The 56,388-nt window shown below is 60.8% G+C and carries 50 protein-coding genes, 1 other RNA gene and 1 riboswitch (1 of these 52 only partly in view); of the genes, 35 read left to right on the plus strand and 16 right to left on the minus strand.

Annotation, left to right across the window (positions count from 1 at the left end; genetic code table 11):
* Window positions 1-56: 56 nt before the first annotated feature.
* From recR to ACR0DA_RS13135, 3 genes are all read right to left on the minus strand, one after another.
* The gene (gene recR, locus ACR0DA_RS13125; protein ID WP_170540361.1) at window positions 57-650 is read right to left on the minus strand and encodes a recombination mediator RecR; all 594 of its coding nucleotides are present in this window, start codon (window positions 648-650) and stop codon (window positions 57-59) included.
* A gap of 46 nt (window positions 651-696) precedes the next feature.
* Window positions 697-1,041 (minus strand): YbaB/EbfC family nucleoid-associated protein, encoded by a 345-nt coding sequence (locus ACR0DA_RS13130; protein WP_005980576.1) that lies wholly within the window; start codon window positions 1,039-1,041, stop codon window positions 697-699.
* 86 nt (window positions 1,042-1,127) lie between these two features.
* Window positions 1,128-2,882: a DNA polymerase III subunit gamma/tau gene (locus ACR0DA_RS13135; protein ID WP_480754368.1), complete on the minus strand. Its 1,755-nt coding sequence runs from the start codon at window positions 2,880-2,882 to the stop codon at window positions 1,128-1,130.
* 155 nt (window positions 2,883-3,037) lie between these two features.
* Between ACR0DA_RS13135 and ACR0DA_RS13140 the strand changes: the two genes are divergently transcribed.
* Window positions 3,038-3,541, plus strand: coding sequence for a protein-tyrosine phosphatase family protein (locus tag ACR0DA_RS13140; protein ID WP_480754370.1), 504 nt, complete (start codon window positions 3,038-3,040; stop codon window positions 3,539-3,541).
* Between the two features lie 3 nt (window positions 3,542-3,544).
* On the opposite strand, the gene ACR0DA_RS13145 is transcribed toward ACR0DA_RS13140, so the two are convergent.
* Window positions 3,545-3,952 (minus strand): hypothetical protein, encoded by a 408-nt coding sequence (locus ACR0DA_RS13145; RefSeq protein WP_170341391.1) that lies wholly within the window; start codon window positions 3,950-3,952, stop codon window positions 3,545-3,547.
* Between the two features lie 86 nt (window positions 3,953-4,038).
* Window positions 4,039-4,256, minus strand: a riboswitch (cobalamin riboswitch).
* 28 nt (window positions 4,257-4,284) lie between these two features.
* Window positions 4,285-4,818 (minus strand): TetR/AcrR family transcriptional regulator, encoded by a 534-nt coding sequence (locus tag ACR0DA_RS13150; protein WP_367646472.1) that lies wholly within the window; start codon window positions 4,816-4,818, stop codon window positions 4,285-4,287.
* A 123-nt stretch (window positions 4,819-4,941) separates the two neighbouring features.
* Between ACR0DA_RS13150 and ACR0DA_RS13155 the strand changes: the two genes are divergently transcribed.
* Window positions 4,942-5,799 carry an alpha/beta hydrolase family protein gene (locus ACR0DA_RS13155; protein WP_170341395.1) on the plus strand — a complete coding sequence of 286 codons (858 nt, stop codon included), beginning with the start codon at window positions 4,942-4,944 and terminating at the stop codon, window positions 5,797-5,799.
* Between the two features lie 81 nt (window positions 5,800-5,880).
* Here ACR0DA_RS13155 and ffs read toward each other — a convergent pair.
* Both ffs and ACR0DA_RS13165 read right to left on the minus strand, forming a co-directional pair.
* An RNA gene (gene ffs, locus ACR0DA_RS13160) (signal recognition particle sRNA small type) lies at window positions 5,881-5,979 on the minus strand.
* 39 nt (window positions 5,980-6,018) lie between these two features.
* Entirely contained in the window at window positions 6,019-7,887 is a 1,869-nt protein-coding gene (locus tag ACR0DA_RS13165) for a 5'-nucleotidase C-terminal domain-containing protein (protein WP_480754372.1), read from the minus strand.
* A 173-nt stretch (window positions 7,888-8,060) separates the two neighbouring features.
* Between ACR0DA_RS13165 and nudC the strand changes: the two genes are divergently transcribed.
* Entirely contained in the window at window positions 8,061-9,044 is a 984-nt protein-coding gene (gene nudC, locus ACR0DA_RS13170; RefSeq protein ID WP_480754374.1) for an NAD(+) diphosphatase, read from the plus strand.
* A gap of 38 nt (window positions 9,045-9,082) precedes the next feature.
* Window positions 9,083-9,550 (plus strand): SRPBCC family protein, encoded by a 468-nt coding sequence (locus tag ACR0DA_RS13175; RefSeq protein WP_170360904.1) that lies wholly within the window; start codon window positions 9,083-9,085, stop codon window positions 9,548-9,550.
* Window positions 9,551-9,606: 56 nt separating this feature from the next.
* Here the strand turns inward: ACR0DA_RS13175 and ACR0DA_RS13180 are convergent, their stop codons facing one another.
* On the minus strand, window positions 9,607-10,440 hold the full coding sequence (locus ACR0DA_RS13180; protein WP_170342378.1) for a prephenate dehydratase: 834 nt from the start codon (window positions 10,438-10,440) through the stop codon (window positions 9,607-9,609).
* Between the two features lie 119 nt (window positions 10,441-10,559).
* On the opposite strand from ACR0DA_RS13180, the gene ACR0DA_RS13185 reads away from it, so the two are divergent.
* The 5 genes from ACR0DA_RS13185 to ACR0DA_RS13205 all read left to right on the plus strand — a co-directional run bounded on the left by ACR0DA_RS13185 (window position 10,560) and on the right by ACR0DA_RS13205 (window position 16,923).
* Window positions 10,560-11,063 (plus strand): c-type cytochrome, encoded by a 504-nt coding sequence (locus tag ACR0DA_RS13185; protein WP_170370463.1) that lies wholly within the window; start codon window positions 10,560-10,562, stop codon window positions 11,061-11,063.
* Window positions 11,064-11,235: 172 nt separating this feature from the next.
* A complete protein-coding gene (locus tag ACR0DA_RS13190; protein WP_480754412.1) occupies window positions 11,236-13,146 on the plus strand; it encodes an extracellular solute-binding protein in 1,911 nt (636 codons plus the stop codon).
* Between the two features lies 1 nt (window position 13,147).
* A complete protein-coding gene (locus ACR0DA_RS13195) occupies window positions 13,148-14,242 on the plus strand; it encodes a microcin C ABC transporter permease YejB (protein ID WP_170341405.1) in 1,095 nt (364 codons plus the stop codon).
* A complete protein-coding gene (locus ACR0DA_RS13200; RefSeq protein WP_149776229.1) occupies window positions 14,243-15,349 on the plus strand; it encodes an ABC transporter permease in 1,107 nt (368 codons plus the stop codon).
* A complete protein-coding gene (locus ACR0DA_RS13205; protein ID WP_170600083.1) occupies window positions 15,346-16,923 on the plus strand; it encodes an ABC transporter ATP-binding protein in 1,578 nt (525 codons plus the stop codon). The genes ACR0DA_RS13200 and ACR0DA_RS13205 overlap by 4 nt, the downstream gene beginning before the upstream one ends.
* Here the strand turns inward: ACR0DA_RS13205 and ACR0DA_RS13210 are convergent.
* Complete coding sequence (locus tag ACR0DA_RS13210; protein WP_480754377.1) at window positions 16,920-18,848, minus strand: elongation factor G; 1,929 nt, start codon at window positions 18,846-18,848, stop codon at window positions 16,920-16,922. The genes ACR0DA_RS13205 and ACR0DA_RS13210 overlap by 4 nt on opposite strands.
* Window positions 18,849-19,059: 211 nt before the next feature.
* The gene (gene hemN, locus ACR0DA_RS13215; protein WP_170434050.1) at window positions 19,060-20,415 is read right to left on the minus strand and encodes an oxygen-independent coproporphyrinogen III oxidase; all 1,356 of its coding nucleotides are present in this window, start codon (window positions 20,413-20,415) and stop codon (window positions 19,060-19,062) included.
* Window positions 20,416-20,476: 61 nt separating this feature from the next.
* Between hemN and fnrL the strand changes: the two genes are divergently transcribed.
* Window positions 20,477-21,220, plus strand: coding sequence for a transcriptional regulator FnrL (gene fnrL, locus ACR0DA_RS13220; RefSeq protein ID WP_170360914.1), 744 nt, complete (start codon window positions 20,477-20,479; stop codon window positions 21,218-21,220).
* Here the strand turns inward: fnrL and ACR0DA_RS13225 are convergent.
* On the minus strand, window positions 21,217-22,089 hold the full coding sequence (locus tag ACR0DA_RS13225) for a LysR family transcriptional regulator (RefSeq protein WP_480754379.1): 873 nt from the start codon (window positions 22,087-22,089) through the stop codon (window positions 21,217-21,219). The two genes, fnrL and ACR0DA_RS13225, sit on opposite strands and share 4 nt — an antisense overlap.
* 98 nt (window positions 22,090-22,187) lie before the next feature.
* Here ACR0DA_RS13225 and ACR0DA_RS13230 point away from each other — a divergent pair, with 98 nt between their 5' ends.
* Window positions 22,188-23,510, plus strand: coding sequence for a serine hydroxymethyltransferase (locus tag ACR0DA_RS13230; RefSeq protein ID WP_170342391.1), 1,323 nt, complete (start codon window positions 22,188-22,190; stop codon window positions 23,508-23,510).
* Between the two features lie 58 nt (window positions 23,511-23,568).
* Window positions 23,569-23,823 (plus strand): GlsB/YeaQ/YmgE family stress response membrane protein, encoded by a 255-nt coding sequence (locus ACR0DA_RS13235; RefSeq protein WP_093964328.1) that lies wholly within the window; start codon window positions 23,569-23,571, stop codon window positions 23,821-23,823.
* A 51-nt stretch (window positions 23,824-23,874) separates the two neighbouring features.
* On the opposite strand, the gene ACR0DA_RS13240 is transcribed toward ACR0DA_RS13235, so the two are convergent.
* Window positions 23,875-24,714, minus strand: coding sequence for a universal stress protein (locus ACR0DA_RS13240; protein ID WP_170406456.1), 840 nt, complete (start codon window positions 24,712-24,714; stop codon window positions 23,875-23,877).
* Between the two features lie 196 nt (window positions 24,715-24,910).
* On the opposite strand from ACR0DA_RS13240, the gene ccoN reads away from it, so the two are divergent.
* The 4 genes from ccoN to ccoP are packed head-to-tail and all read left to right on the plus strand — an operon-like array spanning window position 24,911 to window position 28,318.
* Window positions 24,911-26,518, plus strand: a complete 1,608-nt coding sequence (gene ccoN / locus ACR0DA_RS13245; protein ID WP_093964421.1) for a cytochrome-c oxidase, cbb3-type subunit I — start codon at window positions 24,911-24,913, stop codon at window positions 26,516-26,518.
* A 14-nt stretch (window positions 26,519-26,532) separates the two neighbouring features.
* Window positions 26,533-27,261, plus strand: a complete 729-nt coding sequence (ccoO, locus tag ACR0DA_RS13250) for a cytochrome-c oxidase, cbb3-type subunit II (protein ID WP_093964330.1) — start codon at window positions 26,533-26,535, stop codon at window positions 27,259-27,261.
* Between the two features lie 11 nt (window positions 27,262-27,272).
* Entirely contained in the window at window positions 27,273-27,458 is a 186-nt protein-coding gene (locus ACR0DA_RS13255) for a cbb3-type cytochrome c oxidase subunit 3 (RefSeq protein WP_093964331.1), read from the plus strand.
* The gene (gene ccoP, locus ACR0DA_RS13260; RefSeq protein WP_170447783.1) at window positions 27,455-28,318 is read left to right on the plus strand and encodes a cytochrome-c oxidase, cbb3-type subunit III; all 864 of its coding nucleotides are present in this window, start codon (window positions 27,455-27,457) and stop codon (window positions 28,316-28,318) included. Before ACR0DA_RS13255 ends, ccoP begins: the two co-directional genes overlap by 4 nt.
* A 150-nt stretch (window positions 28,319-28,468) precedes the next feature.
* Here the strand turns inward: ccoP and ACR0DA_RS13265 are convergent, their stop codons facing one another.
* Window positions 28,469-28,630 carry a hypothetical protein gene (locus tag ACR0DA_RS13265; protein ID WP_170364352.1) on the minus strand — a complete coding sequence of 54 codons (162 nt, stop codon included), beginning with the start codon at window positions 28,628-28,630 and terminating at the stop codon, window positions 28,469-28,471.
* A gap of 99 nt (window positions 28,631-28,729) precedes the next feature.
* Here ACR0DA_RS13265 and ACR0DA_RS13270 point away from each other — a divergent pair, with 99 nt between their 5' ends.
* The 8 genes from ACR0DA_RS13270 (at window position 28,730) to ACR0DA_RS13305 (ending at window position 36,059) form a co-directional block, all read left to right on the plus strand.
* Window positions 28,730-29,605: a LysR family transcriptional regulator gene (locus ACR0DA_RS13270; RefSeq protein WP_170342403.1), complete on the plus strand. Its 876-nt coding sequence runs from the start codon at window positions 28,730-28,732 to the stop codon at window positions 29,603-29,605.
* Between the two features lie 101 nt (window positions 29,606-29,706).
* Window positions 29,707-31,134: a cytochrome c oxidase accessory protein CcoG gene (gene ccoG, locus ACR0DA_RS13275; protein WP_170342405.1), complete on the plus strand. Its 1,428-nt coding sequence runs from the start codon at window positions 29,707-29,709 to the stop codon at window positions 31,132-31,134.
* A gap of 3 nt (window positions 31,135-31,137) precedes the next feature.
* Entirely contained in the window at window positions 31,138-31,596 is a 459-nt protein-coding gene (locus ACR0DA_RS13280) for a FixH family protein (RefSeq protein ID WP_170364356.1), read from the plus strand.
* A 4-nt stretch (window positions 31,597-31,600) separates the two neighbouring features.
* Window positions 31,601-33,778 (plus strand): heavy metal translocating P-type ATPase, encoded by a 2,178-nt coding sequence (locus ACR0DA_RS13285; RefSeq protein WP_480754382.1) that lies wholly within the window; start codon window positions 31,601-31,603, stop codon window positions 33,776-33,778.
* 5 nt (window positions 33,779-33,783) lie between these two features.
* A complete protein-coding gene (gene ccoS, locus ACR0DA_RS13290; protein WP_093964337.1) occupies window positions 33,784-33,942 on the plus strand; it encodes a cbb3-type cytochrome oxidase assembly protein CcoS in 159 nt (52 codons plus the stop codon).
* Window positions 33,943-34,031: 89 nt separating this feature from the next.
* Window positions 34,032-34,229, plus strand: coding sequence for a preprotein translocase subunit SecE (gene secE / locus ACR0DA_RS13295; RefSeq protein WP_093964338.1), 198 nt, complete (start codon window positions 34,032-34,034; stop codon window positions 34,227-34,229).
* A gap of 247 nt (window positions 34,230-34,476) precedes the next feature.
* Complete coding sequence (gene nusG, locus ACR0DA_RS13300; RefSeq protein WP_093964422.1) at window positions 34,477-35,010, plus strand: transcription termination/antitermination protein NusG; 534 nt, start codon at window positions 34,477-34,479, stop codon at window positions 35,008-35,010.
* Window positions 35,011-35,231: 221 nt separating this feature from the next.
* Window positions 35,232-36,059 carry a DUF2189 domain-containing protein gene (locus ACR0DA_RS13305; protein ID WP_480754384.1) on the plus strand — a complete coding sequence of 276 codons (828 nt, stop codon included), beginning with the start codon at window positions 35,232-35,234 and terminating at the stop codon, window positions 36,057-36,059.
* 59 nt (window positions 36,060-36,118) lie between these two features.
* On the opposite strand, the gene ACR0DA_RS13310 is transcribed toward ACR0DA_RS13305, so the two are convergent.
* The gene (locus ACR0DA_RS13310; protein ID WP_480754386.1) at window positions 36,119-37,648 is read right to left on the minus strand and encodes a hypothetical protein; all 1,530 of its coding nucleotides are present in this window, start codon (window positions 37,646-37,648) and stop codon (window positions 36,119-36,121) included.
* A 459-nt stretch (window positions 37,649-38,107) separates the two neighbouring features.
* Between ACR0DA_RS13310 and rplK the strand changes: the two genes are divergently transcribed.
* Entirely contained in the window at window positions 38,108-38,557 is a 450-nt protein-coding gene (gene rplK / locus ACR0DA_RS13315) for a 50S ribosomal protein L11 (protein ID WP_093964340.1), read from the plus strand.
* Between the two features lies 1 nt (window position 38,558).
* Window positions 38,559-39,257: a 50S ribosomal protein L1 gene (rplA, locus tag ACR0DA_RS13320; protein ID WP_093964341.1), complete on the plus strand. Its 699-nt coding sequence runs from the start codon at window positions 38,559-38,561 to the stop codon at window positions 39,255-39,257.
* A gap of 65 nt (window positions 39,258-39,322) precedes the next feature.
* Here rplA and ACR0DA_RS13325 read toward each other — a convergent pair whose 3' ends face one another.
* On the minus strand, window positions 39,323-40,594 hold the full coding sequence (locus ACR0DA_RS13325; protein ID WP_480754387.1) for a DUF2254 domain-containing protein: 1,272 nt from the start codon (window positions 40,592-40,594) through the stop codon (window positions 39,323-39,325).
* A 332-nt stretch (window positions 40,595-40,926) separates the two neighbouring features.
* Between ACR0DA_RS13325 and rplJ the strand changes: the two genes are divergently transcribed.
* The 6 genes from rplJ (at window position 40,927) to ACR0DA_RS13355 (ending at window position 52,902) form a co-directional block, all read left to right on the plus strand.
* Entirely contained in the window at window positions 40,927-41,445 is a 519-nt protein-coding gene (rplJ, locus tag ACR0DA_RS13330) for a 50S ribosomal protein L10 (RefSeq protein WP_093964423.1), read from the plus strand.
* A gap of 79 nt (window positions 41,446-41,524) precedes the next feature.
* Window positions 41,525-41,902: a 50S ribosomal protein L7/L12 gene (gene rplL, locus ACR0DA_RS13335; protein ID WP_093964343.1), complete on the plus strand. Its 378-nt coding sequence runs from the start codon at window positions 41,525-41,527 to the stop codon at window positions 41,900-41,902.
* Window positions 41,903-42,153: 251 nt separating this feature from the next.
* A complete protein-coding gene (gene rpoB / locus ACR0DA_RS13340; RefSeq protein ID WP_170341436.1) occupies window positions 42,154-46,290 on the plus strand; it encodes a DNA-directed RNA polymerase subunit beta in 4,137 nt (1,378 codons plus the stop codon).
* Window positions 46,291-46,340: 50 nt separating this feature from the next.
* Window positions 46,341-50,582 (plus strand): DNA-directed RNA polymerase subunit beta', encoded by a 4,242-nt coding sequence (gene rpoC, locus ACR0DA_RS13345; RefSeq protein ID WP_170341438.1) that lies wholly within the window; start codon window positions 46,341-46,343, stop codon window positions 50,580-50,582.
* 195 nt (window positions 50,583-50,777) lie between these two features.
* Window positions 50,778-51,887 carry an HlyD family secretion protein gene (locus ACR0DA_RS13350; RefSeq protein ID WP_480754392.1) on the plus strand — a complete coding sequence of 370 codons (1,110 nt, stop codon included), beginning with the start codon at window positions 50,778-50,780 and terminating at the stop codon, window positions 51,885-51,887.
* A gap of 145 nt (window positions 51,888-52,032) precedes the next feature.
* Window positions 52,033-52,902 carry a DMT family transporter gene (locus ACR0DA_RS13355; RefSeq protein WP_480754394.1) on the plus strand — a complete coding sequence of 290 codons (870 nt, stop codon included), beginning with the start codon at window positions 52,033-52,035 and terminating at the stop codon, window positions 52,900-52,902.
* Here ACR0DA_RS13355 and ACR0DA_RS13360 read toward each other — a convergent pair.
* Complete coding sequence (locus tag ACR0DA_RS13360; RefSeq protein WP_480754396.1) at window positions 52,887-53,693, minus strand: putative rhamnosyl transferase; 807 nt, start codon at window positions 53,691-53,693, stop codon at window positions 52,887-52,889. The two genes, ACR0DA_RS13355 and ACR0DA_RS13360, sit on opposite strands and share 16 nt — an antisense overlap.
* Window positions 53,694-54,067: 374 nt before the next feature.
* Between ACR0DA_RS13360 and rpsL the strand changes: the two genes are divergently transcribed.
* The 3 genes in view from rpsL to fusA are tightly spaced (at most 18 nt apart) and all read left to right on the plus strand, a layout consistent with a single transcriptional unit that may run on beyond the window.
* Window positions 54,068-54,439 (plus strand): 30S ribosomal protein S12, encoded by a 372-nt coding sequence (gene rpsL / locus ACR0DA_RS13365; protein ID WP_005980675.1) that lies wholly within the window; start codon window positions 54,068-54,070, stop codon window positions 54,437-54,439.
* Between the two features lie 15 nt (window positions 54,440-54,454).
* Window positions 54,455-54,925: a 30S ribosomal protein S7 gene (rpsG, locus tag ACR0DA_RS13370; RefSeq protein WP_093964348.1), complete on the plus strand. Its 471-nt coding sequence runs from the start codon at window positions 54,455-54,457 to the stop codon at window positions 54,923-54,925.
* Between the two features lie 18 nt (window positions 54,926-54,943).
* Window positions 54,944-56,388 carry the 5' portion of an elongation factor G gene (fusA, locus tag ACR0DA_RS13375; RefSeq protein ID WP_480754397.1) on the plus strand. The gene runs 673 nt beyond the window's last position, so 1,445 of the gene's 2,118 nt are visible here — the first part of the coding sequence; it begins with the start codon at window positions 54,944-54,946; the stop codon falls past the right edge of the window.

Below are 56,388 nucleotides of genomic sequence, written 5' to 3' on the forward strand. Positions count from 1 at the left end.
GTACCTTGCACTCGAGCTGGGGCGAGAGCGTGCTGCTTGCAGGCAGCACGCGGCGGCTACAGCTCCTTCCGCGCCCGCAGCGCTGCGGTGATCGTCCCGTCATCCAGATAGTCCAGCTCGCCCCCGATCGGCACGCCCTGCGCCAGCGAGGTCAGGCGGACCCGCCCTTCCAGCTGATCGGCGATGTAATGGGCCGTGGTCTGGCCGTCGACGGTTGCGTTCAGGGCCAGGATCACTTCGGTGATGTTTTCGGCGGTCACCCGGTCGCGCAGCCGGGGGATGCGCAGGTCATCCGGGCCGACGCCGTCCAGCGCCGAGAGCGTTCCGCCCAGCACGTGGTAGCGGCCTTTGAACACGCCCGCGCGTTCCATCGCCCACAGGTCGGCCACGTCTTCGACCACGCACAGCTCACCGGTGGCGCGGTCTTCGGAATTGCAGATGTCGCAGATGTCGGTGGTGCCCACGTTGCCGCAGTTCAGGCATTCGCGCGCGGTGGCGGCGACCTGCTGCATGGCGTCCGACAACGGCGTCAGCAGCAGGGCGCGTTTGCGGATCAGGTGCAGCACCGCCCGCCGGGCCGAGCGCGGCCCCAGCCCCGGCAGCTTGGCCATCAGGTCGATCAGGGCGTCGATGTCACTGTTCGAACTCATGGCCTGTCCTGCGTGGCTTCGGCGGCGGGGGTTTGAGGGGCAAAGATCAGAACGGCAGCTTGATGTCCGCTGGCAGGCCCATGCTTTCGGTCAGCTTGGCCATTTCTTCCTGCGACCGCTCGGCCGCCTTGGTCTGCGCGTCCTTGATGGCGGCCAGGATCAGGTCCTCGACCACTTCCTTGTCGTCGCTGTTGAAGATCGACGGGTCGATGTCCAGACCTTTCAGCTCGCCTTTGGCCGAGGCCGTGGCCTTGACCAAGCCCGCGCCGGATTCGCCGACGACCATGATGGTGTTCAGCTCTTCCTGCATCTGCGCCATCTTGGTCTGCAGTTCCTGCGCGGATTTCATCATCTTGGCCATGTCGCCCAGACCGCCGAGTCCTTTGAGCATCTGTATGTCTCCTGTCATTCGAATTGCGGCCTAAATACGGGCCGTCTGCGTCCTTCACAAGGGCAGCGCGTCTTCTGCGCGGGTGATTAGTCTTCCTCGAATGGATCCCATTCGTCCTCGACCTCGGGCAGGGCTTCGGTTTCGACCTTGGCCGCGCGGTCCTGAGGGGTTTCGATCCGGGTGATGCGGGCCTTGGGGAACTGTGTCAGAACCGCCTGAACCAAAGGGTGTTCTTCGGCCTTGGCCTTCAGCGCCAGCTCGGCCGCGTCGCGCAGTTCGGCGATTGTGGGCGCGTCCCCGTCCGAGACGATCGAGACCGCCCAGCGATTGCCGGTCCAGCGCTGCAGCGCGGACCCGAGCCGCGCGGCCAGGTCGGTGGGCGCCTTTTCGGTGGGCGTGAACTCGATCCGGCCCGGCTGGTACGAGACGAGGCGGACGCCGTTCTCGACCTCGACCAGCAGCTTCACGTCACGGTTGGAGCGGATCAGCTCGACCACATGCTCAAACGTTGGATAACGCGCCAGCGCGGTCTGCACGTCTTGGGCCAACGCCGCCGTGGGCGCGCCGCCCACACCGCGCGGGGTGGGCGCATGGGCCGAGGCCGTCGCGGTCACGGGCGGGGCGGTGTTGCCGGCAACCGGAACGCCGCCCCCCGGCCCGCCGACGGGCGGCGGAGGGCTGTCCTGAAGGCGTTTGATCAACTCTTCCGGGCTGGGCAGATCGGCCACATGGGTCAGGCGGATCACCGCCATTTCCGCGGCCATCATGGCGTTGGGGGCGGCCGAGACTTCCTCTAGTGCCTTCAGCAGCATCTGCCACATCCGGGTCAGCGCCCGCATCGGCAGCGCCTCGGCCATCTGCTGGCCGCGGGTGCGTTCATCGGGCGAGACGGTGGGATCTTCGGCTGCGTCGGGGGTGATCTTCACCACCGAGACCCAATGCGTGATTTCGGCCAGATCGCGCAACACCGCCAGCGGGTCGGCGCCCTCGGCATATTGCGCGCCCAGTTCGGTCAGCGCCCCGGCCGCATCGCCGCGCAGGATCATGTCCATCAGGTCCAGCACACGGCCCCGGTCGGCCAGCCCCAGCATTGCGCGCACCTGATCGGCAGTGGTTTCGCCGGCGCCATGGCTGATCGCCTGATCCAGCAGCGAGGTCGCATCCCGGGCCGAGCCTTCGGCGGCGCGGGTGATCAGGGCCAGCGCGTCATCCGAGATTTCCACGCCCTCGGCGGTGGCGATCTTGCGCAGCAGGCCGATCATCACCTCAGGCTCGATGCGGCGCAGGTCAAAACGTTGGCAGCGCGACAGCACGGTGACCGGAACCTTGCGGATTTCGGTCGTGGCGAAGATGAATTTCACATGCTCGGGCGGCTCTTCCAACGTTTTCAGCAGCGCGTTGAAGGCGCTGGTCGACAGCATGTGAACTTCGTCGATGATGTAGATCTTGTACCGCGCGCTGGCGGCGCGATAGCGTACGCTGTCGATGATCTCTCGGATATCGCCCACGCCGGTGCGGCTGGCGGCGTCCATTTCCAGCACGTCCACATGGCGGCCTTCCATGATGGCCACGCAATGCTCGCACTGGCCGCAGGGTTCGGTCGTTGGGCCGCCATTGCCGTCGGGGCCGATACAGTTCATGCCCTTGGCGATGATCCGGGCCGTGGTCGTCTTGCCGGTGCCGCGGATGCCGGTCATGATGAAGGCCTGCGCGATCCGGTCCGCCTCGAACGCGTTTTTCAGCGTGCGCACCATGGCATCCTGACCGACCAGGTCGGCAAAGGTTTCCGGGCGGTATTTTCGGGCGAGAACCTGATAGGCGGGGCTGGACTGTGTGGTCATGTCTGCTCTGACGGATTCGTACTGACGATGCAGGGTAGAGTTCCCGGTGCCCCGCGTCCACAGCGCCGGTGCAGGTTTTTCGCTTTGGCGAGCGCGCGGTGTGAGGCATACTGCGCGGATCAAGTTCAATCAGCCAGTTTCGGGGGGAACGTCTGATGACAAATCTTGTGGTTCATGCATTGCAGGTGGGCGGCGGTACGCTGGCCCTGACCTCGGTTCCCGGCGGTGGCGGCGACTATGAGGGAGACCTGGACCTGATTTCAGCCTGGGCGCCGGGGCTGGTGATTTCGATGACAACCCTTGCCGAACTGGTTTCTGTGGGTTCGGGCGAATTGGGCTGTGACATTCATCGGCGCGCCTGTCGGTGGGCGCATCTTCCGGTCGCCGACTTCTCGGCGCCGTCGACCGAGATATCCGGCCGATGGCCCGAAGTCAGCGCCGCCGCCCGCCATGCGCTGTCGGGCGGCGGGCGGGTACTGGTCCACTGCCGGGGCGGTTGTGGGCGGTCTGGCATGGTTGTTCTGCGCTTGATGATCGAGAGCGGCGAGCAGCCGGAACAGGCCCTGAAACGCCTGCGGGCCGTACGCCCCTGCGCGGTTGAGACTGATGCTCAGATGGACTGGGCCGTCGCCCCAGCGCGCGAGGCACTGGCGACCTGACATTCAGGCGGTTGCGCGGAACTCGCGCTCGGCCCTGACCACGGGCATGATCGCCGTGGCCTGCAGCATCGCACAGGGTCGATCACTGATGACCTGCGCAGGCAGGGCGTCGCTCTGGTCGTCAAATAGCATGTCGGCGTAGGTATCAAGGCAGTCGGACGGGGTGTCGGCGGCCGCTCCGCAATACACGCGGATCCGTTCGGGACGTGCATCGAACCGCGCCGTGCAGCCATGTTCGCAATGGGCCAGTTCGCTACTGCCTTCCACTTGGAAGTCGGGGGATGTAGCGGCCTGCGCCGTCGCCATTGCCTGCGCGATGGCCCGTGCCATGCGCGCCAATGCCGGGCAGGTCTTTCCGGTGCGCTGGCAGATGGTTGCCGCGAATTCATGGGTATCGGTCTTCCAAATCATGTTGCGCCCTCCGCGCGCTGGGCGAGATGGATTTGGACAGACGCCGGTTTCAAGGCCAGACCCTGCCCGGACACCCCGTCCGAGTTTCGGTTTCACGTTTGATGGCAGGTCTCCTGACTTGCGGGTCTTTGCTTTGCCGACCTTCCCAACCTTGCGGTCAGTGGTATTTAGGCATCGCTCTCCGCCTACAGTTGCGGGGGCAGTCGCGGCCTTGGTCCGCTCCGGAGTTCCGGGTTGGACCGCACCGTGTTCCCTTTTCATCCCGGACCGAAACGGCACGGGAACCATCCCCTCATCGCTAGCGGTGTATCCGGGATCGAGTCAAGACGGTTTCAGCCCGGTTGCCGGAGTGAGTCCCAAGGGAACAGATCAGGCAGTCTGCGCAGCACATTCGAATCCCTGCGGGCACGGGCCAATTGCCAGCCGCCTTGCATCACGATGAACAGGGTGTCCGCAGCATTTTCAGGGTCGGAAACTCCGAACCGCGCGGCGTGGTTTCGAACTTCGATGATCCAGCTTTCATACAGACGGTCGGCATGTTCCCGAAACGCGCGGTTGTCGGGGCTTTCGAACAGGGTGGCGGCGATCGGGCAGGTCTCCCACTGGGCCGAGGTGTCGAACAGTTTCGCGATTTTGTGGCACAGGGTGGTGACCCCATCGCGAAAATCCGCGGCGTCGTTGAATGCCGCAGCAATCATGCTCAACATCCCGTCCGAGGCCCAACTGGCCGCCGCCAGGGCCAGATCCGGCTTGCCCTTTGGAAAATGGTGATACAGCGACCCCTTGGGGGCTTGCGCTTCGGCCAGCAATTCCGCCAGACCGACACCGTTATAGCCCGAGCGCTGGAACAGTTGGGCGGCAGTCACAATCAGGCGATCTTTGGTGTTTGGTGGACGTTGGGTCATGCAGGCCAAATATTGACAGGCCTAGACCAATTGGTCCAGACACAAAGTATTAGACCGATCGGTCCAGAGTGTTTGAAGGCAAAGATGTTGGATTCGCAGCACGCGGTTGACGTGGAAGACTTTAAGTTTCCGTCGGGCCAGACCCAGCTGGCGGCGCGGCTTTACACTCCGGCGGTCGAGCCGCAAACCGTTGTTGTGCTGAACGGCGCAACAGGAGTGCCACGTGACTACTATCAGCACTTTGCTCGCTGGCTGGCCGCCGAGCGCGGTATGGCTTGCCTGACATATGATTACCGGGATTTCGAGCATTCGCTGACCGGGCGGCTGAAAGACTCGAAGGCCACGATGGCGGACTGGGCGCTGATCGACATGCCCGCAGCGCGTGCCGAGATGCGCCGTCGATACCCGCAGGCAAAACTGTGGGTGATCGGGCATTCGGTCGGTGGAATGCTGGGTCCGCTGCAACCGGAAATCGAACAGATCGACCGGATGATCTGTGTGTGCGCAGGTTTGGTGACGGTGGCCGATCACCCGTGGCCCTACAAGGGCTTGGCGACTTTGTTCTGGTATGGCCACGTGCCACCTCTGGTGCGTCTTCTGGGGTACCTGCCGGGGAAACTTCTGGGATTCGGAGCCGATTTGCCGGCGGGCGTCTATTGGCAATGGCGCAAGTGGTGTACATCGCCCACCAGCTATCTGCCCGAATTGGGAGACACGCTTCCCCAAGCGGATTGGAGTCGGGCGAACGCCACGGCGGATATCATTGCGTTCGAGGATGACCAGACTGTGCCACCGCCCGCCGTCTGGCGGCTGGCTGAACTCTATGGTCCGACCGCCCGTCGGCATTTGTTGGAGCCGAGGGATTTCGGACTGTCCGAAATCGGTCATATCGGCGCCTTCGCCCGGCGCAGCAGTGCCGTTTGGCCGCGATTGATCGCCTGACCCGCCCGCAAGCGCGGTTTTCAGGAACAACGACGAAATACAGAGGTTGGATTGACCGGGCCGAATACGTGGCGCGGCGTCAAGTGAGAGGTTGGACATCGACCCAAGCGGGGCTCGTTGTGGCTGCTTCCTTCCGGACCTGACCAGGTTGGCGAGGCGCTTGCCCGCGCCAACCTCTCGACCGACGATATAGGCATCACGCACCCGCTTGGCAACCCGTCACAAAGACAGGCGTACCCTAAGAAACCCGCGCGCGTCCTGCCCGTCGGTGGTGGCTGCAAAGTGGTCGAGCTCGCGCAGGTAGTTTGCAGCGCGTGGCCCGGTCTTCAGAATCACGGACCGGCCCGCCTGCGGAACAAAGGAAAAGCTTTGGGCGGTGTTTTCCACCGGATCCGGACCCAATCGTCCCGCCAGGTAGTCGCGCAAGATTCCCTGGAGGCTCAGCGGCGGCACCGGGATCAGGCGGGCCGGGTCTGGGACGGGAAAGTTGCCGCCGCCATTGGCTCGGTAGCTGTTTGATGCAACGACGAATTGTTCATCCGGATCGACGGAGCGGCCCTGAAAGGCAAGATCGCGCAGGCGGGAATGGGACGTGTCGATCAACTGGCCGCCTAAATCATATCGCGCGGGCTGGGTCAGATCGAACCTGTAGGTCACCCCATGCAGCACGTCGAAATTGTGCCCGGTGCCCTCGGGGTCGATCAGAACCTGCTCGTCGCTGTTGCCAAGTTGGGAAAACTGGGCAGCCGACATCTCCAGCCACTCGGCGATCTGGCGGCCATCCAGCAGCATGGCGGCCAGTTGGTTTGGAAACACATGCAAGTCCGAGACATGCCTTACGGTGACATCGCCAGCCGGGACTTCGGTGTAATGCCGTGGTCCGGCCCGGCCTCCGAATTTCGAAGGTGCGGCTGCGGACAGAACAGGGAGGGTTTCAAAGGTCGTTCCGGCCAGAACCGGTCGCAGGGCTGCCGCCTGTGCTGCGGCGACCAAGTTCAGCCCCTGATCCACCCCGCAAAAGGTGAAATAGCTGTGCAGGGTACGATTGATCCGGCCCACCGGCTGGGCAGCGGCTTTGCGGGTCGCCTTATGGGCGGCGGCATAAAGTTCGACCATCTCAGGGTCTTCAGGAACGACCCGAGCGCCGGTTTCAGCCCCGCCCGGGCAGATCGCGCGCAGATGCGCGCTGTGACCAGCAATTCTCACTTCTCCCGTGGCGTTCACGGCAAGCGTCAGGTCGATCACCCCCAAATGCGACCCCGCTGATCCGGGCATGACCAAGGGTCTGGCCAGCTGCGGGTTACCATCGCTTGGGTCGGGCAGTGTCAGGTGCGTGTGTCCGGCCACGATTGCATCAATACCGTCCAGAGCAGAAAGCTGTGCGACCACATTCTCCGACATCGGTGCGGCGTCGGGCTCGCCTAGGCCGGAATGTGCAAGAGCCACAATCAGGGCACAGCCCTGACGACGCAAATTCTCGGCCATCCGGCGCGCCGTAGCGACGGCATCCTCGGCTACGACCTGGCCTTGCAATTGTGGTGCTTCCCACTTCACCGTCTGCGGCGGCAGGATCGAGAAAACGCCAATTCGGACAGCAATGCTTTGGCCGTTGATGTGGACATGACGGGTCAGGTTGGCCTGTTTCTGCCAAGGCGCGACCCCGGTCAGACACTGCATGTTGCTGCACAAAACCGGGCAAGGTGCCCGAGAAACGATCCGGCCCAGAGCTGGGAGACCAAAGCCGAAGTCGTGGTTCCCCAGCGCAATTGCGTCGTAGCCCAAGCGCCCAAAGGCGGACATCAAAGGGTGGGTCGTGTCGGTCTGTTCGGCCGCCCAGTCACCCAGAAGTGTCCCCTGAAGGGAATCGCCGTTGTCGAACAGCAGGACAGTTACATTCGCCTCTTCCGCCTCTTGACGTGCAGAGCGGATCAAACTGACGGTTCGGGTGAAGCCTACACTTGGTTCCGGCCGGTCCGCATAATAGTCGAAACTGGTCAGATTCATGTGCAGATCGGTCGTTGCAAGAATCCGGATGTGCGCGGTTTTTAAGTGGGGATGTACCTGAAGCAGGGAGGATTTCAGAGCCAATTTTCTTCTTTTAGGTGCTGTTGTGCATACGTTTTCACTGAAAGGTAGAATACAGGCAATCGTCAGGGCTTCCATGCGTCCTTTGCGACAACGATGCTTTTTGCGAGTGTGAATTCCCATTGCACCAGTGCCCAAGTCGTGGCAGCCCTTGTGCAAAATCCAAAGGGACAGGCATGAAACGGGCGGAAAGCGTGACATTTGGCGGCTCTGGACTGGACCGGGCGGCGCAGATCCGTACCGATGCCAGAGCCTTGGAGGCAGCACGGTCCGATCCCACGGCGCGGTGCATCCTGATGTGGCGGGGCAAACCGCTGGTCATGGGCGAAGCGCTGGACCAGTTGGCCTTGGTTCCGATGGACCACGATCTGGTTGCGAACGGACCCGGCGGGGCGATTGACCAACCGATCTTGCTGGGCCGCAGTGATGCGGGTGCGCCGCTGTTTGCAATGGACATTTCGAATTGGTCTGCCGACGGGTTGGACCTGTCGGGCGTTGGAGCGTTCGTGGACCGAACCGAACAGCAGCATCCGGGGCTGCCCGTGGGCCACGTGTTCGCCGAGCTTCGTCGGATCATGACCCGGCTGTCGGCCCGGGACGCCGAATTGGCAGCCACTGCCAAAGCCGTGATCGGCTGGCACGAGACGCACAGGTTCTGCGCGCGCTGCGGCAACCCGACCAACATTTCACAGGCGGGGTGGCAACGACTGTGCCCGGCCTGTGGCGGTCAGCACTTTCCACGGACCGATCCGGTGGTGATCATGTTGGTCACGCATGGCGATTCCGTCCTGATGGGCAGATCTCCGGGGTGGCCCGACGGCATGTATTCACTGTTGGCCGGTTTCGTCGAGCCGGGCGAGACCCTCGAAGCCGCCGTGCGGCGTGAGGTCATGGAGGAGGCCGGCGTTCCGGTCGGACACGTCAGCTATCTGGCAAGTCAACCCTGGCCATTTCCGTCGTCGCTGATGTTCGGGTGTGCAGCGCAGGCGCTGTCCCGCGAGATCACGATCGACCCGGTCGAGATCGAGGACGCGATGTGGGTCACCAAGTCCGAGATGATGCAGGCTTTTGCAGGCGAGCACCCCAAGCTTCTGCCGGCGCGAAAGGGGGCAATCGCGCATTTTCTTTTGCGTAACTGGCTTGCAGATACGCTGGACTGACGAAACACTGACACCCTGACTGAGCAGAAAAGGCCGACATGCAGGTTTCAGCACGCGAAGATATCCAGGCGCCGATCGATGCGGTGTTCGACATGGTCGCGGACTTCGAACGGTTCGAGCGCATGGCGATGCGCCGCGGTGTCGAGGTTCGACGCACTGTCGAAATGCCGGGCCACTGGGTCGGGTCGTGCTGGGAAGCCGATATCATGATCCGTGGCAAGCCACGCCACGTCGCGATCGAGGTGGCCGAGTTTGATCGCCCCACAGCCATGCGGTTTCGATCGACCAGCAAGGGGATGAACGGCCTGACCACGATTGATCTTCTGTCGCTGTCGCAAAAGCAGACGCGGCTGAGCATCGAGATGTCACTGGCGGCCAAGACCTTGCCTGCGCGTCTGCTTCTGCAGTCGTTGAAGCTGGGCAAGGCCAGATTCCGGCGCCAGTTCCAGATGCGACTGAGCGATTTTGCGCGCGAAATGGAAGAACGCTATCTGCACGGGGCTTGAGAGCCGGCGTTTGACTGGCGGTGAGCAGTCCCAAGCTGCCTGCGCGTGGGAGCAGACTAACCGCGTGGTCGAGCAGCGGGGTACACGCCCAGCACTTCCACATTCGTGGTGAAATGCTGCAGTTCATCCATCGCGAGCTGCACGTTGCGGTCTTCAGGGTGGCCGACGATGTCGGCGTAGAACTGAGTCGCCGTGAACGAGCCATCAACCATGTAGCTTTCCAGCTTGGTCATGTTGATGCCGTTGGTGGCAAAACCGCCCATGGCCTTGTACAGCGCCGCCGGAATGTTCCGGACCTGGAACACGAAGCTGGTGATCATCCCGTGCTCGCCACGGCGGCGGCGGTCGTCCTCGCGGGACATCACCAGAAAGCGGGTCGTGTTGTCGTCGCTGTCTTCGATGTGGCGCGCCAGCAGTTCAAGGCCATAGATTTCGCCAGCCAGTTCGCTGGCCAGGGCCGCCGAATGTTTCTCACCCGCTTCCGAGACCTCGCGCGCCGCGCGGGCGTTGTCAGGGCTGACGCGCCCGCGGATGCCGTGGGCCTTCAGGAAGTTTGCGCATTGCGGCAACAGCACCAGATGCGAATGGGCTTCGGTGATATCTTCGAGTTTTGCGCCCGGCACGCCCAGCAAGTTGATGTGAACCCGCACAAAGGCCTCGTCCACGATGTGCAGCCCGCTGTGCGGGAGCAGGCGGTGGATATCGGCCACTCGTCCATAGGTGCTGTTCTCGACCGGCAGCATGGCCAGATCCGCCTCGCCCGAGCGCACCGATTCGATCACGTCCTCGAATGTTCGGCAGGGCAGCGCCTCCATATCCGGACGCGCATTGCGACAGGCTTCGTGACTGTAGGCGCCGGGTTCCCCCTGAAAGGCGATGCGTTTGGTCATTTGGTCGATTCCGTGCAACAAGTTCCAGAATTGGGCGTTTCGTCGCGGTGTCTATACCTTGCCTCTTGCAAGGGGAAGCCTTAGACACCCCGAAGACAGCTGAAATGGACACGCGATCAATGTTCGACACGATGACAGTTACCAAGGCCGCAGCCGGCCTGTTCGGTGCCTTCCTTGTACTCCTCCTGGCAAAATGGGGGGGCGATGTTCTCTACCATGTCGGCGGGCACGGCGAAGCCGCCTATGTTATTGAAACCGAAAGCTCTGGCGAAAGCGCTGACGGCGAAGAAGTGGTCTTTGCCGATCTGTTGGCCGCAGCTGACCCGGAAAAGGGCGCGAGGGTTTTCCGCAAGTGTTCGGCTTGCCACAAGCTGGAAGAAGGCGCCAATGGCACCGGTCCCTACCTGTATGGCATCGTGGACCGCCCTGTGGCGGCGGCCGCGGGCTTCGGCTATTCGGCGGCGATGCAGTCGCATGGCGGCAACTGGACCCCGGAAGAGCTGGATGCGTTCATTGCAAACCCCAAAGGCTATATCCAAGGCACTTCGATGAGCTTTGCCGGTCTCAAAAAGGCTCAGGAACGCGCAGACCTGATCGCGTACCTGCAGACGATTGGCGGCTGATCCGCCCATCCAGACACCGAAAAGCGAAAGCCGCTGCCATGTGCAGCGGCTTTTTTTGTCTGAGCAAAACTTCACAAAGCGCTCACGCATTCTAAACTTGCAAGTGTCAGTGCTGGGCTTTTAGCTTGCGCACAAGGACATGGACAGAAGACAACATCGAAGGATGACCCGTATGATTTCCCATCTGCCTGGCGCGCGCGAACAAGGTTTTCGTCATTGGGTCGCGGCATTGGGCATTTCGGCGGCGTTGGTTCTGGGGCAGGCGGGGCCAGCCCGGGCCGACGAGGACCAGATCATTCGCAGCCATGGCTACTCGTACTTCGGCAATCTCGACTACCCCGCCGACTACACGCACCTGAACTATGCCAACCCGGATGCGCCCAAGGGCGGCGAACTGTCATTGGCCGCATCGGGCACGTTTGATTCCCTGAATCCATATTCACGCAAAGGTCGCCCCGGAGCGTTGACGACACTGCAATACGATCGGCTTATGGACAGCACCGATGACAGTGTCGGTCAGTACTACGGCGTATTGGCTGAGAGCTTGGAGTACGACGCCGACCGCAACTGGGTCATTTTCCACCTGCGCCCCGAAGCGACGTTCTGGGATGGCACGCCCGTCACCGCCCAGGATGTGGTCTACAGCCACCGACTGTTCATCGAACAGGGCCTGCCGTCATATGCGCAGGCCGTCGGGCGGATGGTGACCGGCGCCGAGGCGCTGGATACGCACACGGTCAAGTTCACGTTCAATCCCGAATTGACGGCCCGCAGCCGGATCGAAACCGTCGGCGCGACGCCCGTATTCTCGAAAGCGTGGTTCGAGGCAGACCCGTCCCGCCGTCTCGACGAGCCGCGCCTGGAAGTCGCCGTTGGATCTGGGCCGTACAAATTGGACAGCTACGATATCAACCGGCGCATCGTCTACAAACGCCGGGACGACTACTGGGGCAAGGACTTGCCGTTCAACAAGGGCCGGCACAACTACGATACCATCCGAGTCGAGTATTTCGCGGACCAGACAGCCGCCTTTGAAGGCTTCAAGGCAGGCGAATACACGCTGCGGATCGAAAGCGACCCCAAACTGTGGGCGACCGGCTATGACTTCCCCAAGTTGAAAGAGGGCTACGTCGTCAAGGACGCGATTGCGAATGGCAGCCCACCGACCCCGTCGGGCTTTGTGTTCAACCTCGCGCGTCCGCAATTCGCGGACAAGAATGTTCGAAAGGCACTGGCACTGGCATTCAACTTTGAATGGGCCAATGAATCTCTGCTGTTCGGCCTGAACTCACCCCGCGATTCGTTCATCGAAGGCACACCGCTTGAAGCGATGGATACACCGCAGGGGGCAGAGCTGTCATTTCTGCAAGCTTTGGGCGACGTGGTTCCACCCGAGATGTTGACCGAACCGGTGACGACCGTTCACGAATCCAACCCGGCGCGCCTGAACGATCGGCGCAACCTGCGCAAAGCCTCAAAACTGTTGGACGAAGCCGGATGGCCCGTGGGCGACGGCAACTTGCGCCGCAATGCTCAGGGTCAGACCCTGCGGGTGAACATCCCCTATCCGTCCAACCTGCCGACATCGACGGCCACGATGATCGAGACCTTTGTCCAGAACCTTCAGGCGCTGGGCGTGGATGCTTCAGCCGAAAAGGTCGATCCGGCGCAGTACACCCTGCGCAGCCGCGAGCGTGACTATGACATGGTTTATTCGACACGCTATGGCGCGTTCCTGTCGACTGGCGGCGGCCTCAGTCAGATGTATGGCTCGAAAGAGGCCGAGTTCAGCCTGTTCAACCCGGCAGGCCTTGCCAGCCCGTTGGTGGACGCCATCATCGAGGCGTCTTTTGCGACCAACAATCAAACCGATCAGGATGCAGCGCTTATGGCCTTGGATCGCGCCTTGCGCTATGAGTTCTTCATCATACCGGATGGGTATATCGCGGAATACTGGACAGCCTACTACAACATGTACGAATACCCCGATCAGTTGCCGCCCTATGCGCTGGGATACCTTGATCTGTGGTGGATCAATCCCGAGAAGGAAGCGGCCCTGAAAGCAGAAGGCGCGCTGCGTTAACATGGGCGCATATATTCTTCGACGCCTGTTGCTGGTCATTCCGACCCTTCTGGGCATCATGATCGTCAACTTCACGCTGGTGCAGTTCGTACCCGGCGGTCCGGTCGAGCAGATCATCGCCCAGATCGAAGGGCAGGGCGATGTATTTGCGGGTTTTGCGGGGTCCGGTGACGCGGGGGCCGGGGCCGAACCCGGCGGTGGCGTCTTCGATGACAAATACGTGGGCGCCCGCGGGCTGCCGCCGGAATTCATCGCCGAACTGGAGAAGGAATTCGGCTTCGACAAGCCGCCGGTCGAGCGGTTCCTGAACATGATGGGCAACTATCTTACGCTGGATTTCGGCGAAAGCTACTTCCGCTCGGTCTCGGTGATCGACCTGGTGCTGGAAAAGATGCCGGTGTCCATCTCGCTGGGCCTGTGGTCGACGCTGATCGCTTATCTGGTCTCGATCCCGCTGGGCATCCGCAAGGCGGTGAAGGATGGTTCACGCTTTGACACATGGACCAGCGCGACCATCATCGTGGCCTATGCGATCCCCGGCTTCCTGTTTGCGATCCTGCTGCTGGTGCTGTTTGCGGGCGGCTCCTACTGGCAGATCTTCCCGCTGCGCGGGCTGACCTCGGACAATTGGGAGGACCTCAGCCTGCTGGGCAAAGTGGCCGACTACTTCTGGCACATCGCCCTGCCGACCATCGCACTTACGATTTCCGCGTTTGCCACGCTGACGCTACTGACCAAGAATTCGTTTCTGGACGAGATCAAAAAGCAATACGTCATGACCGCTCGCGCCAAGGGGCTGAGCGAGCAGCGCGTTTTGTACGGCCACGTATTCCGCAACGCGATGCTGATCGTGATCGCCGGCTTCCCGGCGGTGTTCATCGGCGTGTTCTTCGGCGGGTCGATCATCATCGAGACGATCTTCTCGCTGGATGGCCTCGGTCGTCTGGGCTTTGAGGCCGCAGTGGCGCGCGATTATCCGGTGATCTTCGGGACGCTGTTCATTTTCGGTCTGCTCGGTCTGGTCGTCGGCATCATCAGCGACCTGATGTATGTGCTGGTCGATCCGCGCATCGATTTCGAGAAACGCGAGGGGTAAATGGCACTTTCTCCTCTGAACCAACGTCGCTGGCGCAATTTCTGCCGCAACCGCCGGGCCTTCTGGTCGCTGATCATCTTTTCGGTGCTGTTCGGTCTGTCGCTGTTCGCGGAATTCATCGCCAATGACAAACCGATCCTGGTGAAGTACCGGGGCGAGTTCTACACGCCCATCTTCAACTTCTACGCTGAGACCGAGTTCGGCGGCGACTTCCAAACCGAGGCGATCTATCGTGACCCCGAGGTCCGTTGCCTGATCGACAGCGGCGGGCTGGAGGAGTGTTTCGACGACCCCGAAGGCATCATCGAGCAGATCGAGGCGGGGACGTTCCAGGCCGAAGGATTCGAGCGCGGCTGGGCCATCTGGCCGCCGATCCCGTATTCCTACAACACCAGCGTCGACCGTCCCGGTGCGGCGCCCCTGCCGCCCAACGGGCAGAACCTGCTGGGCACCGACGATACCAAACGTGACGTGCTGGCGCGTGTCATCTATGGCTTCCGCCTGTCGATCCTGTTCACCCTGATCGTCACCGGCGCGGCCAGCCTGATCGGCATCTTCGCCGGCGCGCTGCAGGGCTTTTTCGGCGGCTGGCTGGACCTGATCTTCCAACGCATCATCGAGATCTGGTCGGCGACGCCCTCGCTTTACGTCATCATCATCATGTTCGCAGTGCTGGGGCGAAGTTTCTGGCTGCTGGTGTTCCTGATGATCCTGTTTTCGTGGACAGGTCTTGTGGGCGTGGTGCGGGCCGAGTTCCTGCGCGCCCGCAACCTGGAATATGTACGTGCGGCCAAGGCGCTGGGCGTGGGCAACCTGACCATCATGTTCCGCCACATGCTGCCCAACGCGATGGTGGCCACGCTGACCTTCATGCCCTTCATCGTGACCGGCACGATCGGGGGGCTGGCCAGCCTCGATTTTCTGGGCTTCGGCCTGCCGTCCTCGGCGCCCTCGCTGGGCGAGCTGACCCTGCAGGCCAAACAGAACCTGCAGGCGCCATGGCTGGCCTTCACCGCCTTTTTCACCTTTGCCATCATGCTGTCGCTGCTGGTCTTCATCTTCGAAGGCGTGCGTGACGCGTTCGACCCGCGAAAGACCTTCTCATGAGCTTGCTGGATGTCAAAAACCTCAAGGTCTCTTTCCGTCAGGACGGGCAGGTGACCACGGCGGTTCGGGGCGTGTCGTTCCATGTCGATCGCGGGGAAACCGTGGCGCTGGTGGGCGAATCCGGGTCGGGAAAATCGGTCACCGCGCTGTCCACCGTGTCGCTGCTGGGCGACAGCGCGATCGTCGAAGGGTCGGTCACCTATGACGGGCAGGAGATGATTGGCGCATCCGAGCAGCGCCTGATGGAGGTGCGCGGCAACGACATCAGCTTCATCTTCCAGGAGCCGATGACCTCGCTGAACCCGCTGCACACGATCCAGAAGCAGATGGCGGAATCGCTGGCCCTGCACCAGGGTCTGACGGGCGACGCGGCGCGCGCCCGGATCGTCGAATTGTTGAACAAAGTCGGTATCCGCGACCCCGAGGAACGGCTGGACGCCTATCCCCATCAGCTGTCCGGCGGACAGCGGCAGCGGGTGATGATCGCCATGGCGCTGGCCAACAAGCCCGACATCCTGATCGCGGACGAGCCGACCACTGCGCTGGACGTGACGATTCAGGCGCAGATCCTCGAACTGCTGGCCGAACTGCAGAAATCGGAAAACATGGGGATGCTGTTCATCACCCATGATCTGGGCATCGTGCGACGCATCGCCGACCGGGTCTGCGTGATGAAGGATGGCGAGATCGTCGAGACCGGCCCCGTGGCCGAGATCTTCGACAACCCTCAGCACCCCTATACCCGCAAGCTGCTGGCGGCCGAACCCACGGGCATACCCGACCCGATCGACCCCGCCGCCGAAGAAGTGGCCCGGACCGAGCATCTGAAGGTCTGGTTTCCGATCCAGCGCGGGTTCCTGAAGCGCACGGTCGGCTATGTGAAGGCGGTGAACGACGCCACACTCAGCGTGCGGGCGGGCGAGACCGTGGGGATCGTGGGCGAAAGCGGCTCGGGCAAGACCACGCTGGCGCTGGCGATCATGCGGCTGATCGCCTCCGAGGGCGGGATCACCTTCCGCGGGCAGGATGTGCGCCGCTGGTCCACGCGCGAGCTGCGCCGCTTGCGCAAGGACATGCAGATCGTGTTTCAGGACCCGTTCGGCAGCCTCAGCCCGCGGATGACCTGCCAGCAGATCATTGCCGAGGGTCTGGCGATCCACAAGGTCGACCCGCACCGTGCCCCGCGCGAACTGGTGGCCGAGGTGATGACCGAGGTGGGCCTGGACCCGGCGGCCATGGACCGCTATCCGCACGAGTTTTCGGGCGGGCAACGCCAGCGCATCGCGATTGCCCGCGCCATGGTGCTGCGGCCCAAGCTGCTGGTGCTGGATGAACCCACCAGTGCGCTGGACATGACGGTGCAGGTGCAGATCGTCGAATTGCTGCGCGACCTGCAGAAGAAATACGGGCTGGCCTACCTGTTCATCAGCCACGACCTGAAGGTGGTGCGGGCGATGTCACACAAGGTGATCGTCATGCGCAACGGAGACGTGGTCGAGATGGGCGCTGCCGAAGATCTTTTCGTCGACGCCCAGGATGACTATACCCGCGAACTGATCGCTGCGGCGGGCTAGGCGTTGGCCGCTTCGCGCGCCGCCGATTTCGGCACCGGGCCGCGCAGCTCTTCATAGTGGTCGAACTGCAGCTTGACCCAGCCGGTGCCGCGTGTGGCGCTGGCCAGTGTGCGGTGTAGTTCGTCCTCGGCCACGGCGGGCAGTTGGGCGTTGAATAACTCCCAGCCCGGCGCGTTCGGGTTGCCCTCGAACCCGAGTACCTGCCCCTGAAGCGAGCTGATCGTGGGCACCAGATCGCCCACGAAGGCCGACGGAACATGGATCTCGGCGTTCAGGATCGGCTGCAAAACAACCGGCTTGGCCTGTGGCAAGGCTTCGCGCACGGCGTTCTTGCCTGCCGTCCGGAAGGCAAAATCGGAACTGTCCACGTTGTGATGCTTGCCGTCATGCAGGGTGACCTTCACATCCACCACCGGAAAGCCCTCGGGGCCCTGCGCCAATGCATCGACCGCGCCTTGTTCGACCGAGGGGATATAGTTCTTGGGCACGGCGCCGCCCTTGACCACCTCGTCGAATTGAAATCCCGATCCGCGCGGCAGCGGCGCGACCGAGATCACCACATCGGCGAACTGCCCCGCTCCGCCGGATTGCTTGCGGTGGCGGTGTCGGTGTTCGACCGTGGCGCGGATGGTCTCGCGATACGCGGTCTCGACCGGAGAGGTTTCGATCTCGATCCCGAAATCCTCGGCCAGCTTGGCGACCACCCGCCGCATGTGCTGCGGCCCTTGGGAACCGAGAACGGCGTGGCCGCTCAGCTCGTCCTGTTCCAGCGTCAGGCCCGGGTCGATCTCGACCAGCCGGGACAGCGCGTTGGACAGGCGCACGTCGTCGCGTTCATAGGCCGGCGACACCACCTGCCGATAGGCGACCGGATGCGCCGTGGCCCAATCCGGCAGCGGCGTGGAGCCGCTGCTGTCATAGATATTGCCGGGGTTGAGGTGATCGGATTTCACCGCCAGCCCGATCTCGCCGGCCTTCAGCCCGTCGATTTGGGTCTTTGCGTCCAGCGCGGTCAGGTTGCCAACAGTTTCGCCGCCCAGCGGGTCATGCGCCTTGATCCCCTCGCCCAGCCCCCGCAGGACGATGATTTTGCCAATGTGCTTTTTGACGTCGGCGAACCCGGCGATGGCGCGGGCGGCCTCGGGCGCCGCGTCCCGGTCGGCGGCGATGTCGAATTCGGGCGCCTCGTGCCGCAGGGCCTTCATCAGGCGGGTCAGCCCGTTGCCATGGCTGGCTGCGCCCAGACAGGCCGGGATCAACTGATGGTTCTGCAGGACTTGCGCGGCCAGGTCATAGACCTCGGCGCTGGGCGGTTGCTTGTCCTCGATCAGCTGCTCAAGCAGGTGGTCGTCGAAATCCGACAAGGTTTCGAGCAGTTCGGTGCGGGCTTCGGCCTCGCGATCGGCCACCGATTGCGGCAGTTCGATCAGCGCCGAGGGCTGACCTTCCTGATATTTCCACGCGCGCTCCGAGATCAGGTCGACGGCGCCGACGATGGTTTCGCCTTCACGGATCGGCACCTGTCGCAGGGTGATGTGATGGCTGCAATAGGTCTGCAGCGCGGCGATGATGTCGCGGATGCGGCCGTTGGGGTTGTCCATCCGGTTGATGAACAGAAAGCAGGGAATGCCCGCCTCCTCGACCAGCCGCAGATAGGGGGCACACAGAACCGCCGCGTCCGGGTCCGGCGGGACCACCACCACGGCCGCGTCGGAAATGGCCATGGCGGGTCCGGCATAGGCCAGCGCATCGCCCCCGCCATCCACGTCGATCGCGCACCACGGTTCGTCCAGATAAGAAAAACCGTGCAGATGCACGGTTCCGGACAGGTCGAATGTGGTGGGCCGGCCATCAAGGCGACTGATGGCCTCGACCAGTGTTGTCTTGCCCGATTGGCTAGGGCCGAGGACGGTAAAAACGCGCATGGGTGCTGTCCCTTCGTCAAGTTGCAGAGTGGTTGCACGAAAGGAGCTGTCGAACGCGGATGCGCCGGCGAGTCTGTCTGAATGATGGCCTGCCTCGGCGTCGGGCGGCCTGCCGCCCGCCTTCCGAGTGTGGGGAAAACCCCCCGCGCGCGTCAACCCCCCGCTTTTTTGCATTGTGGCGACTGGCCGGCTTGCGGCCTGTCGCCCGTCGTCAGATCGCCGAACTGTGGCCTGCCTTGCTCAGGTCATAAGCGTCGAAGGTCCGGGCGATCATCCGAGCCAAGGCGCGCGCTTCGGGCGGGATGAACAGCCCGTCATCGGTGATTTGCAACAACCCGTCGAAGGCGTCATTGGCGCGCTGGTACATCGCCTTCAGCTCGGCCGCCGAGATGTCGTGGTCGCGCAGGATCTCGGCCGTTTCGATGCGGAAGTCGCACATCAGGGCCTCGATCAGGCGGGCGCGCAGAATGTCCTGATCCTTGAACAGATGCCCGCGCGAGGTCGAGAACCGGCCATCGCGCACCGCTTTGGTATGGGCCGACGTGGCCGGTGCATTCTGCGCATAGCCCTGCGGGAAGCGCGAGATCGAACTGGCGCCGACGCCAATCAGAACCTCGGCCTGGTCGTCGGTATAGCCCTGGAAGTTGCGTTTCAGCCGCCCGGCCTTCAGCGCGTGGGTCAGCCCGTCATCCTTGGTGGCGAAATGATCGATGCCGATTTCTTCGTAATTGTCCCACAGGAACAGACGGCGCGCGGTGTCGAACAGATCAAGCCGCTGTTCCGGCGTCGGAAGGGCGTCGGACGGGATCAGCTGCTGGCGTTTCGCCATCCACGGCACATGCGCGTAGCCATACAGGGCCACCCGGTCGGGGTTGAGGGACAGCAGCTTCTGCACGCTTTCGGTCATCCGCGCCTTGGTCTGGTGCGGCAGTCCGTACAGGATGTCGGCGTTCAGGCTGGGCACACCGCGCTCGCGGATCATGTCGATCGCCTCGCGGGTGGTGTCATAGCTCTGGATGCGCCCGATGGTCTTCTGGATCTCGTCGTCGAAATCCTGAACCCCGATCGAGGCGCGGTTCATCCCGGCTTCGGCCAGCGCATCCAGTCGAGCGGCATCCACCTCGTTGGGGTCGATCTCGACCGAGAATTCCGCGTTGGGTCCAAGTGGGACGATGCCCAGAATATGCGCAGCCAGTTCACGCATCAGGTCGGGGTTCAGCAGCGTGGGCGTACCCCCGCCCCAGTGCAGGCGCGACAGGGTCACCCCGCTGGGCAGGCGCGCGGCCAGCAAGTCCAGCTCGGCCTTGAGGACATCGACATAGGCGATGACGGGGTTGTCGGTCTGGGTGCCCTGAGTGCGGCAGGCGCAGAACCAGCACAGCCGGCGACAGAACGGCACATGGACATAGAGCGAGATCGAACTGCCCGGCCGGATGGCGGAAATCCAGTCGCTGAACATGTCGGGCCCCACGTCATTGCTGAAGTGGGGGGCGGTCGGATAGCTGGTATAACGCGGTACCTTCGCGTCAAATAGTCCGAGCTTTGCCAATTGAGGTTTTACTATCATGACGACACCGGTATAGGCTCGACGACCAGAAAACCTTGACCGAGATCAAGTGGACGCGCGCATGACACTTAATACCCTCGTTGACCACTCCAATTGCGAAGATTGCCCAATTCGGCATCGAGCCGTCTGCGCGCGCTGCGATGCGGACGAGTTGGTCGCGTTGGAAGAAATCAAGTATTACCGCAGCTTCGAGGCCGGTCAGACGATCATCTGGTCGGGCGATCAGATGAATTTCGTAGGCTCGGTTGTGTCCGGGATCGCGTCTCTGACCCAAACCATGGAGGACGGGCGCACCCAGATGGTGGGCCTTCTGCTGCCCAGCGACTTCGTAGGGCGGCCGGGGCGCGACTCGGCGCCTTATGACGTTCAAGCGACCACTGACGTGGTCATGTGCTGTTTCCGCAAGAAACCGTTCGAGGACCTCATGGGCAGCACACCGCATATTGCCCACCGCTTGCTGCAGATGACGTTGGACGAGTTGGACGCGGCGCGTGAATGGATGCTGGTTCTTGGCCGCAAGACCGCGCGAGAGAAGATCGCCAGCCTGCTGTCGATCATCGCACGCCGGGATGCGTCTGCCAGCCAGAAGGGCTCATCCGGCCCCATCGTCTTCGACCTGCCGCTGACCCGCGAGGCGATGGCCGACTACCTTGGTCTGACACTGGAGACAGTCAGCCGTCAGATTTCTGCGCTTAAAAAGGATGAAGTGATCCTGCTGCAGGGCAAGCGCCACGTGACCGTTCCGGATATCGGCCGCCTGATGGAAGAGGCCGGGGATGATTCGGACGGCGGGTTTCTGGTCTAAGCGGTTTTTCTGAGCCACTCGACGACGCGCCCGACCGGTGTCTGCGATCGGACGGCACGTGGCGACCACAGCTTGAGCCTGTCGGGAAGAGTGACCGCCGTTTCGAACGGAGCCACCAGTCGACCGCTGTCCAGATGCGGCTGGACCAGCGCCCTGTGTCCCATCAACACTCCCGCACCGTTCAGCGCTTCTTCGACGGCCAGCGCGTACAAAGAGAAGACCGGCCCGCGGGGTGTGAACGCCCATCCGGGTCGCGCCGCCGCCACCCATGTTTGCCAATCGTCGAACCAGGTCGAATCGGACAGGCAGGTCACATTCGCCAAGTCCTCGGGCGTAGTCAGGCGATGCGCCAAGGCCGGCGCGCAAACCGGAAAGATGGCGTCTTCGGCGATGGGGTCCCCCAAGTCTCCGCCGAAAAACAGGTAGATGTCGAAGGGCGCGCGCTTGAGGTTGGGCGGGGTTTCCTCGGCCGTGAGTGAAACTTCGATCTCGGGCTCTGCGGCTCGAAGTTCGGGCAACCTTGGCGACAGCCACAGCTGTGCAATCGAGGGCAGCGTCACGATGTGCACCACTTGCGGCTGTGCCTGGGCGCGCATGGACAATGTGGCTTGTCCCAAAGTGTCGAAGGCCTTGGTCAGGTCCGGCAACGCCTTCTGTCCCAGCGCGGTCAGGGCAACGCCTCTTGCTGTGCGCTCGAAAAGGGGCGCACCCAGTTCGTCTTCCAACGTTTTGACATGGGCTGATACCGCGCCGGCGCTGACGCCAAGTTCCGTAGCCGCGGTCGAGAATCCTCCCAGGCGGGCTGCGGCCTCGAACGCACGCAGCGCGTTCAGAGGTAGGGGTTTGGGGCGCGGTGGAGCAACGGGCATGGATTTAGGCTCAATTTTTCTAACCCTAATTTTTCGCAAAACTGATTTGCGCGCAAGTCAGGATCTTTGCATCGTTGGCCGCAAAGACGGAGGATCAGATGCAGCACCTTGCTCACCGTGCCTGGGTTCCGGGCCACTGCGAAAACCTTGTTCAGACCATTGCCCGGAAGGTTGCCGACAGCAACTCGGAGGCGATCGAGGCCCGGATCGATGCGCTGATCGCGCGAAACTCGGATATTCATGATGCCGAGTGTTTCAATCTTAACCCGGCGACGAATGTCATGAATCCGAGGGCCGAGGCAGCACTGGCCGCGGGTCTGGGCAGTCGTCCATCTTTAGGCTATCCGGGCGACAAATACGAGATGGGTCTTGAGGCCATCGAGGAGATCGAGGTGATCGCGGCCGAGCTTGCGGCCCGCGTGTTCAACGCGCGATACGCCGAAATCCGAGTGGCATCCGGCGCCTTGGCTAATCTGTATGGCTTCATGGCTCTGACACGGCCGGGCGATACGATCATCGCGCCTCCGGCCGCGATCGGCGGGCATGTCACCCACCATGAGGGTGGCTGCGCAGGGCTTTATGGTCTGCAAACGGTCAATTCACCAGTGGATGCGGACGGGTACAGTCTGGATCTGGCCGCTCTGCGCGACATGGCCAGAACGCACCGGCCCCGGTTGATCACCGTCGGTGGCTCGCTGAACCTGTTTCCGCATCCTGTGTCGGCCGTGCGCGAAATTGCCGACGAAATCGGGGCCAAGGTTCTGTTCGATGCGGCCCACCAATGCGGGATCATCGCCAGCGGGGCTTGGGCGAATCCGTTGGATGAAGGCGCGCATCTGATGACGATGAGCACCTACAAAAGCCTGGGCGGCCCGGCGGGTGGGCTGATCGTCACCAACGACGCCGAAATTGCCGAACGGCTGGACGCCATTGCATTTCCCGGAATGACGGCCAATTTCGATGCCGCGAAATCGGCGGCTCTGGCAATCTCATTGCTGGACTGGGTCGACTTCGGGCCGGCCTATGGACAAGCGATGATCGATCTTGCGCAGGCAATGGCCAGCAAGATGGAAGATCAGGGATTGCCAGTGTTCAAAGGGGCTGGTGGAGCCACCACCTCGCACCAATTCGCGCTGAAGGCCGCCGACTATGGGGGCGGGCAGGCGGTGTCAAAACACCTGCGGCGGGCTGGGTTCCTGGCATGTGGTATCGGTTTGCCGATCGCCCCGGTTGCGGGTGACATGAACGGATTGCGGATCGGAACGCCCGAATTGGTCCGGCGGGGCGTGACGCCCGAACATGCCAGCGAACTTGTGGCCCTGTTCGCCGAGGCGCTGTCGGCCGATGATCCCGCATCGGTCGCGCCCAAGGTGCGGGATCTGCGATCCGGGTTCCAGGGGATGCACTACGTTCGTGCGTGACCCAACGGCCCGGCCGTGTTCTAATGTCTTTGCGTGAAACAATATTCAGGAGCAAGGCATGGAATTCAGTAGCCTATTGGCAATGCTGATCATCGGCGCGATCGCGGGCTGGTTGTCGGGCAGGATCATGAAGGGCCGCGGCTTTGGCGTGATCGGGAACATCATCGTCGGGATCGTTGGCGCTTTTCTCGCCGGAACGATTTTTCCCGCGCTCGGGTTTTCCGTCGGCGGCGGTATGGTGTCGTCGATCTTCTTTGCAACGATCGGAGCCGTCATCCTTCTGTTCCTGATCGGTTTGGTCAAAAAGGTCTGACGAAAAAACCGCCCCTTCCGGGGCGGTTTTTTGTTTTGCTGTGCCCGCGGTTCAGTGGGCCAGGAAAACCGGAACCGAGGACTGTTCCAACATGTTCCGGGTCGCGCCACCCAGAATAGCCTCGCGGAACCGCGAGTGACCATAGGCGCCCATCACGATCATGTCGGCTTCGACGTCTGCGGCGTGACGGTTCAGAATGTCGGACACACGCGTCATCGTCTTGCTCAGCACGTCGATTTCGCATTTCACGCCATGGCGGGACAGCATTTGCGACAGCATACCGCCCGGGTCCGAGCGATCAGGGCCGTGACGCGGCGGGTCGATCACAACGATCCGTGTCAGTTCGGCCGCCCGCAGGAAGGGCAGCGCGCGCCGAATGGCATTCATCGCCTCGACACTCTCATTCCAGCCGATCAGCACTGTCCGAGGGCTGGCGAATGGTTTCGCGTCATCCGGGACCACCAGAACCGGGGCGTGACCCTCGAACATGGCGGCTTCGATGATCGGTTCGGCCTCGGCGCCGCGATCTTTGCCATAGGGCTGCGGCAGAACGACAAGGTCCGAGAAACGGGCCCGATGTGCGACGTGCCGACCCAGGTCGGCGATCTGCGCCACGCCGTTTTCAGCGGACCAGCGTACGCCTGACCTGCCCAGGAAATCCTCGGCAAAGGCAAGCACTTCATCGGCCTCGGCATTTGCACGCTTCAAGGTCTCCTGAAGGATCAGGGCGTTTGCGCCCGCGTAGTAGTAGCCGGTCTGGCTACGGTCGACACCGAGGCACAGCGCTTCGGCATGGCTGTCCTGCGCTTCGGCCAAGGCGACCAACTGGGCCAGAGCCGGCTTGGCAAATTTGGTTTCCGTCATGACGGTGAGAAGAGATTTATAAGCCATTTCGACCTCGTGTTTCGGGTTCTGAAACCTGTGCGACCAGGTAACCCATTCATTTGCTTATGCCTGTCACAGTTTTCAGGCTATTGTCTTGATGCAGATCAAAGCAGCATTGGTTGTGCATGGATCATACAGCAACCAGTCAACGAAAGCTCTATGCGGCACAAGAATCGCCCGGAGCATGGCAAAGGGACGCAATATGTCGAATTACATCAAGCTGATCGCGCTTGGTCTGGTCGTGCTGTTCGCAGCGATCGGATCCAACTATGCGCGGGATTTGGCGTATCAGGTGCACGCGATACTGGTGATGCTCATCGCCGGTGGCCTGTTCATCTGGACGCTGCGAAACACGGATGAGCCGGATATTCTTGTCGATCGTTCGGGTGAGTACATGGATGGCGTGATCCGCTATGGCGTGATCGCAACCGCTTTTTGGGGTGTCGTAGGGTTCCTGGTGGGAACCTTCATCGCGTTCCAGCTGGCCTTTCCGGTGCTGAACTTCGAGTGGGCGCAAGGGCTTCTGAACTTTGGCCGGTTGCGCCCGCTGCACACATCAGCGGTTATTTTCGCGTTTGGCGGCAACGCCCTGATCGCCACATCCTTCTATGTCGTGCAGCGCACGAGCGCCGCGCGTCTGTGGGGCGGCAACCTGGCCTGGTTCGTGTTCTGGGGCTATCAGCTGTTCATCGTTCTTGCCGCGACCGGCTATGTGCTGGGCGGGACCCAGTCCAAGGAATATGCCGAGCCTGAATGGTATGTGGACCTGTGGCTGACCATCGTCTGGGTGGCCTATCTGGCCGTGTTCCTGGGGACGATCGTCAAGCGGAAAGAGCCCCACATCTATGTGGCGAACTGGTTCTACCTGGCGTTCATCGTCACCGTCGCGATGCTGCACCTAGTCAACAACATGACCATTCCGGTCAGCATCTGGGGTTCGAAATCTGTCATCGTCTGGTCTGGTGTGCAGGATGCCATGATCCAGTGGTGGTATGGGCACAACGCCGTGGGCTTCTTCCTGACCGCGGGCTTCCTGGGCATGATGTATTACTTCATTCCCAAGCAGGCCGAACGCCCGGTCTTCAGCTACAAACTGTCGATCATCCACTTCTGGGCGCTGATCTTCCTGTATATCTGGGCTGGTCCGCACCACCTGCACTACACCGCGCTGCCTGACTGGGCCTCGACGCTGGGCATGGTGTTCTCGGTCGTGCTGTGGATGCCTTCGTGGGGTGGCATGATCAACGGCCTGATGACCCTGTCGGGCGCTTGGGACAAGCTGCGTACCGACCCGGTCATCCGCATGATGGTGATCTCGGTCGGTTTCTACGGCATGTCCACCTTCGAAGGCCCGATGATGTCGATCCGCGCGGTGAACTCGCTGTCGCACTACACCGACTGGACCATTGGTCACGTACATTCCGGCGCGCTGGGCTGGAACGGCATGATCACATTTGGTGCGCTGTACTTCCTGGTGCCGGTTCTTTGGAAGCGCGAGCGTCTGTACTCGCTGCAGATGGTCAGCTGGCACTTCTGGCTCGCCACCATCGGTATCGTGCTCTACGCCGCGTCGATGTGGGTCACCGGTATCATGGAAGGCCTGATGTGGCGCGAAGTGGATGCCAACGGCTTCCTGGTGAACTCGTTCGCCGACACCGTGGCGGCCAAGTTCCCGATGTATGTGGTGCGTGCGCTGGGCGGTGTTCTGTTCGTCGCTGGTGCGCTGATCATGTGCTACAACCTGTGGATGACCGTCCGGCGGGCTCCGGCCAAAGAGGCCAGCCTGACCGTCGCGGTCCCGGCTGAATAAGGAGGGCCGGAGCAATGGCAATTCTCGACAAACACAAGATCCTCGAGACCAACGCGACCCTCCTGCTGATCTTCAGCTTCCTGGTCGTGACCATCGGTGGCATCGTTCAGATCACCCCGCTGTTCTACCTTGAGAACACAATCGAGAAGGTGGAGGGCATGCGCCCTTACACCCCTCTCGAGATGGCGGGGCGTGAGATCTACATCCGCGAAGGCTGCTATGTCTGCCACAGTCAGATGATCCGCCCGATGCGGGACGAGGTCGAGCGCTATGGCCACTACTCGCTGGCGGCCGAGTCGATGTACGACCACCCGTTCCAGTGGGGGTCCAAACGCACCGGGCCTGATCTGGCCCGTGTGGGTGGCCGCTACTCGGATCAATGGCACGTGGACCATCTGCGTGATCCGCAATCGGTGGTGCCGGAGTCCGTGATGCCGAAATACGGCTTTCTGGAAAACCGCAAGATCGACGGCCGGTATATCGGTGACATCATGGCCACCAATGCGGTTTTGGGCACGCCTTACACAGACGAGATGCTGGAAAACGCAGTTGCCGATTTCCGGGCGCAGGCCGATCCGGACAGCGACTATGACGGGCTGCTGGAGCGTTATGGCGAAAACGTCAACGTGCGCAACTTCGATGGTCAGCCGGAACTGACCGAAGCCGATGCGTTGGTTGCATATCTGCAGATGCTGGGAACGCTGGTCGACTTCTCGACCTTCACCCCGGATGCAAGCCGCTAAAGGAGGGTGTGATGGAAGAATACACGATCCTGAGGCAATTCGCGGATAGCTGGATGCTGCTTCTGTTGTTCGCCTTCTTTGTCGGCATCGTCATCTGGGTGTTCCGCCCCGGTGCCAGCAAGGAATACAAGGACACCGCAAACATCCCGTTCCGGCATCAAGACAAACCCGCCACATCCGAGGAGGCGCGGAAATGAGCAAGACACCTGAAAAACAGCCGGGTGATCCCAAGACGACCGGTCACAGCTGGGATGGCATCGAGGAATTCGACAATCCGATGCCGCGTTGGTGGTTGTGGACCTTCTACGCGACCATCTTCTGGGGTGTGATCTACACGATCATGTATCCGGCGTGGCCGCTGGTGCAATCTGCAACCGCCGGTGTGCTTGGCTGGTCCTCGCGCGAGCTGGTTCAGAAGGAGATGGTTTCGTTTGAAGAGGCCAACGCTCCGTGGAACGCCAAGCTGGTCGAGACACCGCTGGATGATATCGCCAAGGATGCCGAGCTGCAGCAATATGCGGTCAACGCCGGTGGTGCAGTGTTCCGCACCTGGTGCGCTCAGTGCCACGGATCGGGCGCGCAGGGCGCAAAGGGTTTCCCGAACCTTCTGGACGACGCCTGGCTGTGGGGCGGCACCTTGGATGACATCGTCACCACGGTCAGCTACGGCATTCGCAACGAAGAAAGCGACGACGCGCGCTACTCCGAAATGCCGGCATTCGGCGAGATCCTCGAGCCCGAGGAAATCACCCAGGTCGTGCAATATGTGATGTCGCTGACCAACGCCCAAACCGACGATGCTGCGGCGCAGGCGGGCAAGGTTGTCTACGACGACAATTGCGCGGCCTGTCACGGCGAAGACGGCAAGGGCGATATCGCGCAGGGCGCACCGAACCTGACGGATGCGATCTGGTTGTATGGCGGCGATGAGAAAACGCTGACCGAAACGGTGACCTACAGCCGCTTTGGCGTCATGCCCCCCTGGGATACGCGTTTGACCGAGGCGCAGATCCGCGCCGTGTCGGCCTATGTCCACCAGTTGGGTGGCGGTCAATAAGATCCAGGAACACCTTCGGGCGGCGTGCCGCCCGAAGGCCTAGGTGCCGGCTGTTCCATCTGTTCGCGCGTTTCCTGAACAGCCGGCACCGCATTTTCCGAAAATAGTGCTGACAATGGCCCCGGTCCAGCGCGGGCACACAAACTGATCCTAAAGGTTGCGCGGATCCAACTCGCGGCTCTTGCTGACCCACCAGTGTCCGGCGGGCAGCCATCTTTTCCTTTTTGGCGCATTCGGTTTGGGCGCGTCGCGTAGCTTGGGGGCGTTCAACCGCGTGGCGGTCATGAAGGAAGCAGCGTAGATGTTCAGCATGGTCTTTCTCCTGATGCGATGAACTCGGGTTCCAGCATCGGCTCTTGACCGGATATTTGCGACTCAATTACCGTGTTCAGATGTAAGCAGAGGTTACATATGGACTGGCTGAACCTTCCGCCACTATCGGCGCTACGGGCTTTCGCTGCATTTGCCGAGCACAGAAATATCGTCAAGGCCGGCGATGCGTTGAATGTAAGTCATGCCGCCATAAGCCAGCAGTTGCGGGCGCTTGAGGCGCATATGGGCGTGACCCTGTTGGACCGGTCGGGCAAGACGCTGGTCCTGACGTCGGATGGCGAACACCTGGCGCGCAGCGTTCAGCTGGGGTTTGGCGCCATCCATGCGGCGGTCTCGGACCTGGTGAACGCGGGCGAGGATCGGCCGGTGCACGTTTCGCTGACCTCCTCATTTGCTGCTTCATGGCTGATGCCGCGGTTGCCGATTTTCCGGTCGGATCACCCTGGGATCGATCTGACCTTGGATCCGTCACCGGAACTGGTCGATCTGCGCCCCGGCGGGGTGGATGTCGCGATTCGATACGGGGCAGGCGGTTGGCCGGGCGTCCGATCCGAGATGTTGTTGAAAACCCCGATGGTCATCGTTGCCGCGCCCAGTCTCTTAGGGTCCAGGTCCGAGTGGTCGCCGGCTGATCTGGCCCGTTTGCCGTGGCTGGAAGAGGTGGGCACGACCGAAGCCAGCACATGGCTGGCACAACATGGGGCGGCTATGGACCCCGGCGCCGGACGGACCAGTTTGCCGGGCAATCTGGTCCTTGAGGGCGTGCGCGCGGGGCAGGGGGTCACGGTGACGGTGCGACATTTCGTCGAACGTGATATCGTGGCCGGAAGACTAGTTGAACTTCATGTCGCACCGGACGCCCGAGGCTACCACATTGTGACGGCGCAAACGCCGCAAAGAAAGGCGGTGAAGACATTCGTCGGGTGGTTGAAACGCCAAGCGAACCAGGTGTGACAAAAGGTGTCTGTGCGATGCGCTTTTGACCCATGTCAAAGTTGTCCGGTGTATGATCTGGAACAAGTCGCCCGACCAACAGCAAGATCCGGAGCCATGCCGTGAGCGATCACACCCCAGCCCCCAGCCTTTACGCCGCAAGGGAACCGATCTTTCCACGGCGCGTTTCCGGCAAGTTTCGGAACCTCAAATGGATCATAATGGCCGTCACGCTTGGCATCTACTATGTGACGCCGTGGATCCGATGGGATAGGGGCCCCAGCCTTCCGGATCAGGCGGTGCTGCTGGATCTTGCGAACCGCCGCTTTTACTTCTTCTGGATCGAGATCTGGCCACACGAATTCTACTTTGTGGCCGGTCTGCTGATCATGGCCGGCTTGGGCCTGTTCCTGTTTACGTCGGCCTTGGGGCGGGTGTGGTGCGGCTATGCCTGCCCACAGACGGTTTGGACCGACCTTTTCATTCTGGTCGAGCGCTGGATCGAAGGCGATCGAAACGCCCGCCTGCGCCTTCATCGTCAGAAGAAGCTGGATTTCCGCAAGGCCCGCCTGCGATTGACCAAATGGGTGGTCTGGTTCCTGATCGGTCTGGCGACCGGCGGGGCCTGGGTGTTCTATTTCGCGGATGCGCCGACCCTGGCGCGGGACCTTGTGACCGGCAACGCGCATCCGATCGCCTATACCACCATGCTGGTTCTGACCGGCACGACCTTTTTCTTCGGCGGGTTCGCGCGCGAGCAGATCTGCATCTATGCCTGTCCGTGGCCGCGAATTCAGGCGGCGATGATGGACGAGGACACTCTGGTGGTTGGCTACCGAGAGTGGCGGGGCGAGCCGCGCGGCAAGGGCAAACGGACGGCCGACTCTGAACTGGGCGACTGCATCGATTGCATGGCCTGCGTCAATGTCTGCCCGGTCGGGATCGACATCCGTGATGGCCAACAGCTGGAGTGCATAACCTGCGCGCTGTGCATCGATGCCTGCGACGACATGATGGCCAAGATCGGCAAGCCGCGCGGTCTGATCGACTATATGGCGCTCAGCGACGAAACGCGTGAACGCGCGGGCCAGCCTCCCAAGAACGTGTGGAAGCACATCTTGCGGCCTCGGACGATCATGTATACCGCGCTTTGGTCGCTGGTGGGTTTTGGCCTGCTGTTTGCGTTGTTCATCCGGTCGGATATCGATCTGACGGTTGCGCCGGTGCGCAATCCGACATTCGTGACCATGTCCGACGGTTCGATCCGCAACACCTACGACGTGCGGTTGCGGAACAAACATGGCGAAGACCGGCTGTTCAAACTGTCTCTGGTCGGTGACCCAAGCCTGCAGGTTCAGATTGAAGGAACGGACTTGGATACGGTAAACGTAACTGCGGACACGGCGCAGTTGACCCGGGTCTACATCGTCGCCGCGAAAGATACAGCGCCCGCATCGGCGGAAACGACACCGGTCCGGATCTGGGTCGAAGACCTGCAAAGCGGCGAGCGCGCCTACAAGGACACCACGTTCAACGGGCGGGGGAACTGAATAATGGCCGAGCGCAAATTCACCGGAAAGCACGCTCTTGCGGTTTTTGTCGGGGCCTTCGGGGTCATCATCGCCGTCAATCTGGTGCTGGCCTACAAAGCAGTCGCGACTTTCCCCGGGCTCGAGGTCAAGAACTCATACGTTGCCAGTCAGGAGTTCAATGAAAAGCTGCAGGAGCAGCAGTCTCTGGGCTGGGATGCAGACGTGGAAACCAAGGGCGGCCTGCTGATCCTTCGCATCACGGATGCGCAAGGCGTGCCTGTGCGGGTGGCCGAACTGCAGGCCGTGGTCGGCCGCGCGACTCATATGCGCGAGGATTTTTCGCCGGACTTCACCTTTGACGGTGTAGCGTATTCCACGCCGGCGACACTTGGAAAAGGCAACTGGAATGTCCGTATCGTCGCGCGCGATGCGGACGGCGCGGAATTCAGTCGGCGCATTCCGTTGTACATCAAGGGTTAGGCTGATGTCGTCGCAGGTGACATCCGGGACCGCAGCCTGTCCGGGCTGCATCGCGGCTCCGGCGGAACCGGCCAGGCCGGTACCGGTCGACGTTCAGATCGCGCTATCACTGCCGGGCATTCATTGCTCGGCCTGCATTGCCAATGTCGAACGTGCGTTGAACGCGCACCCCGGCGTACAGGAAGCGCGGGTCAACCTGACGCTCAAGCGCGCTCTGATCAAGGCGGGCCCCGAGGTTCGGGCAACGGATCTGATCCCGGTTCTCGATCGGGCCGGGTACGAGGCGCATGAGCTGGATCCGGGTGCCCTGTCAGCCACGCAATCGGACAAGGCCGGACGAGACCTTTTGATGCGGCTCGCGGTCGCTGGCTTTGCATCGATGAACGTGATGCTGCTGTCAGTGTCCGTCTGGTCCGGCGCCACTGACGCGACGCGCGACATGTTTCACTGGATATCGGCGGCCATCGCCCTCCCGGCCATTGCGTTCTCGGCCCAACCGTTTTTTGCCAACGCGTGGAGCGCGCTGCGTGTTCGCCGCCTGAACATGGACGTGCCGATCGTTCTGGCAATCCTGCTGGCCTTGGTCACTTCGCTTTGGGAAACGGCGCTGAGCGGTGAGCACGCCTATTTCGATGCGGCTTTGACGCTGACGTTCTTTCTGCTGGCGGGGCGCTATCTGGATTACCGCACCCGTGCCGCGGCCCGCTCCGCCGCCGAGGAGCTGACAGCCCTCGAGGTGCCGCGCGCCATCCGTCTTGTTGACGGGGCCGAGCGCGAGGTCGCTGTTGCCGAACTGGCCGTCGGTGACCTGATCCTGGTGCGACCAGGGGGGCGGATGCCGGTGGACGGCAAGATCGTGACCGGTGAATCCGAGTTGGACCGGTCGTTGCTGACCGGTGAAACCCTGCCGGTATTTGCCCAGCCGGGAACACAGGTCAGCGCGGGTGAGGTCAACCTGACCGGGCCGCTGACCATTAAGGCAACGGCGGTGGGCGAAGAGACTTCGCTGCACCGCATGGCAGATCTTGTGGCCATCGCGGAATCCGGGCGGTCGCGCTATACGTCCTTGGCGGACAAGGCGGCCAAGCTGTATGCCCCCGGGGTTCATATCCTGTCCGCACTCAGTTTCGTTGGCTGGTACATCTATTCTGGCGATCTGCGCACAGCTCTGAACATCGCCGCCGCTGTGCTGATCATCACCTGCCCCTGTGCGTTGGGGTTGGCGGTTCCTGCGGTCACCACCGCAGCCTCGGGGCGGCTGTTCCGCAAGGGGATGCTGATCAAGGACGCCACCGCGTTGGAGCGGTTGGCCGAGGTCGACACCGTAGTGTTCGACAAGACCGGAACGCTCACATCAGGCGCGCCTCAACTGGTCAACGGTGGCGAACACACAGGCCGTGAGATTGAGATCGCTCTGGCCTTGGCACAGGCTTCGGCGCATCCGCTGGCGGTCGCCCTGACCCGGGCCGCTCGGGCCGAGGGGTATACCCCGGCCGAGGTTGAAAACGTCACCGAAATTCCCGGTCACGGGACCGAGGGCCAGTTTCAGGGGCAACTCGTGCGGCTGGGCCGAGCCGAATGGGTGGGCGCGACGGAAGGTGATCACACCGCGGCCTGGTTGGCGGTCGGGGACGATCGCCCGGTCGAATTCCGCTTTGCAGACTCATTGCGCCCCGGCGCTTCCGATGCGGTCGCGGCTTTGCGCGATGCGGGCAAGGACGTCATCCTCATGTCCGGGGACACGACCAACGCCGTGAAAGCTCTGGCCGAGAAGCTGGGGATCGAGACTTGGATCGCGCGGGCGCTGCCGCAGGACAAGGCGCGACACATTCAGAAGCTGGCAGACCAAGGCCGCCGGGTTTTGATGGTCGGTGACGGGTTGAACGACACAGCCGCGCTGGCGGCGGCCCATGCCTCGATCTCTCCGGCTTCGGCACTGGATGCGGCCCGTGTGGCTTCGGACATCGTTCTGCTAGGCAATGACCTGTCGCCGATCGCCGATGCCTGCCATACTGCTGTCCGGGCGACGCAGCGCATCCGCGAGAATTTTCAGATTGCGACGATCTACAATGTCATCGCGGTGCCTTTGGCCGTTGCCGGCCTTGCGACGCCCTTGATCGCGGCCTTGGCGATGTCCACATCGTCGATTACCGTATCCCTGAACGCTCTGCGCCTGAGGTGATCCGAATGGAAGTTCTGGCCTATCTGATACCGATTTCGCTGCTGTTGGGCGGTGTTGGGCTGGTGGCGTTCATCTACACGGTCCGCAGCAACCAATATGACGACCCCGAAGGCGATGCCCGACGGATTCTGAGCAACGAGTGGGATGATCGCCCCAAGTCCTGACCGGGTGCAATCGTGATGTCGACGGCCCTTGAAATTGCCGCAATGCCCGGCTATGTCCGGCCCATCCGCTAGCAGAGAGACCAAGCCTAATGGCCACCACAAACCCGATCCAGTTCATTCAGCAAGTCCGTGCCGAAGTTGCAAAGGTCGTCTGGCCGACGCGGCGCGAGGTTCTGCTGACCACGGTCATGGTGTTCATCATGGCGGCTCTGACTGCCGTGTTCTTTGCTCTGGTGGATCTGGGCATTCGCGGCGGTCTGCAACTGATCCTGGGTATGTTCAGCTAAAGCCGACTGCCGGGTCCCGTCGGATCGCGCCGAGGTGCGCCCGTTTCGGGCGCCCGACCGGCACTGCCCCCTTGCACAGCAGGCAATGTCAGAGTAGTTGACGCGGGACCTTTCGGGATGGGCGTGCGGCGATTCGGACTGCGCGCCGCTTTTTATTCCGGAACACGCGGCCGGACCGCGAAAAAATTTCAATTCAGGTGCGTCCGCCCGACGCGGCGCGCCAAAGGCAAACAAGGACGACAGGTTCATGGCGAAACGGTGGTACTCGGTCAGCGTTCTTTCGAATTTCGAAAAGAAGATCGCAGAGCAGATCCGCACGTCGGTGGCCGAGCACGGCCTTGAGGACGAGATCGACGAGGTTCTGGTTCCCACCGAAGAGGTCATCGAGGTGCGCCGGGGCAAGAAGGTCACGACTGAACGCCGTTTCATGCCCGGCTACGTTCTGGTGCACATGGAAATGTCGGATCAGGGCTATCACCTGATCAACTCGATCAACCGGGTCACCGGTTTCCTGGGTCCGCAGGGCCGCCCGATGCCGATGCGCGACGCCGAGGTGAACCAGATTCTCAACCGTGTTCAGGAAGGTGAAGAAGCACCCAAGCTGATGATCAGCTTCGAGGTTGGCGAGAAGGTCAAAGTCAACGACGGCCCGTTCGAGGATTTCGACGGTATGGTCGAGGGCGTGGACGACGAGAACCAGAAGCTGAAGGTTACCGTCTCGATCTTCGGGCGCGAAACTCCGGTCGAGCTGGACTTTACGCAGGTCACCAAGCAGAGCTGATCTTTCCTGCAGGAACTGATCGTGCAGAAATCGAACGCGCCGCCGTAACAGGCGGCGCAACTGTTTCTGGTGGTTGCCGGTAAGGTTTCGCCACAGCCTTGGCCGCTTGCCCTAACTCCTTGCCTGATGCACACTTGTGCTTGGTACAGGTATGACCGTTGCGCAGCCGGGCTCGTGGGCCAGAGGATTTGCGCGCAGTGATGCTTTGGGAGGACTCTGTCATGACATCCAAGGCTGCAGGCCCCACGCCACCCGACGAGCTGACCCCGCCTCAGCGGACGATCCCTGTGGTCAACACGGTCACCGCCGCCGACATCACCGACTCGCTGAAGGCCGGGTTTTCCGACTTTCTGGCGCGTCCCATAATGAGCGGATTTTTCGGACTGTTCTATGCCGTTTTCGGGTTTCTGCTGGTCTGGAGCCTGGTCTGGCTTGGCAAGATTTGGATGATCATTCCCGCCGTCGTGGGATTTCCGCTGGTCGCCCCTTTCGCCGCTGCAGGCCTCTATGAGATGTCGCGTCGACTTCAGGCCGGAGAGGATTTTGGCTGGTCGGAAATACTGACGGTCATGGCCAATCAGCGTAAGCGGGAGATGGGCTGGATGGCCTTCGTTACGCTGTTTGTTTTCTGGGTATGGATCTACCAGGTTCGGCTTTGGTTGGCGATCATCCTGCAGAATGCCTCGTTTTCGGATTTCGACGGTTTCCTGAACACCGTGTTCTTTACCCCCCAAGGCTGGGCTTTCCTGGCTGTTGGCACCTGCGTCGGTGCGTTTCTGTCCGCCGTTCTGTTTTCGGTGACTGTTGTTGCCATGCCCTTGCTGCTGGATCGCGACACCGATTTCGTAACGGCCATGCTTACATCGCTCCGCGTTGTCGCCGAAAGCCCTGTGGTCATGCTTGGCTGGGCGGCCATCATCTCGGTCACGATGCTGTTTTCGCTGGTGCCGGCGTTTCTGGGGCTTGTCTTTACGTTGCCGATCCTTGGGCATACCACTTGGCATCTCTACCAGCGCGCCGTGCAGCCGGAGGCGTCTGCCGGTCTTTAGCGAGGGCGTATCAATCCAGAACGCACTTATTTTTTCGATTTATTGAAGTCATGACAAACCTAGGGGCATGTACGTTCGTAATAGGTAAATATTAGCAACTCAGGTTGTTCCGGACCTAGCCTTAGTGGATCACGAGAATAGGTAATTTCTTCAGTACGCTCTTCATAACAAGAGTGAAATTCAATCGATTGGTTTAGTTCGACGTCAGACAAAAACCATGGATCTTCGGCCTTTGCGCCCTGCGAGGGTCCAATCACAATGCGATCCGCTTTTCGCGTCAACACATACTCACCATCGCCTTTGGCATGTCCCGGTCTCAGTTGGTTGTCAATCAGTATCGGAATGTTTTCTCGTTTTGCGATTACAGGGTCGTTCAGCCCAAGCATGTCGATAAATACTCGCCCAGTGTTGGCATAAAAAGGAGTGGAGCCCGCTGTGTTTAATGCGACAGTGATGTCGCGCGGCCACTTCTCGTCGATGTGCCTACCCACAATCTCACCAAAAAACGCGGCAGGATCTTTGTGTTTTTTTGGTTGCATGACAGCTATGCCTACCGTCAGCAAATAAGCGGTTCGGGGCAGCCAATAAAGCCATCGAGTTCCAAGTTGTATGCTTACACTAAGTAGCAGTAATGCACTGGGTGCGATAAGCGGTACAATCATACGATTTGATGGCATGTGGTCTCCGCCCGCCCATACCACATAAGATAACTGCAGGATTATGGGAACAAGCAACAAGACTGTGGAACCATCAATCCTTTTCTTAATAGTTGCTAACGCAACACCGAGTATCGCCAAGCCAACTACCGGAACGACCACTACGGCCCGGGCAACATAGGGTGCGCCGCTTTGAATTTTTAACAAAATGGGAAGATCTGCTTTGGCGAAGTAAGTTAGTGGGAGAACCTCACCGTAGACCTTTAAGCGTAAACCGACTTGTGCAAACGCCACGGCCGCAGGAACGCCCACAACTAAAGATGCTGCCACGAATTTTTGTCTAATAGGCAATTGGGACGAGAGTAAAAGGCCAATTGCTGCACCAAAAATAAATACTGACGAATCTAGTCTGGTTAGGGCTGCGAGCGAAAATGCTGTGCAAGAACAGGCAAGCACCCAAGGATCTTCTCTATTTAGAAAACTAAGAAGCGCCCAAACACCGCCTATGAGAAGGGCCGCGACGAAAACCGCTTCCAGCCCACCCAAGGTCCATATTGCGATCGACGAAGAGCAAGCGACTGCTAAAGTTGTTAGCGAGCGCGCCAACCTGTCTTGTGGATCGCTGGTTATTTCTTTCGTTGCACGATAAGTGATGAAAATTACCGCAGCTGCTGCTATCGCATTCAAAAGTTGAACAGCCAAAACCGCTGGTATGCCAACGTCAATAAGCCAGCCAGCCAACAGAACATGCAGCAGACTGGTGTACCCCTCAACTGTTTCGCCGAGGTTCCATTGTAGTAGGCCGGTCTCGGAAAAGTTTTGAGCGTACCTTAGTGAGATGTAGGCGTCGTCATGAAAAAAAGCGTCGTGTTTAACAATTAACAACCCAAATAAAACAAACCCCAGAAAAAGAGCTTTTTTTTCGACAGGCATTAGAACCTCTCTCCGATTTGTAAATGACGCGTTGATACGGGCAAATTACCCAAAAACTAGGTTGCTCAATTATGCGCATAGCTGCAATTTTGTGCCGCGTCCACAAGGTTTTGGTGTAGTAATCCGCTGGTATGTTATTGTTAAACTTGCAGGAGTAATCAGTTTAAAAGTCGATGAAATTTAGTCTGGCGCAGCTGCCAGACGAGTTGAGGGTTCCAATCCTTTGCAGTGTAAGGCGAAGGCCCGTGTTAAGCTCAATCTAGAATGCCCCCTGTTAAACGCGCTTCCAAGGCGTGAACTGGGCTACTTGCCAACCCATTCGTTCCCCTGTAAACACCGCCCCTATCGTCTTCGGGCGAGATTCTCTCGTGGGAGATCGCAGGGATCGCGATTCCGGATCGGACCACGCAACATAAAACCGGATGGGACGCGTCCCATTCACGTTGAAAGGAAAACCAAATGGCCAAGAAGCTTGCTGGTACGATGAAGCTGCAGGTTCCTGCAGGTCAGGCGAACCCGTCGCCGCCAGTTGGTCCGGCGCTGGGTCAGCGCGGCATCAACATCATGGAATTCTGCAAGGCGTTCAACGCCAAGACCGCAGACATGGAGCCCGGCGCTCCGTGCCCGACCGTGATCACCTACTATCAGGACAAGTCCTTCACCATGGACATCAAGACGCCGCCCGCGTCTTACTACCTGAAGAAGGCGGCGGGTCTGAAGCCGGTCGGCAAGCGCAACCGCCCCCGTGGCGCGGAGAACCCCGGCCGTGAGACCGTGGCAACCGTGACCACCAAGCAGGTGCGCGAGATCGCCGAAGCCAAAATGAAGGATCTGAACGCCAACGACGTCGAAGGCGCAATGAAGATCATCCTGGGCTCGGCCCGTTCCATGGGCATCGAGGTGAAGTAAGATGGCAAAACTCGGTAAACGTACCCGCGCAGCGCGCGAAGCCGTCGCCGGCAAGGAAAACCTGTCGGTCGAAGAGGCAGTTGCACTGGTCAAGGCCAACGCAACCTCGAAGTTTGACGAAACCATCGAAATCGCCATGAACCTGGGCGTCGACACCCGTCACGCGGACCAGATGGTGCGCGGCGTCGTCGGTCTGCCGAACGGTACCGGCAAGGACATGCGCGTTGCTGTCTTCGCGCGCGGCCCCAAGGCTGACGAGGCGAAAGAAGCCGGTGCGGACATCGTCGGCGCCGAGGACCTGATGGAAAGCATCCAGGCCGGCAACATCGACTTTGATCGTTGCATCGCAACCCCGGACATGATGCCGATCGTCGGTCGTCTGGGTAAGGTTCTGGGCCCCCGCAACCTGATGCCGAACCCCAAGGTCGGCACCGTGACCATGGACGTGAAAGCGGCCGTGGAAGCAGCCAAGGGTGGTGAAGTCCAGTTCAAAGCGGAAAAAGGTGGTGTCGTACACGCAGGCGTTGGCAAGGCGTCGTTCGACGAAGCCAAGCTGGCGGAAAACGTCCGCGCCTTCATCTCGGCCGTTGCCAAGGCGAAGCCGTCGGGCGCCAAGGGCACCTACATGAAGAAAATCGCGCTGAGCTCGACAATGGGCCCCGGCGTGACCGTGGATGTGGCGCAAGCTTCGGGCGAATAAGCCGACACATTCTTTCGGAAATTCGAACCCCGGGCGGTCATCCTGCTCGGGGTTTTCTTTTGCTCTCAGATAGCAGGTTCGACTGTGACCTGATTGGGTATTTCGCGCACGCGTGCCTTGTCGGCCTCCAGCCTGAGGTCGCGCTCAGCAACGGTCAATGCCTGGTTCGCAGCCGCCCGGGCCGCGGTTGTCATTGCACCGTCTTTAGTCTGCGTCAGTCGGGTCAGCGCGCTGAGAATGGCCTCGTGGACTTCGACCTTGTCACCGGCATCCCGGGAAATGGCCGCAAAAGCGTCACGAAGGAATGTGTCGATCGCGATTTCCGGGGCATGGATTCTCGGGAATTGCGGGTCGGCGGGTTGGGTGGGCCGCGAGCCAAGTGGCAGGAGAACCCGCAGCAACCTCTCGACCATCTGAATTGCCGTCGTCGGGTCGTTGATACCCGGCGAGAGCGCGCGCTGTGCGATTTCGGACAGGGTTTGAATGCCAAAGCGGGGGTCTTGATCGAAGCTGCGCTCGGTCCCGATCACGAAGGCTTCCCGGATGGTTTCACCATCCATTTTCCGGGTCGCTCTGGCCAGGGGTTGGCCTTCGGTCACGAATTGCCCCGGCAGCGCCATGATCCAGATTTCGCAGTCGTTCTCTTCGGCGCAGGAATTCAGCATACCGACATCCACGTGGCGCACGTTCCCTGTAGAACTGGCCCGCACGTCGTGCCCGGTTCGCGGAACATCCGCGGCGGATTGATACGGAACGGCGCCGAGGCACGGCAGTTCCATGGCTCGGGTCATGGTGTCCCTGGCGTTCTTTTCTATCTTGCGCGCCGTTTCGGAGATGCTGCCATAGCTGGGCAATTGGTCGATCCAGAGCAAGAGCGCCAATGTCACCAAAAAGATCACCACCAAGGTGAACGCAAGCGCAACGGCGATGGATTGCTGGGTGTAGACCCCGGTTTCGACAAGGATCAGCGATACGAGCGCGAAGATGAATGCGCCGAGAAACGTGGCCAGCACGTTTTGCGAGACACTGTCCTCTTCGATCACCTGCTGGGCGCGCGGGGAGGACTGGTTCGAGGCCCATCGCTGTGCCGCGACCATAATAGACAGAGAAAAGGTCGTGACCGCCAGCATGGACGACGCCAGAATGCCGAGGATCTTTGCCACGGCCTCCGTGCTCAGCCGTTGTGCGAGAAAGTCGGGGACGAAGCCGCCGAGGTAGGTGCCAATCCCCGCGCTGACTACGGCGAGAGCAGCAATCAGGCTGGTTCGAACCCATAATTGGCGAGAAATCTGACGAAACAGGAATTGCGGCTTGGAAATGGATTTCAACTTGATCATTCGTTGATCCTGTTCGGGTTTGCGGTCATTGTCTACCGGCTTGGGGTTCGGGCCAATTTACCCCTTGGAAACCCCGGCCATCTGCCCTAAAGAGGGCTGCGGAATAAAGCGTGCGATTCGTCGTGCGCTTTATTTCGTTTCGTCCAAGACGGTGGGTGGGTCCTTCCGGCCCCTTAATTCCCTGCCTGAGACGGGTAAGACCAAAGAATTTCGAGGGTCCTGACCCTCGGGCGCATTTTGGCCAATCCCGTAACAACGGACCTGAACGCCGGGGCGCAGCCCTCGGCAAATATGAGCCGGGGTGAAACATCGCCCCTAACTTGGAGAGAACTGTGGATAGAGCCCAGAAAGAGAAAGTGGTCGAGGAACTCGGCCAAATCTTCGAAAGCTCTGGCGTCGTAGTGGTTGCTCACTACGCCGGTCTGACAGTTGCCGAGATGCAGGACCTTCGCGCACGTGCTCGTGACGCGGGCGGCTCCGTGCGTGTTGCCAAGAACAGGCTCGCCAAAATCGCCCTCGACGGTAAGCCATGTGCGAGCATTGCTGACCTGCTGACGGGTATGACTGTTCTGACCTATTCCGAGGACCCCGTGGCAGCAGCCAAGGTGGCCGAGGACTTCGCCAAGGAGAACCAGAAGTTCGAGATCCTTGGCGGTGCAATGGGCGAGAACGCTCTGGACCGGGCTGGTGTCACAGCCGTGTCGAAAATGCCGTCGCGTGAAGAGCTTATTGCTTCGATCGTGGGCTGCATCGGCGCGCCTGCTTCGAACATCGCCGGTGCAATTGGCGCACCTGCAAGCAACATCGCAAGCATCCTTTCCACCATCGAAGAGAAGGCGGAAGCTGCGTAAGCGGTTGGCACTGAATGATCTGCGTGGGGCACATGCCCTGACGTTGGAACACACACTGTAAACGGAAAGAGCTGATACAATGGCTGATCTGAAGAAACTGGCAGAAGAGATCGTTGGTCTGACCCTGCTGGAAGCACAAGAACTGAAAACCATCCTCAAGGACGAGTACGGCATCGAGCCCGCAGCTGGCGGCGCCGTCATGGTCGCAGGCGCAGCTGGCGATGCCGGCGGTGCAGCTGAGGAAGAGAAAACCGAATTCGACGTCGTTCTGAAGAACGCCGGCGCTTCGAAAATCAACGTCATCAAAGAAGTTCGCGGCATCACCGGCCTGGGCCTGAAAGAAGCCAAGGAACTGGTCGAAGCCGGCGGCAAGATCAAAGAAGGCGTGGACAAGGCAGAAGCCGAAGAGATCAAGGGCAAGCTGGAAGCAGCTGGCGCCGAGGTCGAGCTGGCCTAAGCCTGTCTTTCGGTGCATCGCGGATGCGCCGTGGAATTTGGCTGGGCCCGGAGAAATCCGGGTCCAGCCGAACCTGTCTTAGAAAGGGCCTCATGTGCTGGGGCGTTTTCTAAGACGCGGTTCGCGGATCGGGAGGCTACCATTCGGGACGGTGGCCACGAATTGATCCGGACGTGTCGTCTCGTATGTGCAAGGCGCCGGGGCCCGACGGTGTTTTTGCCCGCTGAGAACATCGAAAGGTGACATCTGACATGGCTCAATCGTTCCTTGGCCAGAAACGTCTTCGGAAATACTACGGCAAAATCCGCGAAGTCCTGGAAATGCCGAACCTCATCGAGGTCCAGAAATCCTCCTATGATCTATTCCTGCGCTCTGGCGATGCCGACCAGCCGACCGACGGCGAAGGTATCAATGGCGTGTTCCAATCGGTCTTTCCGATCAAGGATTTCAACGAAACTTCCGTGCTGGAATTCGTGAAATACGAGCTGGAAAAGCCGAAATACGACGTTGAAGAGTGCATGCAGCGCGATATGACCTACAGCGCGCCGCTGAAGGTCACCCTGCGCCTGATCGTGTTTGATGTCGACGAAGACACCGGGGCCAAATCGGTCAAGGACATCAAGGAACAGGACGTGTTCATGGGCGACATGCCCCTGATGACGCCGAACGGCACCTTCATCGTGAACGGCACCGAGCGCGTGATCGTGTCCCAGATGCACCGGTCGCCCGGTGTGTTCTTCGACCACGACAAGGGCAAGACTCACTCCTCGGGCAAGCTGCTGTTTGCCTGCCGCATTATCCCGTACCGCGGCAGCTGGCTGGACTTCGAGTTCGACGCCAAGGACATCGTCTACGCACGCATCGACCGTCGCCGCAAACTGCCGGTGACCACGCTGCTCTATGCCCTGGGCCTGGACCAGGAAGCGATCATGGACGCGTATTACGACACCGTGTCCTACAAGCTGAACAAGAAGAAGGGCTGGGTCACCCCGTTCTTCCCCGAACGTGTGCGCGGCACCCGTCCCACCTATGACCTGATCGACGCAAAAAGCGGTGAAGTGATTGCCGAAGCCGGCAAGAAGGTCACCCCGCGCGCGGTCAAGCAGCTGATCGACGAGGGCAAGGTCACCGACCTACTGGTGCCGTTCGACCACATCGTCGGCAAGTTCGTCGCCAAGGACATCATAAATGAAGAAACCGGTGCGATCTATGTCGAAGCCGGTGATGAGCTGACCCTGGAATATGACAAGGATGGCGAGCTGATCGGCGGCACCGTGAAGGAGCTGATCGATGCCGGCATCACCGACATTCCGGTTCTGGACATCGACAACATCAACGTCGGTCCGTACATCCGCAACACCATGGCGCAGGACAAGAACATGGGCCGCGAAAGCGCGCTGATGGACATCTACCGCGTCATGCGCCCAGGCGAGCCACCCACCGTCGAGGCCGCGTCGGCTCTGTTCGATACCCTGTTCTTCGACAGCGAGCGCTATGATCTGTCGGCCGTTGGTCGCGTGAAGATGAACATGCGCCTGAACCTGGATGCTCCGGACACCCTGCGGACTCTGCGCCGCGAAGACATCGTGGCCTGCATCAAGGCACTGGTCGAGCTGCGTGACGGCAAGGGCGACGTGGACGACATCGACCACCTGGGCAACCGTCGTGTGCGCTCGGTCGGCGAATTGATGGAAAACCAGTACCGCGTCGGCCTGCTGCGCATGGAACGCGCCATCAAAGAGCGCATGTCGTCGGTCGAGATCGACACCGTCATGCCGCAGGACCTGATCAACGCGAAACCGGCGGCGGCCGCCGTGCGTGAATTCTTCGGCAGCTCGCAGCTGTCGCAGTTCATGGACCAGACCAACCCGCTGTCGGAAGTCACCCACAAACGCCGCCTGTCGGCGCTTGGCCCGGGTGGTCTGACGCGCGAGCGTGCGGGTTTTGAGGTGCGCGACGTGCACCCGACCCACTATGGTCGGATGTGCCCGATTGAAACACCTGAAGGTCCGAACATCGGTCTGATCAACTCGCTGGCCACCTTTGCCCGCGTGAACAAGTACGGTTTCATCGAAACCCCCTATCGCGTCGTGAAAGGCGGGCAGGTGACCGATGAGGTTCACTACATGTCCGCGACCGAGGAAATGCGTCACACCGTGGCCCAGGCCAACGCGACGCTGGATACGGATGGCAAGTTCATCAACGATCTGGTCTCGACCCGTCAGGCCGGTGACTACACGCTTGCCCCGCGCGAGAACGTGGACCTGATCGACGTTTCGCCGAAGCAGCTGGTCTCGGTTGCGGCCTCGCTGATCCCGTTCCTTGAAAATGACGACGCCAACCGCGCTCTGATGGGCTCGAACATGCAACGTCAGGCGGTTCCGCTGCTGCGGGCCGAGGCGCCGCTGGTCGGTACCGGGATTGAGGAAAAGGTTGCGATCGACTCGGGTGCTGCGATCCAGGCGAAACGTGCCGGCATCATCGACCAGGTTGATGCCCAGCGTATCGTTATCCGCGCCACCGAAGATCTGGAACTGGGCGACGCGGGTGTTGACATCTATCGTCTGCGCAAGTTCCAGCGTTCGAACCAGAACACCTGCATCAACCAGCGTCCGCTGATCAAGGTGGGTGACACCGTCCAGAAGGGCGAAGTCATTGCCGATGGTCCGTCGACCGATATGGGTGAACTGGCCTTGGGTAAGAACGTGGTCGTCGCGTTCATGCCGTGGAACGGTTACAACTACGAAGACTCGATCCTGATCTCGGAACGTATCGCGCGTGACGACGTCTTTACCTCGGTCCATATCGAGGAATTCGAAGTCGCCGCCCGTGACACCAAGCTGGGCCCGGAAGAGATCACCCGCGACATCCCGAACGTCGGTGAAGAAGCGCTGCGCAACCTCGACGAGGCGGGCATCGTTTACATCGGTGCGGATGTTGAACCGGGCGATATTCTGGTCGGCAAGATCACTCCGAAGGGCGAAAGCCCGATGACCCCGGAAGAAAAGCTGCTGCGCGCCATCTTCGGTGAAAAAGCATCTGACGTGCGCGACACCTCGCTGCGCGTGAAGCCAGGCGATTACGGTACGGTCGTCGAAGTCCGCGTCTTCAACCGTCACGGCGTCGAGAAAGACGAGCGTGCGCTGCAGATCGAGCGTGAGGAAGTCGAACGTCTGGCCCGTGACCGGGACGACGAACTGGCGATCCTCGACCGCAACATCTATGCGCGTCTCAAGTCGATGATCCTGGGCAAAACCGCCGTCAAGGGGCCGAAAGGCGTCAAGGCGGGCTCGGAGATCACCGAAGAGCTGCTCGAGTCGCTGACCCGCGGTCAGTGGTGGCAGCTGGCGCTGGAAGACGAGAAGGACGCCCAGATCGTCGAGGCTCTGAACGAGCAGTACGAGGTGCAGAAACGCGCCCTGGATGCCCGTTTCGAAGACAAGGTCGAGAAGGTCCGCCGTGGCGACGACCTGCCGCCGGGCGTGATGAAGATGGTCAAGGTCTTCATCGCCGTGAAGCGCAAGCTGCAGCCGGGCGACAAGATGGCCGGCCGTCACGGGAACAAGGGTGTGATCTCGAAGGTCGTGCCGATGGAGGACATGCCGTTCCTTGCGGATGGTACTCCGGTCGACTTCTGTCTGAACCCTCTGGGCGTGCCGTCGCGTATGAACGTCGGTCAGATCCTTGAAACCCACATGGGTTGGGCCGCGCGCGGTCTGGGTCTGAAGATCGACGAGGCGCTGCAGGAATACCGCCGCTCGGGCGACCTGACGCCGGTTCGTGACGCGATGAAACACGCCTATGGCGAGGATGTCTACGAAGAGGGCATCAGCGGCATGGACGAAGATCAGCTGATCGAAGCGGCCAGCAACGTGACCCGCGGTGTTCCGATCGCAACCCCGGTCTTTGACGGCGCCAAAGAGGCCGACGTCAACGACGCGCTGATCCGCGCCGGTTTCTCGGAAAGCGGTCAGTCGATCCTGTTCGACGGCCGCACCGGCGAGCAGTTCGCGCGTCCGGTGACCGTGGGCATCAAGTACCTGCTGAAACTGCACCACCTGGTGGACGACAAGATCCACGCGCGTTCGACCGGGCCGTACAGCCTGGTGACCCAGCAGCCGCTTGGCGGTAAGGCGCAGTTCGGTGGTCAGCGCTTTGGTGAGATGGAGGTCTGGGCTCTGGAAGCTTACGGCGCCGCCTACACCCTGCAGGAGATGCTCACCGTGAAATCGGATGACGTCGCCGGCCGGACCAAGGTCTATGAGTCGATCGTCAAGGGCGAGGATAACTTCGAGGCGGGCGTACCGGAATCGTTCAACGTTCTGGTTAAAGAAGTCCGTGGCCTCGGCCTGAATATGGAACTCCTGGATGCGGAGGTTGAGGAGTAAGGGCGCTGCCCTTTCTCCCGTCCCCCCTTCCGCAAGATTTGAGGTAACAAATGAACCAGGAAATCACCAACAACCCGTTCAACCCGCTGACGCCGCCCAAGGTTTTCGACGAGATCAAGGTCTCGCTGGCGTCGCCCGAGCGGATCCTGTCTTGGTCCTATGGTGAGATCAAGAAGCCTGAAACCATCAACTACCGGACGTTCAAGCCTGAACGTGACGGTCTGTTCTGCGCGCGTATCTTTGGCCCGATCAAAGATTACGAATGTCTGTGCGGCAAATATAAGCGGATGAAGTATCGCGGCGTTGTCTGCGAGAAATGCGGTGTGGAAGTCACCCTGCAGAAGGTTCGCCGTGAGCGTATGGGCCACATCGAGCTGGCCGCGCCGGTCGCTCACATCTGGTTCCTGAAATCGCTGCCGTCGCGCATCGGTCTGATGCTGGACATGACGCTGCGCGATCTGGAACGCGTTCTGTACTTTGAAAACTATGTCGTCATCGAGCCCGGTCTGACGGACCTGACCTACGGCCAGATGCTGACCGAGGAAGAGTACATGGACGCGCAGGATGCCTATGGCATGGACGCGTTCACGGCGAATATCGGTGCCGAAGCCATCCGTGAGATGCTGGCCCAGATCGATCTGGAAGCCGAAGCCGAGCAGCTGCGCGCTGATCTGGCCGAAGCAACCGGCGAGTTGAAGCCCAAGAAGATCATCAAGCGTCTGAAGGTTGTTGAATCCTTCCTCGAGTCGGGCAACCGCCCCGAGTGGATGGTGATGACCGTGATCCCGGTCATTCCGCCGGAACTGCGTCCGCTGGTTCCGCTGGATGGTGGCCGTTTCGCGACTTCGGACCTGAACGACCTGTATCGCCGCGTCATCAACCGGAACAACCGTCTGAAGCGTCTGATCGAACTGCGCGCGCCTGACATCATCGTCCGCAACGAAAAGCGGATGCTGCAGGAGTCCGTGGATGCTCTGTTCGACAACGGCCGTCGTGGCCGCGTGATCACGGGTGCCAACAAGCGTCCGCTGAAATCGCTGTCGGACATGCTGAAAGGCAAGCAGGGCCGCTTCCGTCAGAACCTTCTGGGTAAGCGCGTCGACTTCTCGGGCCGTTCGGTCATCGTGACCGGCCCCGAGCTCAAGCTGCACCAGTGTGGTCTGCCCAAGAAGATGGCGCTGGAACTGTTCAAGCCATTCATCTACTCGCGCCTTGAAGCCAAGGGTCTGTCTTCGACCGTGAAACAGGCGAAGAAACTGGTCGAGAAAGAGCGTCCCGAAGTGTGGGATATCCTCGACGAAGTGATCCGCGAACACCCTGTCATGCTGAACCGTGCGCCGACGCTGCACCGTCTTGGCATTCAGGCGTTCGAGCCGGTCCTGATCGAAGGTAAAGCAATCCAGCTGCACCCGCTGGTCTGTTCGGCCTTCAACGCCGACTTCGACGGTGACCAGATGGCCGTTCACGTTCCGCTGAGCCTTGAGGCGCAGCTGGAAGCGCGTGTTCTGATGATGTCGACGAACAACGTTCTGTCGCCTGCAAACGGCGCGCCGATCATCGTTCCGTCGCAGGACATGATCCTGGGTCTCTACTACGTGACCCTGGAACGCGAAGGCATGCCAGGCGAAGGCAAGGTCTTTGGTTCGATCGACGAAGTCCAGCACGCGCTGGACGCGGGCGAGGTGCACCTGCACTCGAAAATCACCGCGCGGATCACTCAGATCGACGAAGAAGGCAACGAGGTTCAGAAGCGTTTTGAAACCACGCCGGGCCGTGTTCGCTTGGGGGCTCTGCTGCCCAAGAACAACAAGGCACCGTTTGAACTGGTCAACCGCCTGTTGCGGAAGAAAGAAGTGCAGCAGGTGATCGACACCGTCTACCGCTACTGCGGACAGAAAGAGTCGGTGATCTTCTGCGACCAGATCATGTCGATGGGCTTCAAGGAAGCGTTCAAGGCCGGTATCTCGTTCGGCAAGGACGACATGGTGATCCCCGAGGACAAGTGGGGCATCGTGGACGAAACCCGCGAACAGGTGAAAGACTTCGAACAGCAGTACATGGACGGCCTGATCACTCAGGGCGAAAAGTACAACAAGGTTGTCGATGCCTGGTCGAAGTGTAACGACCGCGTAACCGAAGCCATGATGCGCACCATCTCGGCCGTGGCCAAGGATGAGGGCGGCGCCGACAAAGAGCCGAACTCGGTCTACATGATGGCGCACTCCGGTGCGCGTGGCTCGGTAACCCAGATGAAGCAGCTGGGCGGCATGCGCGGCCTGATGGCCAAGCCGAACGGCGACATCATCGAGACACCGATCATCTCGAACTTCAAGGAAGGTCTGACCGTTCTTGAATACTTCAACTCGACCCACGGTGCCCGTAAGGGTCTGTCGGATACCGCTCTGAAGACGGCGAACTCGGGCTACCTGACCCGTCGTCTTGTTGACGTGGCGCAGGATTGCATCGTGCGCGAGGTTGATTGCGGAACCGACCGTGCGATCACGGCTGAGGCCGCGGTCAATGACGGTGAAGTCGTCGCGTCGCTGGCGGAACGCGTTCTGGGCCGTGTGGCCGCAGATGACGTTCTGCGTCCGGGAACCGACGAGGTCATCGTCGCCGCCGGACAGCTGATCGACGAACGCATGGCCGATACGATCGACGAGGCCGGTGTTGCCTCGATGCGCATCCGCTCGCCTCTGACCTGTGAGTCCGAGGAAGGCGTCTGTGCAACCTGCTACGGTCGTGACCTTGCACGCGGGACCATGGTGAACACCGGTGAGGCTGTCGGCATCATCGCCGCGCAGTCGATCGGTGAACCGGGTACGCAGCTGACGATGCGGACCTTCCACATCGGTGGTGTTGCGCAAGGTGGTCAGCAGTCGTTCCAGGAAGCGAACCAGGACGGTGTCGTTGCCTTTGAGAACCCGCAGATTCTGGTCAATGCCGCCGGCGAAAGCCTGGTCATGGGCCGGAACATGAAGCTGGTGATCAACGACGAACACGGCGAAGAGCGCGCCAGCTTCAAGCTGGGCTACGGTTCGAAGCTGTTCGTCAAGGAAGGCACCAAGGTCAAGCGCGGCGACAAGCTGTTCGAGTGGGACCCCTACACCCTGCCGATCATCGCCGAGAAAGCCGGTACCGCAAAATACGTCGACCTGGTTTCGGGCATTGCTGTCCGCGACGAGACCGACGATGCAACCGGCATGACCCAGAAGATCGTGATCGACTGGCGCGCCGCCCCCAAAGGCAGCGATCTGAAGCCCGAGATCATTCTGGTGGACGACAACGGCGAGCCGGTCCGAAACGATGCGGGCAACCCGGTTCACTATCCGATGTCTGTGGACGCGATCCTGTCGGTCGAAGACGGTCAGAAGATCGAAGCCGGTGACGTTGTTGCGCGTATTCCGCGTGAAGGCGCCAAGACCAAGGACATCACCGGTGGTCTGCCGCGTGTGGCCGAACTGTTCGAAGCGCGTCGTCCGAAAGATCACGCAATCATCGCGGAAGCCGATGGTTACGTGCGCTTTGGCCGCGACTACAAGAACAAGCGTCGCATCAGCATCGAGCCGGTCGACGAGTCGCTGGAGACGATCGAGTACATGGTGCCCAAGGGCAAGCACATCCCGGTTCAGGAAGGCGACTTCGTGCAGAAGGGTGACTACATCATGGACGGCAACCCGGCTCCGCATGACATCCTGTCGATCATGGGTGTCGAGGCGCTGGCTGACTACATGATCAACGAGGTGCAAGAGGTCTACCGCCTGCAGGGTGTGAAGATCAACGACAAGCACATCGAAGTCATCGTGCGCCAGATGCTGCAGAAGTGGGAGATCCTGGACTCGGGCGACACCACCCTGCTGAAGGGCGAGCATGTCGACAAACAGGAGTTCGACGCGGCCAACGAGAAGACCATCGCCCGCGGTGGTCGTCCGGCCCAGGGCGAGCCGATCCTTCTGGGGATCACCAAGGCATCGCTGCAAACGCGTTCGTTCATCTCGGCGGCATCCTTCCAGGAAACCACCCGTGTGCTGACCGAAGCTTCGGTTCAGGGCAAGAAGGACAAGCTGGTTGGCCTGAAAGAGAACGTCATCGTCGGCCGTCTGATCCCGGCCGGTACCGGTGGTGCGACACAGCGTGTCCGCCAGATCGCGCAGCAGCGTGACAATGTCGTCATCGAGGCACGTCGCGAAGAGGCCGAGGCCGCAGCCGCGCTGGCCGCTCCGATGATGGATGATGACATGGTCGGCGACGAGCTGGACTCGCTGGTGGAAACTCCGGAAAGCCGCGAATAATATCGGCGACGAGAAACTCAGAAAGGCCCTGCGGTTCCGCGGGGCCTTTTTTGTTTCGGCCGGTGCCGGAAGCGGCCAGGGTTCGATCCAAACACTGTGATTTCAAATGGAACTGCTGCATACTCAAAAATCAGAATGTGGTAATGGAATTGCTCCCGTCATCACTGTTTGGAACTCAACACGGGTCTTGATCGGATGCTCATAGTCCTTGGATTGTATTTTGGCGTGATTTGGCTGGTCTTCTCCAAGTTCAGCCTGCTGCCCTGGAATGGCTTCTGGAAGACCGTTTCATACGGTGGGGCCGCCGTCGTCGCGTTGGTTGTCATCGGCGCACTCAACCACACGGCGCCTACGGGGCCTGTGTCGGTTCTGGGTGTTCAGACAAGCATTGTGCCTAATGTCTCCGGAACGGTCGTCGAAGTTGCCGTTGAGCCGAACCAGAAGGTCAACGAAGGCGATCTCTTGTTCAGAATCGATCCCGAGTTCTACGTGCTCGAGGTAGCGCGGCTGGAGGCATCTCTGGAAGCCGCCCGGTCGGCAGCGGACCAATTGACCACGGATCTGGCGGCTGCCGAAGCCGATATCGCTTCATTGACCGCGCAACTTGTTTTTGGGCAGCAGCGGCGGGATGACATCGTTCAACTGGAAGAGCGTGGCGCATCCACCACCTTCAAACTGCAGGAAGCGGTCGCGACGATCGAACAACTCACCGCAAGCATTCGTGCAGCAGAAGCCCGAAAAGCAGGGCTGGAGCGCCGGATCGCGGCTCAGATCGACGGTGAGGATGTGGCGGTCGTGGAGGCCGAACAGGCGCTTGCGCAGGCCGAATGGAACCTCAAGCAGACGGAAGTCTTTGCGCCGGGCGACGGGATCGTCAGTGCGGTCACGCTGCGCCCGGGCAATCGCGCGACAACCTTCCAGGGCGCATTGACCTTCATAGATCCGACGAACCACGCGTTGGTGGCCTCGCTGCCCCAATCCAGCCGATCCAATGTCGGCCTTGGCGATGAAATCCGTGTGGCGCTGCGAACCCAGCCGGGATCCGAGATCATGGGAACTATTTCGGGGTTTCCGCCGGCCTTGTCTGAGGGCGCACTGGATCTCCGATCCGGTTTGCCCTCGATGCGCGAACTTGTCGGGATCACCAGCTTTCCGGTCCTCATCGAACTTCCTGGCGATGTACCTCTGGAAACACTTCAATTCGGCGCGTCGGGCACCGCGCTTGTGATGACAGACAAGGCCGGGCCGATTTCGCCACTTGCAGAGATACTGTTCTGGGTCACGCAGAAGCTGAACTACCTGTAGGCTGGAACACAGAAAACCGCCCCATGGCAGTGATCAGGTACAACCGCGATCGGACCAAACAATATCGAATTGGCCGGATCACAAGTTGACAATCTGCTCATGTGAGATGCCAATGCCGGGACCAGATTGAAACCGGGCCAAGGCAATGACACCGAACGTCAAAGGCGCCCTGCTGATGATGGGCAGCATGGCCGCATTCACTGTGAACGATACACTGGTCAAGGCGGCTGGTCAGGAGGTGCCACTGTTCCAACTGGTGGTTCTGCGCGGATTGTTGGCGACCATCCTGGTTTTTGCGCTGGCCCGGCATCTGGGGGCATTGCATCTGCGGTTCGGGCGGCACGACCGCTGGTTGGTGGCTTTTCGCTGTGTGGCGGAATTGTCGGCGACGTTCTTCTTCCTCACGGCATTGATGCACATGCCACTGGCCAATGTGACCGCGGTTCTGCAGGCCCTGCCGCTGACCGTAACCCTGGGTGCGGCCCTGTTCTTTTCGGAACAGATCGGGTGGCGGCGGATCATGGCCATTGCATTGGGGTTTGCAGGCATGCTGCTGATCGTGCGACCCGGTCCGGACGGATTCAGCATCTATGCCATGTATGCCCTGATTGCCGTCATCTGCGTGACGGCTCGGGATTTGATCACCCGCCGAATGTCGCCCGAGGTACCGTCGATGGTGGTCACTTTGGCAACCTCATTGACGATTACCACCGGTGCGGCAGTTGCCTCGGCTTTTGACGGTTGGGTGCCGATGACGGCCGGGTCGGGGATGTTGATTGCCTCGGCGGCTGTTTTCGTCCTGCTGGGGTATCTCTTCAGCGTCATGGTGATGCGCGTTGGCGAGGTCAGCTTTGTCGCGCCGTTCCGATACTCGAGCCTGATCTGGGCCTTGGGTCTGGGATGGGCAGTATTCGGAGATTGGCCCGACCGGATCACCATGCTGGGCGCCGCACTGGTGGTCAGCGCGGGCCTGTTCACCCTCTTTCGCGAGCGGGCGCTTCAGGCGTCCGAATAGACGCGTCGGACCATCGTCTGATCAATTGCAAACCGGGTTTCGAACTGCTTTGCCAGAGCGGGGGTCAGAGGTTCCAGCTTGGCCTTGCTTGTACGGGTGTTGGGTGAATCGTTGAACCCGTTGAGAGTGCGCACCCACATCGGCGGTTCGTTCTGGCTGATGACTGGCATGAAGTTGCCGATCTTTTGGTGGGCAAAGTTCATGATCGCCAGCTCACAACCGCCGCGCACATACATCCCAAAACCAACACCCAGCAGGGACCGGTGAACCGGCGTGGCCTGGATTCCGCTGGCGTCGAACCGGGCAAGAAAGCCGTGATTGAAATCGATGGCAACCATCTTGTTGCGCCGCACCAGCCCTTCGGCGTCCTGAACCGCGCGGCGCAGCAATTCGACGAAATCCACCGCAATCGCATCGTCGTCATCATGACGGAACTGCAGGCATGGCAGGTCAGGGTTCAGGCGTGCCCGGTTCAGGACGTCCTTCATGACAGAGCGATGCCGGCCGGGTTCCTGCGAGACGATTTGCACTTGTTTCATGCCCGAAGTCAGGTCGTTCAGACGATCACGGGCGACCCTAGGCAGGCAGGTCCCCGTCACGATCAGAAACTGAAACCGCGGATCCGTCTGGGCGCGTAGGGCGGGCAGGGCGCAGGTCTCGAACAGGCGGAACCGCTCGTCCAGACGCCGGGGGTCATACAGATAGCGCCGGCGCGCTTCGACCGACTCGTGCATGGTCTGGAACCCGCCGATGGCCGGGTAGGAGAAACGGCACAGACCAATGACTTGCATCTTCACTTCCGGTACGAATACACCAGTGCGGACTATGCCCCGAGGGATGTGACACCGCAACCGATGTCGCTTCCGCCGCGACGCACGGCTGCAAGGCGGGCGGGCATCTGCCGGGGCTGTTGACAGTCGGGCCGACTCCCCCTATACGCCCGTCATCTCGGTACCGGGGGCCGCCCCAAAACCGATTTCAGTATTGAACTGGTCAAGGCCCGGACAATTTTGCAGTTCGCGCCCTCTGATAACCAACCGCGACGTTCACCTCGGAATGGGAACGCTCGCGGGTTTTGCGCTTGTGGACGCATTGGCGCAGCGAAGTTAGCCGCACGCAACGCGCGTGCATGTCATGTGTGTTGCAAAACGGGGAAGAAACCGGAATGCCAACTATTCAACAGCTGATCCGCAAACCGCGGCAGCCCAAAGTAAAACGCTCGAAGTCCATGCACCTGGAGCAGTGCCCGCAGAAGCGCGGCGTCTGCACCCGCGTGTATACCACCACGCCGAAGAAGCCGAACTCGGCTATGCGTAAGGTTGCCAAAGTGCGCCTGACCAACGGTTACGAAGTCATTTCGTACATCCCGGGTGAAAGCCACAACCTGCAAGAGCACTCGGTTGTTCTGATCCGTGGCGGCCGTGTGAAAGACCTTCCGGGTGTCCGCTACCACATCCTGCGTGGTGTACTGGATACCCAGGGCGTCAAAGACCGTAAGCAACGTCGTTCGAAATACGGCGCGAAGCGTCCCAAGTAAGAAGGAGAGGCTGATATGTCACGTCGTCACGCCGCCGAAAAACGCGAAGTCCTGCCTGACGCCAAATTTGGCGACAAGGTCCTGACCAAGTTCATGAACAACCTGATGATCGACGGCAAGAAGTCGGTCGCAGAGCGTATCGTCTACAACGCCTTCGACCGCGTTGAGAGCAAGATCAAACGCGCTCCTGTCGAGGTGTTCCACGAAGCACTCGACAACATCAAGCCGTCGGTCGAGGTTCGCTCGCGCCGGGTTGGTGGTGCAACCTACCAGGTTCCGGTCGAAGTGCGCCCCGAGCGCCGCGAAGCTCTGGCCATCCGCTGGCTGATCACCGCCGCGCGCGGCCGCAACGAAAACACCATGGAAGAACGCCTCGCCGGCGAACTGCTGGACGCCGTACAGTCCCGCGGTACTGCCGTTAAGAAGCGCGAAGACACCCACAAGATGGCCGAGGCGAACAAAGCCTTCAGCCACTATCGTTGGTAATCCCAGAGGCTTATCCAAATGGCACGCGAATATCCGCTCGAACTATACCGTAACTTCGGTATCATGGCGCACATCGATGCAGGCAAGACCACCTGCTCGGAGCGTATCCTGTATTACACCGGCAAATCCCACAACATCGGTGAGGTGCACGATGGTGCAGCCACCATGGACTGGATGGAGCAGGAGCAGGAACGCGGCATCACCATCACTTCGGCTGCGACCACCACCTTCTGGGAGCGCACCGAGGACGGTCAGACCGCCGATACCCCCAAGCACCGCCTGAACATCATCGACACCCCCGGCCACGTTGACTTCACCATCGAAGTCGAGCGTTCGCTGGCGGTTCTCGACGGTGCCGTCTGCGTTCTGGACGCAAACGCCGGTGTTGAACCCCAGACCGAAACCGTGTGGCGTCAGGCTGACCGCTACAAAGTTCCGCGCATGGTCTTCGTCAACAAGATGGACAAGATCGGCGCCGACTTCTTCAACTGCGTTCGCATGATCGAAGACCGCACCGGCGCGCGCGCCGTCCCTGTCGGTATCCCGATCGGTGCAGAGAACGAGCTGGAAGGCCTGATCGACCTGGTCACCATGGAAGAATGGCTGTGGCAGGGCGAAGACCTGGGTGCAAGCTGGGTCAAAGCTCCGATCCGCGGCAGCCTGAAGGACATGGCTGAAGAATGGCGCGGCAAGATGATCGAAGCGGCCGTCGAAGAAGACGACGACGCGATGATGGAATACCTGGAAGGCAACGAGCCCGACATTCCGACCCTGCGCAAACTGCTGCGCAAGGGCACCCTGGCGCTGCACTTCGTGCCGGTTCTGGGTGGTTCGGCGTTCAAGAACAAAGGTGTTCAGCCACTGCTCAACGCCGTGATCGACTATCTGCCCAGCCCGCTGGACGTTGTCGACTACATGGGCTTCAAACCCGGTGACGAGGAAGAAGTCCGTAACATCGCGCGTCGCGCTGACGATGACATGGCCTTCTCGGGCCTGGCGTTCAAAATCATGAACGACCCCTTCGTTGGCTCGCTGACCTTCACCCGGATCTACTCGGGCGTTCTGAACAAGGGCGACTCGATCCTGAACTCGACCAAAGGCAAGAAAGAGCGCATCGGTCGTATGATGATGATGCACTCGAACAACCGGGAAGAGATCGAAGAAGCGTTCGCAGGCGACATCATCGCTCTGGCGGGTCTGAAAGACACCACCACCGGTGACACCCTGTGCGATCCGAAGGATCCCGTGGTTCTGGAAACCATGACCTTCCCCGATCCGGTGATCGAGATCGCGGTCGAGCCCAAAACCAAGGGCGACCAGGAAAAGATGTCTCAGGGTCTGGCCCGTCTGGCCGCCGAAGACCCGTCCTTCCGCGTGGAAACCGACCTGGAATCGGGTCAGACCATCATGAAGGGCATGGGCGAACTTCACCTGGACATCCTGGTCGACCGTCTGAAGCGCGA

Source organism: Ruegeria sp. CI8, assembly GCF_056536865.1.

What these genes read in the sequence shown, in the direction of transcription:
- ACR0DA_RS13130 (WP_005980576.1), bottom strand. Translation starts at nt 1,041, where the DNA reads ATGCTCAAAGGACTCGGCGGTCTGGGCGACATGGCCAAGATGATGAAA.
- secE (WP_093964338.1), top strand. Translation starts at nt 34,032, where the DNA reads ATGGCCACCACAAACCCGATCCAGTTCATTCAGCAAGTCCGTGCCGAA.
- rpoB (WP_170341436.1), top strand. Translation starts at nt 42,154, where the DNA reads ATGGCTCAATCGTTCCTTGGCCAGAAACGTCTTCGGAAATACTACGGC.
- ACR0DA_RS13285 (WP_480754382.1), top strand. Translation starts at nt 31,601, where the DNA reads ATGTCGTCGCAGGTGACATCCGGGACCGCAGCCTGTCCGGGCTGCATC.
- ACR0DA_RS13205 (WP_170600083.1), top strand. Translation starts at nt 15,346, where the DNA reads ATGAGCTTGCTGGATGTCAAAAACCTCAAGGTCTCTTTCCGTCAGGAC.
- ccoS (WP_093964337.1), top strand. Translation starts at nt 33,784, where the DNA reads ATGGAAGTTCTGGCCTATCTGATACCGATTTCGCTGCTGTTGGGCGGT.
- ACR0DA_RS13360 (WP_480754396.1), bottom strand. Translation starts at nt 53,693, where the DNA reads ATGCAAGTCATTGGTCTGTGCCGTTTCTCCTACCCGGCCATCGGCGGG.
- recR (WP_170540361.1), bottom strand. Translation starts at nt 650, where the DNA reads ATGAGTTCGAACAGTGACATCGACGCCCTGATCGACCTGATGGCCAAG.
- nudC (WP_480754374.1), top strand. Translation starts at nt 8,061, where the DNA reads ATGAAACGGGCGGAAAGCGTGACATTTGGCGGCTCTGGACTGGACCGG.
- ACR0DA_RS13235 (WP_093964328.1), top strand. Translation starts at nt 23,569, where the DNA reads ATGGAATTCAGTAGCCTATTGGCAATGCTGATCATCGGCGCGATCGCG.
- hemN (WP_170434050.1), bottom strand. Translation starts at nt 20,415, where the DNA reads ATGATAGTAAAACCTCAATTGGCAAAGCTCGGACTATTTGACGCGAAG.
- ACR0DA_RS13305 (WP_480754384.1), top strand. Translation starts at nt 35,232, where the DNA reads ATGACATCCAAGGCTGCAGGCCCCACGCCACCCGACGAGCTGACCCCG.
- ACR0DA_RS13355 (WP_480754394.1), top strand. Translation starts at nt 52,033, where the DNA reads ATGACACCGAACGTCAAAGGCGCCCTGCTGATGATGGGCAGCATGGCC.
- ccoN (WP_093964421.1), top strand. Translation starts at nt 24,911, where the DNA reads ATGTCGAATTACATCAAGCTGATCGCGCTTGGTCTGGTCGTGCTGTTC.
- ACR0DA_RS13255 (WP_093964331.1), top strand. Translation starts at nt 27,273, where the DNA reads ATGGAAGAATACACGATCCTGAGGCAATTCGCGGATAGCTGGATGCTG.
- ACR0DA_RS13240 (WP_170406456.1), bottom strand. Translation starts at nt 24,714, where the DNA reads ATGGCTTATAAATCTCTTCTCACCGTCATGACGGAAACCAAATTTGCC.
- ACR0DA_RS13135 (WP_480754368.1), bottom strand. Translation starts at nt 2,882, where the DNA reads ATGACCACACAGTCCAGCCCCGCCTATCAGGTTCTCGCCCGAAAATAC.
- ACR0DA_RS13190 (WP_480754412.1), top strand. Translation starts at nt 11,236, where the DNA reads ATGATTTCCCATCTGCCTGGCGCGCGCGAACAAGGTTTTCGTCATTGG.
- ACR0DA_RS13145 (WP_170341391.1), bottom strand. Translation starts at nt 3,952, where the DNA reads ATGATTTGGAAGACCGATACCCATGAATTCGCGGCAACCATCTGCCAG.
- ccoP (WP_170447783.1), top strand. Translation starts at nt 27,455, where the DNA reads ATGAGCAAGACACCTGAAAAACAGCCGGGTGATCCCAAGACGACCGGT.
- ACR0DA_RS13310 (WP_480754386.1), bottom strand. Translation starts at nt 37,648, where the DNA reads ATGCCTGTCGAAAAAAAAGCTCTTTTTCTGGGGTTTGTTTTATTTGGG.
- rpsL (WP_005980675.1), top strand. Translation starts at nt 54,068, where the DNA reads ATGCCAACTATTCAACAGCTGATCCGCAAACCGCGGCAGCCCAAAGTA.
- rplA (WP_093964341.1), top strand. Translation starts at nt 38,559, where the DNA reads ATGGCAAAACTCGGTAAACGTACCCGCGCAGCGCGCGAAGCCGTCGCC.
- ACR0DA_RS13270 (WP_170342403.1), top strand. Translation starts at nt 28,730, where the DNA reads ATGGACTGGCTGAACCTTCCGCCACTATCGGCGCTACGGGCTTTCGCT.
- ACR0DA_RS13210 (WP_480754377.1), bottom strand. Translation starts at nt 18,848, where the DNA reads ATGCGCGTTTTTACCGTCCTCGGCCCTAGCCAATCGGGCAAGACAACA.
- rpsG (WP_093964348.1), top strand. Translation starts at nt 54,455, where the DNA reads ATGTCACGTCGTCACGCCGCCGAAAAACGCGAAGTCCTGCCTGACGCC.
- ACR0DA_RS13325 (WP_480754387.1), bottom strand. Translation starts at nt 40,594, where the DNA reads ATGATCAAGTTGAAATCCATTTCCAAGCCGCAATTCCTGTTTCGTCAG.
- ACR0DA_RS13280 (WP_170364356.1), top strand. Translation starts at nt 31,138, where the DNA reads ATGGCCGAGCGCAAATTCACCGGAAAGCACGCTCTTGCGGTTTTTGTC.
- ACR0DA_RS13185 (WP_170370463.1), top strand. Translation starts at nt 10,560, where the DNA reads ATGTTCGACACGATGACAGTTACCAAGGCCGCAGCCGGCCTGTTCGGT.
- ACR0DA_RS13175 (WP_170360904.1), top strand. Translation starts at nt 9,083, where the DNA reads ATGCAGGTTTCAGCACGCGAAGATATCCAGGCGCCGATCGATGCGGTG.
- fnrL (WP_170360914.1), top strand. Translation starts at nt 20,477, where the DNA reads ATGACACTTAATACCCTCGTTGACCACTCCAATTGCGAAGATTGCCCA.
- ACR0DA_RS13155 (WP_170341395.1), top strand. Translation starts at nt 4,942, where the DNA reads ATGTTGGATTCGCAGCACGCGGTTGACGTGGAAGACTTTAAGTTTCCG.
- ACR0DA_RS13195 (WP_170341405.1), top strand. Translation starts at nt 13,148, where the DNA reads ATGGGCGCATATATTCTTCGACGCCTGTTGCTGGTCATTCCGACCCTT.
- rplK (WP_093964340.1), top strand. Translation starts at nt 38,108, where the DNA reads ATGGCCAAGAAGCTTGCTGGTACGATGAAGCTGCAGGTTCCTGCAGGT.
- ACR0DA_RS13180 (WP_170342378.1), bottom strand. Translation starts at nt 10,440, where the DNA reads ATGACCAAACGCATCGCCTTTCAGGGGGAACCCGGCGCCTACAGTCAC.
- ACR0DA_RS13140 (WP_480754370.1), top strand. Translation starts at nt 3,038, where the DNA reads ATGACAAATCTTGTGGTTCATGCATTGCAGGTGGGCGGCGGTACGCTG.
- ACR0DA_RS13350 (WP_480754392.1), top strand. Translation starts at nt 50,778, where the DNA reads ATGCTCATAGTCCTTGGATTGTATTTTGGCGTGATTTGGCTGGTCTTC.
- ACR0DA_RS13265 (WP_170364352.1), bottom strand. Translation starts at nt 28,630, where the DNA reads ATGCTGAACATCTACGCTGCTTCCTTCATGACCGCCACGCGGTTGAAC.
- ACR0DA_RS13225 (WP_480754379.1), bottom strand. Translation starts at nt 22,089, where the DNA reads ATGCCCGTTGCTCCACCGCGCCCCAAACCCCTACCTCTGAACGCGCTG.
- ACR0DA_RS13230 (WP_170342391.1), top strand. Translation starts at nt 22,188, where the DNA reads ATGCAGCACCTTGCTCACCGTGCCTGGGTTCCGGGCCACTGCGAAAAC.
- rpoC (WP_170341438.1), top strand. Translation starts at nt 46,341, where the DNA reads ATGAACCAGGAAATCACCAACAACCCGTTCAACCCGCTGACGCCGCCC.
- ACR0DA_RS13200 (WP_149776229.1), top strand. Translation starts at nt 14,243, where the DNA reads ATGGCACTTTCTCCTCTGAACCAACGTCGCTGGCGCAATTTCTGCCGC.
- nusG (WP_093964422.1), top strand. Translation starts at nt 34,477, where the DNA reads ATGGCGAAACGGTGGTACTCGGTCAGCGTTCTTTCGAATTTCGAAAAG.
- ccoO (WP_093964330.1), top strand. Translation starts at nt 26,533, where the DNA reads ATGGCAATTCTCGACAAACACAAGATCCTCGAGACCAACGCGACCCTC.
- rplL (WP_093964343.1), top strand. Translation starts at nt 41,525, where the DNA reads ATGGCTGATCTGAAGAAACTGGCAGAAGAGATCGTTGGTCTGACCCTG.